Origin of the sequence: Stenotrophomonas humi, assembly GCF_001431415.1 — a bacterium.
GTDB classification, from domain to species: Bacteria; Pseudomonadota; Gammaproteobacteria; order Xanthomonadales; family Xanthomonadaceae; genus Stenotrophomonas; species Stenotrophomonas humi.
The window spans coordinates 1-57,462 of record NZ_LDJI01000026.1; the positions used below are offsets into that span (position 1 = coordinate 1).

General features: G+C 63.9%; 56 protein-coding genes (1 of these 56 only partly in view). 39 read left to right on the plus strand and 17 right to left on the minus strand.

What is annotated here, in order from left to right; genetic code table 11:
* Positions 1–887, plus strand: an 887-nt coding sequence (locus tag ABB26_RS13395; protein ID WP_057634973.1) for a tetratricopeptide repeat protein, incomplete at its 5' end; no start/stop codon positions are given.
* A gap of 102 nt (positions 888–989) precedes the next feature.
* Entirely contained in the window at positions 990–1,673 is a 684-nt protein-coding gene (locus tag ABB26_RS13400) for a pentapeptide repeat-containing protein (protein WP_057634974.1), read from the plus strand.
* 95 nt (positions 1,674–1,768) lie between these two features.
* On the opposite strand, the gene ABB26_RS13405 is transcribed toward ABB26_RS13400, so the two are convergent.
* The 7 genes from ABB26_RS13405 to map form a co-directional block, all read right to left on the minus strand.
* The gene (locus ABB26_RS13405) at positions 1,769–2,335 is read right to left on the minus strand and encodes a hypothetical protein (protein ID WP_152982679.1); all 567 of its coding nucleotides are present in this window, start codon (positions 2,333–2,335) and stop codon (positions 1,769–1,771) included.
* A gap of 435 nt (positions 2,336–2,770) precedes the next feature.
* A complete protein-coding gene (locus ABB26_RS13415) occupies positions 2,771–5,680 on the minus strand; it encodes a ligand-binding sensor domain-containing diguanylate cyclase (protein ID WP_057634979.1) in 2,910 nt (969 codons plus the stop codon).
* A 57-nt stretch (positions 5,681–5,737) separates the two neighbouring features.
* Positions 5,738–6,865 carry a succinyl-diaminopimelate desuccinylase gene (dapE, locus tag ABB26_RS13420; RefSeq protein ID WP_057634981.1) on the minus strand — a complete coding sequence of 376 codons (1,128 nt, stop codon included), beginning with the start codon at positions 6,863–6,865 and terminating at the stop codon, positions 5,738–5,740.
* Between the two features lie 81 nt (positions 6,866–6,946).
* Positions 6,947–7,303, minus strand: coding sequence for an arsenate reductase (locus tag ABB26_RS13425; RefSeq protein WP_057634983.1), 357 nt, complete (start codon positions 7,301–7,303; stop codon positions 6,947–6,949).
* Between the two features lie 168 nt (positions 7,304–7,471).
* The gene (gene dapD, locus ABB26_RS13430; RefSeq protein ID WP_057634985.1) at positions 7,472–8,554 is read right to left on the minus strand and encodes a 2,3,4,5-tetrahydropyridine-2,6-dicarboxylate N-succinyltransferase; all 1,083 of its coding nucleotides are present in this window, start codon (positions 8,552–8,554) and stop codon (positions 7,472–7,474) included.
* On the minus strand, positions 8,554–11,202 hold the full coding sequence (locus ABB26_RS13435) for a [protein-PII] uridylyltransferase (protein WP_057634987.1): 2,649 nt from the start codon (positions 11,200–11,202) through the stop codon (positions 8,554–8,556). Before ABB26_RS13435 ends, dapD begins: the two co-directional genes overlap by 1 nt.
* Positions 11,199–11,975 (minus strand): type I methionyl aminopeptidase, encoded by a 777-nt coding sequence (gene map, locus ABB26_RS13440; RefSeq protein ID WP_152982680.1) that lies wholly within the window; start codon positions 11,973–11,975, stop codon positions 11,199–11,201. The genes ABB26_RS13435 and map overlap by 4 nt, the downstream gene beginning before the upstream one ends.
* A gap of 599 nt (positions 11,976–12,574) precedes the next feature.
* Here map and rpsB point away from each other — a divergent pair.
* The 15 genes from rpsB to ABB26_RS13515 all read left to right on the plus strand — a co-directional run bounded on the left by rpsB (position 12,575) and on the right by ABB26_RS13515 (position 28,830).
* The gene (gene rpsB / locus ABB26_RS13445; protein ID WP_057634991.1) at positions 12,575–13,384 is read left to right on the plus strand and encodes a 30S ribosomal protein S2; all 810 of its coding nucleotides are present in this window, start codon (positions 12,575–12,577) and stop codon (positions 13,382–13,384) included.
* A gap of 134 nt (positions 13,385–13,518) precedes the next feature.
* Positions 13,519–14,397 carry a translation elongation factor Ts gene (tsf, locus tag ABB26_RS13450; protein ID WP_057634994.1) on the plus strand — a complete coding sequence of 293 codons (879 nt, stop codon included), beginning with the start codon at positions 13,519–13,521 and terminating at the stop codon, positions 14,395–14,397.
* Positions 14,398–14,575: 178 nt separating this feature from the next.
* Entirely contained in the window at positions 14,576–16,081 is a 1,506-nt protein-coding gene (locus ABB26_RS13455) for a GGDEF domain-containing protein (protein WP_057634996.1), read from the plus strand.
* 108 nt (positions 16,082–16,189) lie between these two features.
* Complete coding sequence (gene pyrH, locus ABB26_RS13460; protein ID WP_057634998.1) at positions 16,190–16,918, plus strand: UMP kinase; 729 nt, start codon at positions 16,190–16,192, stop codon at positions 16,916–16,918.
* 78 nt (positions 16,919–16,996) lie between these two features.
* Complete coding sequence (frr, locus tag ABB26_RS13465; RefSeq protein ID WP_057635000.1) at positions 16,997–17,554, plus strand: ribosome recycling factor; 558 nt, start codon at positions 16,997–16,999, stop codon at positions 17,552–17,554.
* A gap of 15 nt (positions 17,555–17,569) precedes the next feature.
* The gene (gene uppS, locus ABB26_RS13470) at positions 17,570–18,331 is read left to right on the plus strand and encodes a polyprenyl diphosphate synthase (protein WP_057635001.1); all 762 of its coding nucleotides are present in this window, start codon (positions 17,570–17,572) and stop codon (positions 18,329–18,331) included.
* Positions 18,328–19,149, plus strand: a complete 822-nt coding sequence (locus ABB26_RS13475; protein ID WP_057635003.1) for a phosphatidate cytidylyltransferase — start codon at positions 18,328–18,330, stop codon at positions 19,147–19,149. The genes uppS and ABB26_RS13475 overlap by 4 nt, the downstream gene beginning before the upstream one ends.
* Position 19,150: 1 nt before the next feature.
* Positions 19,151–20,347 carry a 1-deoxy-D-xylulose-5-phosphate reductoisomerase gene (locus tag ABB26_RS13480; RefSeq protein WP_057635004.1) on the plus strand — a complete coding sequence of 399 codons (1,197 nt, stop codon included), beginning with the start codon at positions 19,151–19,153 and terminating at the stop codon, positions 20,345–20,347.
* Positions 20,348–20,373: 26 nt separating this feature from the next.
* Positions 20,374–21,729 (plus strand): RIP metalloprotease RseP, encoded by a 1,356-nt coding sequence (gene rseP / locus ABB26_RS13485; RefSeq protein ID WP_057635006.1) that lies wholly within the window; start codon positions 20,374–20,376, stop codon positions 21,727–21,729.
* Positions 21,730–21,803: 74 nt separating this feature from the next.
* Entirely contained in the window at positions 21,804–24,269 is a 2,466-nt protein-coding gene (gene bamA, locus ABB26_RS13490; RefSeq protein ID WP_057635009.1) for an outer membrane protein assembly factor BamA, read from the plus strand.
* Between the two features lie 346 nt (positions 24,270–24,615).
* Positions 24,616–25,638 (plus strand): UDP-3-O-(3-hydroxymyristoyl)glucosamine N-acyltransferase, encoded by a 1,023-nt coding sequence (gene lpxD / locus ABB26_RS13495; RefSeq protein WP_057635011.1) that lies wholly within the window; start codon positions 24,616–24,618, stop codon positions 25,636–25,638.
* Positions 25,635–26,093 (plus strand): 3-hydroxyacyl-ACP dehydratase FabZ, encoded by a 459-nt coding sequence (gene fabZ, locus ABB26_RS13500; protein ID WP_057635013.1) that lies wholly within the window; start codon positions 25,635–25,637, stop codon positions 26,091–26,093. Before lpxD ends, fabZ begins: the two co-directional genes overlap by 4 nt.
* Before the next feature lie 18 nt (positions 26,094–26,111).
* On the plus strand, positions 26,112–26,903 hold the full coding sequence (gene lpxA / locus ABB26_RS13505) for an acyl-ACP--UDP-N-acetylglucosamine O-acyltransferase (RefSeq protein WP_057635015.1): 792 nt from the start codon (positions 26,112–26,114) through the stop codon (positions 26,901–26,903).
* A gap of 2 nt (positions 26,904–26,905) precedes the next feature.
* Positions 26,906–28,174, plus strand: coding sequence for a lipid-A-disaccharide synthase (gene lpxB / locus ABB26_RS13510; RefSeq protein WP_425477264.1), 1,269 nt, complete (start codon positions 26,906–26,908; stop codon positions 28,172–28,174).
* Positions 28,175–28,212: 38 nt separating this feature from the next.
* Entirely contained in the window at positions 28,213–28,830 is a 618-nt protein-coding gene (locus ABB26_RS13515) for a ribonuclease HII (RefSeq protein ID WP_057635241.1), read from the plus strand.
* A 20-nt stretch (positions 28,831–28,850) separates the two neighbouring features.
* Here ABB26_RS13515 and ABB26_RS13520 read toward each other — a convergent pair whose 3' ends face one another.
* Positions 28,851–29,297: a hypothetical protein gene (locus ABB26_RS13520; protein ID WP_161809056.1), complete on the minus strand. Its 447-nt coding sequence runs from the start codon at positions 29,295–29,297 to the stop codon at positions 28,851–28,853.
* 65 nt (positions 29,298–29,362) lie between these two features.
* Positions 29,363–31,597 carry a winged helix-turn-helix domain-containing protein gene (locus ABB26_RS13525; RefSeq protein WP_057635019.1) on the minus strand — a complete coding sequence of 745 codons (2,235 nt, stop codon included), beginning with the start codon at positions 31,595–31,597 and terminating at the stop codon, positions 29,363–29,365.
* A gap of 149 nt (positions 31,598–31,746) precedes the next feature.
* On the opposite strand from ABB26_RS13525, the gene ABB26_RS13530 reads away from it, so the two are divergent.
* The 3 genes from ABB26_RS13530 (at position 31,747) to ABB26_RS13540 (ending at position 37,360) form a co-directional block, all read left to right on the plus strand.
* Positions 31,747–32,394 carry a hypothetical protein gene (locus tag ABB26_RS13530; RefSeq protein WP_057635020.1) on the plus strand — a complete coding sequence of 216 codons (648 nt, stop codon included), beginning with the start codon at positions 31,747–31,749 and terminating at the stop codon, positions 32,392–32,394.
* 338 nt (positions 32,395–32,732) lie between these two features.
* Entirely contained in the window at positions 32,733–36,326 is a 3,594-nt protein-coding gene (gene dnaE / locus ABB26_RS13535) for a DNA polymerase III subunit alpha (RefSeq protein WP_057635022.1), read from the plus strand.
* 74 nt (positions 36,327–36,400) lie between these two features.
* On the plus strand, positions 36,401–37,360 hold the full coding sequence (locus tag ABB26_RS13540) for an acetyl-CoA carboxylase carboxyltransferase subunit alpha (RefSeq protein WP_057635023.1): 960 nt from the start codon (positions 36,401–36,403) through the stop codon (positions 37,358–37,360).
* Positions 37,361–37,433: 73 nt separating this feature from the next.
* Here the strand turns inward: ABB26_RS13540 and ABB26_RS13545 are convergent, their stop codons facing one another.
* Positions 37,434–37,889: a CopD family protein gene (locus ABB26_RS13545; RefSeq protein ID WP_057635024.1), complete on the minus strand. Its 456-nt coding sequence runs from the start codon at positions 37,887–37,889 to the stop codon at positions 37,434–37,436.
* Positions 37,890–37,952: 63 nt separating this feature from the next.
* On the opposite strand from ABB26_RS13545, the gene ABB26_RS13550 reads away from it, so the two are divergent.
* Positions 37,953–38,549 (plus strand): class I SAM-dependent DNA methyltransferase, encoded by a 597-nt coding sequence (locus ABB26_RS13550; RefSeq protein ID WP_057635027.1) that lies wholly within the window; start codon positions 37,953–37,955, stop codon positions 38,547–38,549.
* Positions 38,550–38,633: 84 nt separating this feature from the next.
* Positions 38,634–39,953, plus strand: a complete 1,320-nt coding sequence (locus ABB26_RS13555; protein ID WP_057635029.1) for a polyhydroxyalkanoate depolymerase — start codon at positions 38,634–38,636, stop codon at positions 39,951–39,953.
* Positions 39,954–40,031: 78 nt separating this feature from the next.
* On the opposite strand, the gene ABB26_RS13560 is transcribed toward ABB26_RS13555, so the two are convergent.
* From ABB26_RS13560 to ABB26_RS13570, 3 genes are read right to left on the minus strand one after another with little or no spacing between them, the layout of a single operon-like run.
* Positions 40,032–40,346 carry a DMT family transporter gene (locus ABB26_RS13560; protein WP_057635031.1) on the minus strand — a complete coding sequence of 105 codons (315 nt, stop codon included), beginning with the start codon at positions 40,344–40,346 and terminating at the stop codon, positions 40,032–40,034.
* A gap of 1 nt (position 40,347) precedes the next feature.
* Positions 40,348–40,704, minus strand: coding sequence for a DMT family transporter (locus ABB26_RS13565; RefSeq protein WP_057635033.1), 357 nt, complete (start codon positions 40,702–40,704; stop codon positions 40,348–40,350).
* 45 nt (positions 40,705–40,749) lie between these two features.
* Positions 40,750–41,328: a TetR/AcrR family transcriptional regulator gene (locus ABB26_RS13570; protein WP_057635035.1), complete on the minus strand. Its 579-nt coding sequence runs from the start codon at positions 41,326–41,328 to the stop codon at positions 40,750–40,752.
* 122 nt (positions 41,329–41,450) lie between these two features.
* Here ABB26_RS13570 and ABB26_RS19200 point away from each other — a divergent pair, with 122 nt between their 5' ends.
* Both ABB26_RS19200 and ABB26_RS13575 read left to right on the plus strand, forming a co-directional pair.
* Positions 41,451–41,663, plus strand: a complete 213-nt coding sequence (locus ABB26_RS19200) for a hypothetical protein (RefSeq protein ID WP_161809057.1) — start codon at positions 41,451–41,453, stop codon at positions 41,661–41,663.
* A 20-nt stretch (positions 41,664–41,683) separates the two neighbouring features.
* Entirely contained in the window at positions 41,684–41,953 is a 270-nt protein-coding gene (locus ABB26_RS13575; protein ID WP_245626224.1) for a DUF2798 domain-containing protein, read from the plus strand.
* A 73-nt stretch (positions 41,954–42,026) separates the two neighbouring features.
* On the opposite strand, the gene ABB26_RS13580 is transcribed toward ABB26_RS13575, so the two are convergent.
* The 3 genes from ABB26_RS13580 to ABB26_RS19055 all read right to left on the minus strand — a co-directional run bounded on the left by ABB26_RS13580 (position 42,027) and on the right by ABB26_RS19055 (position 44,811).
* The gene (locus ABB26_RS13580) at positions 42,027–43,013 is read right to left on the minus strand and encodes a sensor domain-containing protein (RefSeq protein WP_057635037.1); all 987 of its coding nucleotides are present in this window, start codon (positions 43,011–43,013) and stop codon (positions 42,027–42,029) included.
* Positions 43,013–43,375, minus strand: a complete 363-nt coding sequence (locus ABB26_RS13585; protein ID WP_057635039.1) for a PadR family transcriptional regulator — start codon at positions 43,373–43,375, stop codon at positions 43,013–43,015. Before ABB26_RS13585 ends, ABB26_RS13580 begins: the two co-directional genes overlap by 1 nt.
* Positions 43,376–43,452: 77 nt before the next feature.
* Entirely contained in the window at positions 43,453–44,811 is a 1,359-nt protein-coding gene (locus ABB26_RS19055) for a hypothetical protein (protein WP_152982683.1), read from the minus strand.
* A 368-nt stretch (positions 44,812–45,179) separates the two neighbouring features.
* Between ABB26_RS19055 and ABB26_RS13595 the strand changes: the two genes are divergently transcribed.
* The 5 genes from ABB26_RS13595 (at position 45,180) to ABB26_RS13615 (ending at position 48,782) form a co-directional block, all read left to right on the plus strand.
* Complete coding sequence (locus tag ABB26_RS13595; RefSeq protein WP_057635043.1) at positions 45,180–46,094, plus strand: peptidylprolyl isomerase; 915 nt, start codon at positions 45,180–45,182, stop codon at positions 46,092–46,094.
* A 190-nt stretch (positions 46,095–46,284) separates the two neighbouring features.
* Positions 46,285–46,605 carry a metalloregulator ArsR/SmtB family transcription factor gene (locus ABB26_RS13600; protein ID WP_057635045.1) on the plus strand — a complete coding sequence of 107 codons (321 nt, stop codon included), beginning with the start codon at positions 46,285–46,287 and terminating at the stop codon, positions 46,603–46,605.
* Positions 46,606–46,623: 18 nt separating this feature from the next.
* A complete protein-coding gene (locus ABB26_RS13605; protein ID WP_083490839.1) occupies positions 46,624–48,066 on the plus strand; it encodes a DUF2867 domain-containing protein in 1,443 nt (480 codons plus the stop codon).
* Positions 48,067–48,127: 61 nt separating this feature from the next.
* Positions 48,128–48,529, plus strand: a complete 402-nt coding sequence (locus tag ABB26_RS13610; RefSeq protein ID WP_057635048.1) for an OsmC family protein — start codon at positions 48,128–48,130, stop codon at positions 48,527–48,529.
* Positions 48,530–48,533: 4 nt separating this feature from the next.
* Positions 48,534–48,782, plus strand: coding sequence for a hypothetical protein (locus ABB26_RS13615; protein ID WP_057635050.1), 249 nt, complete (start codon positions 48,534–48,536; stop codon positions 48,780–48,782).
* A gap of 59 nt (positions 48,783–48,841) precedes the next feature.
* On the opposite strand, the gene ABB26_RS13620 is transcribed toward ABB26_RS13615, so the two are convergent.
* Positions 48,842–49,654 carry a DUF4349 domain-containing protein gene (locus ABB26_RS13620; RefSeq protein WP_057635052.1) on the minus strand — a complete coding sequence of 271 codons (813 nt, stop codon included), beginning with the start codon at positions 49,652–49,654 and terminating at the stop codon, positions 48,842–48,844.
* Between the two features lie 228 nt (positions 49,655–49,882).
* Between ABB26_RS13620 and ABB26_RS13625 the strand changes: the two genes are divergently transcribed.
* From ABB26_RS13625 to ABB26_RS13670, 10 genes are all read left to right on the plus strand, one after another.
* Entirely contained in the window at positions 49,883–51,685 is a 1,803-nt protein-coding gene (locus ABB26_RS13625; protein WP_057635057.1) for a DUF885 domain-containing protein, read from the plus strand.
* A gap of 325 nt (positions 51,686–52,010) precedes the next feature.
* The gene (locus tag ABB26_RS13630; protein ID WP_152982684.1) at positions 52,011–52,448 is read left to right on the plus strand and encodes a hypothetical protein; all 438 of its coding nucleotides are present in this window, start codon (positions 52,011–52,013) and stop codon (positions 52,446–52,448) included.
* Between the two features lie 40 nt (positions 52,449–52,488).
* Positions 52,489–52,980: a hypothetical protein gene (locus ABB26_RS13635; protein ID WP_057635061.1), complete on the plus strand. Its 492-nt coding sequence runs from the start codon at positions 52,489–52,491 to the stop codon at positions 52,978–52,980.
* A 188-nt stretch (positions 52,981–53,168) separates the two neighbouring features.
* The gene (locus ABB26_RS13640; protein WP_057635063.1) at positions 53,169–53,423 is read left to right on the plus strand and encodes a hypothetical protein; all 255 of its coding nucleotides are present in this window, start codon (positions 53,169–53,171) and stop codon (positions 53,421–53,423) included.
* Positions 53,424–53,650: 227 nt separating this feature from the next.
* On the plus strand, positions 53,651–54,082 hold the full coding sequence (locus ABB26_RS13645) for a PH domain-containing protein (protein WP_083490840.1): 432 nt from the start codon (positions 53,651–53,653) through the stop codon (positions 54,080–54,082).
* A 133-nt stretch (positions 54,083–54,215) separates the two neighbouring features.
* On the plus strand, positions 54,216–54,614 hold the full coding sequence (locus ABB26_RS13650; RefSeq protein ID WP_057635065.1) for a nuclear transport factor 2 family protein: 399 nt from the start codon (positions 54,216–54,218) through the stop codon (positions 54,612–54,614).
* Positions 54,615–54,661: 47 nt separating this feature from the next.
* Positions 54,662–55,084 (plus strand): GNAT family N-acetyltransferase, encoded by a 423-nt coding sequence (locus ABB26_RS13655; RefSeq protein WP_057635067.1) that lies wholly within the window; start codon positions 54,662–54,664, stop codon positions 55,082–55,084.
* A 42-nt stretch (positions 55,085–55,126) separates the two neighbouring features.
* A complete protein-coding gene (locus ABB26_RS13660; protein ID WP_057635070.1) occupies positions 55,127–55,591 on the plus strand; it encodes a GNAT family N-acetyltransferase in 465 nt (154 codons plus the stop codon).
* A gap of 107 nt (positions 55,592–55,698) precedes the next feature.
* A complete protein-coding gene (locus ABB26_RS13665; protein WP_057635072.1) occupies positions 55,699–56,094 on the plus strand; it encodes a GFA family protein in 396 nt (131 codons plus the stop codon).
* Between the two features lie 56 nt (positions 56,095–56,150).
* On the plus strand, positions 56,151–57,462 hold the 5' portion of the coding sequence (locus ABB26_RS13670) for a CocE/NonD family hydrolase (protein WP_057635073.1). 923 nt of this gene lie beyond the right edge of the window; 1,312 of the gene's 2,235 nt are visible here — the first part of the coding sequence; it begins with the start codon at positions 56,151–56,153; the stop codon falls past the right edge of the window.

Here is a 57,462-nt window from a genome sequence, read left to right on the forward strand (position 1 = left end):
GTCCCACGCCCCGCGTGCTGCTGTACGCCTTCCCCCTGTTCACCTTGCTCGGCTGCGCGGCGACCACCCCCACCCGCCCGATCAGCGACACCGAGCGCGACGCACTGGCAGCCACCGCGGATGGCAAATTCGACTCTGCCCTGCGTGTCGCCAAGATGTACCGGGCGTGGAACGACCCACGTGCGCTGGACTGGTATGCGCATGCAGCCGCCATCCCGCCACGCACGTACCGCAGCACCAGCGCCGAGGAAGAACTGGGAACAATTCTGGAGCGTGGCCGCCTGGACAGCAGCGACCAACCGCAGAAGCCCGAAGCCGTGGTACTCAAGCCATCGCCGCGCAAAGCGTTCCGCTGGTACTACAGCGCGGCCTATCACGGCTCGCCCTATGCCATGCATGACCTGGAGAAGTGGTACACGCGGCGCGGCGACATGGAAGGCGCGCTGCGTTGGCGCCTGCGCTCGGCGGTGTATCTGCGCGAACTGTACAAACTCGACGCACTGCGCACCGCTACGAGTGGCTCTGCCGAGCCCGGAAGCGCTGCAACGCAACCATCCTCGAACGCGGTCATCACGCGCATTCAACGCAGGGCCGCACGCGGCGATGCCGAGTCACAGGTTGATCTGGGTGCGCTGTACGAAGCGGGTATCGGCGTCGTTGAAGACAAGAGCGAGGCGCTGCGCTGGTATCAGCGCGCGGGCGAGCAAGGCAACGTCTACGGACAATACTTCAGCGGCTTGGCGCTTGGCCGCGGCGGCAAGGGCCTGCAGAAGGATGTGGATGCAGCGGCGGTGTGGTTTGCACGTGCCAATGCGCAGCAGTTCTATCTGGCCGAAGAAGCGTACTGGCGCAAAGCCATTCAACCGCCATTTTTCATCTTCGAGTAAAGCGGCGAACGTTCCTGTACACACAAACGCTGCTCCGGCAAGACTGCATCAATGCTGTGTTGTCGCCCAGAATGACGCTTCAGCTGCTGCAGGCCATCCCCCATGAGTGCCCCGATTTTTCGCGACGAAGCCATCACCCGCGAGCGCATGCAGGCCATCATCGCTGCGCACCCAGGCGCCGCCGTGTTTGAGTCCTGCAGCCTGGATGGAGGGGATTTTTCACGACTGCAGATGGACGGCTTTCAGTTCAACCAATGTTCACTGGCCGGTACATGTTGGTTGGCGGCATCACTGGAAGAAAGCCGATGGCACAAGTGTCGGGGCGGCCAGTGTGATTTCAGCTCGGCGCTGCTCAGCGATTCGCGCTTCGCCCATTGCGACCTCAACAACAGTTACTGGCGGCGCGCAACACTGTCGTCGGCGCAGTTCCAGGACTGCAAGCTCACCGGTGCGCATCTGCAGGAAGTGACCGGCTGGGCGCTGGAGTTCCGCGACTGCCTGCTGGTCAGCGCTGACCTGCGCGGCCTTTCGTTCCGCAAGGCGCAACTGCAAGGGCTGGATTTTTCCGAGGCCGATCTATCCGGCTGCGATTTCCGCGATGCGGTATTCAGCGGTGGCAGCCTGCGCAACGCGCAGACCCGACTCACCCGCTTTGAGGGCGCCGACCTCCGCGATACCGACATCAGCGGGCTCAACGTGATGGACGCAAAGCACTTCAAGAAAGCGGTAATCTCGCAGCGGCAGGCGGCTGCGGCGCTGGCGGCTTTCGGCTTGATTGTTGCCTAGGCGGACTGAGCATCCGACAACGCTTTCCGAACGGCGCTCCCAACCACGATGTAAACGCCGTCTCCAGACCACACGGATGCTCCAGAGTCGGTCGATCAGTCGTGATAGAGATATTCGTTGACCTCGCCATCTCGCCACTCCACCCGGGATCGTAGCCCTTCAGCGCTACGGGCACGTCCGGTTTGTTCCAGGCTTGCCGGCCGATCACTGACCAGGCAGAGCTTCTCGAAAGCGTTTATCCAACCGCAGCTACGAAGCACGTCGCCGCCAAGGACCAGCGCCGGTGGCGCTGCTTCCAGCATCCCGATTGCGAGCAATGCCTGGGCCCGACCAAGCGCCTCGGCGCTGCCCCACAGATTGCTCATGCCACCCGAATAAAGCACCCACTCCTGGCTTTCATCTTGGATCGCCGCCTCCAGAGCGTCGGTGACGGCATGCTGAAAATGAATCAGATTTCCAACACCGTTATCTACAGCACCGGCGAGCTTTTCCCAACCGGCTTGCCAAGCGAAAGGCATGATCACGTCACCTTCCAGATCATGGGCAGGCAGGCTCACTTCGCTCCCCCAGTCGCCCAAGGCGCGGGGCTGCGCTGACTGGATCGAGTTGAGCAGCAGGCGCTGCAACTCGTCCTCGCTACCCAGCAACTGACTGAAGTCCATCGAGGTGAAATCCTGTCCACTCACCGTCGTCGAAGCCGGAGCCATCCGCTACAGGTGCTTCAAGATCGCTTGGGGACTGCTGAAAAAAAGTATCTCCGGACACTTCAGCCCAAGGTACTCGTAACACCTGGCGATAGCCTCCTGACAAAGCGCCCTGTCCATCGGGGCAACACACAAGGCCTCGTTCTGGATCTGCCCCGAGACAGCCTTGATCACTGCCTTGTGCTCCGCGCCAAGCACCGGAGGTAACTGCTTTTTACTCATGAATCTTCCTTGGTCATGTGCAATGGATCACCAACAGACATTACTGATGCGTCGGGTATCAAACAACCGGACAATCGGCACGAATGGTCAACTTGAAGGTGGCTCGCGAGCACGTGCTGCTGGACAACGACCAACAAAGCCTTTGAAAAATTGCCAACGCAATTCCCTACCTCAGGTGGGGTATTCGAGGCACTCTCCGGACAACTTCCCTTTCGCAGAAGCGCCCCGCACCCGATTCCGACCATCGCGCTTGCCGTGGTACAACGCCCGATCCGCACAGCGCACCAGCCCCATCGGGTCTTCGTCGGATACAGGGACGCAGACCGCCACCCCGACGCTGATCGTCACCCGCTGCCCCGCCGCTCCCGTAACCTGCTCCACCGCACTGCGGAGGCGCTCGCCTCGTGCCAGCGCCATCTGCTCGTCACAGTCGGGCAGGATCAGCACGAACTCCTCGCCGCCATAGCGTGCCAGCAGCTCTTCGGAATCGGTCACCTGCGCGGCCAGCGTCTGCGCGACACGGCACAACTGCAGATCGCCCACGTGATGTCCATGGGTGTCATTGAACTGTTTGAAGTGATCAACATCGATCATCATCACCGCCAGCGGTTCCTGCCGCTCCGCACAGCGTTGCCATGCACGTGGCAGAGCTTTCTCCATCGCATGACGATTGGCGATACCCGTGAGCCCGTCCGTCACTGCCAGCGCCGACAGCTGCGAATTGGCATGCTGCAACTCAGCGGTGCGATCACTGATCTTCTGCTCCAGCAGACGGTTCTGCGCATTGAGGCCACGGTTACGCAGACGCACCACGACCACAACGAACAGCAGTGCCACCAAACCGAAGAACGCGCGAACCCATCCACGCTGATGCCAGAATGGTGCCACCTGCAGCGAGTAGCTCATCACCTCCGTCGGCGTGCCACGCAGCACGCGCGCCTGCAGCTGAAAGGTGTACGCCCCCGCCGGTAGACGCTGATACGTCAGCTCGCGCCCGATCGCCCAAGGCGACCACTCGTCGTGATACCCCGGCATCCGATAGCGGAACTCGACCTCCGGTTCCATGCCCTGCACGCCAAAGCGCAACGCCAAACCCGCGCCGGCCGGCAACATCTGAACGGTTTGCGGCGATAGCGGCAGCAGCGTCGACGGCTGATCCGGCCGTTGCAGTTCAATGCGATCCAGCCGCGCCTGTGGCAATGCCATCGGCGACTGGGCAGATGCAGGATCCAGCTGCAATACACTGTCGCGCGTCACCACACGCAACTGACCATCTCCGTGCAGGGCAACCGCCATGAAACCCGGCACCCGGCTGTCGCCGATCTGCTGCAACTGGAAGGCATCGGCGCCAGGTTTGCGCCACCACAGTTGCCGCGACGTCCACGCAAAACTCCCCTTTGCGTTGTCCTCTCCCTCCAGCTCTCCAAGTGCCTGCAAACCCGCAAGCACCGGCAATTTGGCAGCAACAAACCTATCTTCCTGCAGCCGACGCACCTGCTGGCCCGATATCGCATACAGCATGCCGTCACTGCGGAACAAATGCGTGGCCTGCCCAGGCATGTCAGGCACCCCCTGTGCGACGCCGTAGCGCTGCTCCGCGAGCAGGCGCCCGCTCTCTGGGTCGAAGCGCCAGCGATGCACGCCGCCGCCGAAATCGCCAGCCCACACTTCGCCCGCAGCAACTTCGTACAGGCCGTCAATCTGATTGGCACCGGTCTGCCACTGCGCCATCACCTGCCAACGCCCGTTGCGTTGGCCGAGCACGATGATTCTGCTACTGCTGACGGCCAATACCCGGCCCGGGTTGAACGCAGACGGCAACAGCCTGCTGACGCTGTCGCCCAGCATCGGATCCAACAGCCGCCGCGGTTGCGCGTGCCCTCGATCAAGCACTGCCAGGCCATATCGATCGCCGATCAACAAACCGGCATCCGTGCCTTCCAGCGCAAATGTTTCCAGATCCCGGCCCGGCCATTGCAGTTGCGAGAACATCGGGGTGCCCTCAGCAGAGGGTTGTGCGCTCCACACCCCTATGCCGGCAATCCACAATCGACCGTCATGCCACGTGCTGTCGAATATCCGCCCGCGCAGGCCGTGCAGCCGGTCATAACGTGTCCATGGCAACGACCAGTGCAGGCGCGCAATTCCATTTTCGCCGGAAACCCATACCGCGCCCTCGCTGTCCTCCACCAGATCATGCATCTCACCCGCACTGGCGGCGAAACTGTCGAGGAGGCGTAGATCCGGCGAAAAACGCATGATGGTGCCATCGAAGCTCCCTACCGCGAATCCACCATCGGCCAATGCGATGCCGCTGTAAGGCTCGTGCAGACGGAATGCCGCATCCGCCTCGGTAACGAGCTTGCGCAGGCGTTTCCCGTCGCTGAAATGAAAGCCATCGGCAGCAGCGAACAGCAAACCGTCGCGATACGTCCACGCAGCGGGGACGCGCAGCTGGGCGAGCGACTGGGTACCGTCAACCAGCGCCATTGCGGCATTGTCGACGCGGTACAGGCCTTCCCCTGGCACTCGAAAGTAGACGGCATCACCGGCCACCAGAGGGCGCGAGCGGGCACCGGCAGGCAGCTGCTGCCGTGTGGTGCTGCCGTCCTTTTCGAGCACGAACAATGCCCCCGCGCTCACCGCATGAATGCCTCGGGACGTTTCCCCCAACGAGTAAACTTCGACCGGGGCCCGCACCAAACCCGCATTGACCAATCGCGGCAACAGGTCCACGAAGCGATGGGTACCATCGTCGCGTCGCTGCAACTGCCCAAATACGCCCGCACCTGCGACATAGATGCTGCCATCACGCGCGCGCATGATCGAATAGACCGGGAACTCGCCGGAAGCCTCAAGCAACTCCCACACGCCGCTGCGGAACAGCATCACGCCCTCGCCGCTGGCCGCATACAGGTTGCCTGCACGATCAGCGGCCATGCCCGGATAGGTTGGCGACGCAGGCAGTTGGCTCGCATCGAACTGGCGTAGCAGCGGCAGGCCGTGCATCGTGCCGGTGGCGTGCGCAAACGGCAGCACGCACAACAGCACCAGCACCGTCACAACCTGCCGGAACCCCATTTGAACTCTGTCCACCTCGCCCCCCCGGCAAGATTCCGCCCGCTGCTCCGTTACGGGTCAGGCGAGCAGTTTTTCGATCAACTTCCGATAAAGCGCAGGCAATGCCTCGAGATCGGCCACGCGGACATTCTCGTCCACCTGATGGATGCTGGCGTTCACCGGCCCCACTTCGATGCACTGTGCGCCGAGCGGAGCAATGAAGCGAGCATCGGATGTACCGCCACCGGTGCTTTCTTCCGGCGCAGCGCCGGCGAACTCGGCCAACACATCGCGCGCCACGCTGCGCAGCCGCCCTTCCGGCGTGTAGAACGGCTCACCGCTGCGGTGCCAGTTCAGCTCGTAGTCCAGACCGTGACGGTCCAGCAGCGCGGTGATTTCCGCTTCCAGCAGCTCCGCGCTCCAGTGCGGGTTGTAGCGCAGGTTGAACATCACCTGCAGCTCGCCGGGGATCACGTTGTTGGCACCGGTACCGGCATTGATGTTGGAGATCTGCAGGCTGGTCGACGGGAAGCTCTCATAGCCATCGTCCCAATGCCGCGCAGTCAGTTCCGCCAGCGCAGCCGCGGCCAGATGGATCGGATTACGCGCCTTGTCCGGGTACGCCACATGGCCCTGCACGCCCTTGACGCGCAGTTTGGCTGACAGACTGCCGCGACGCCCTACCCGCAGCAGATCGCCCAGCTTTGCCGTGGAAGACGGCTCACCGGTGATGCACCAGTCGATGCCTTGCCCGCGCTCACGGAACAGCCTGGCGACGTGACGGACCCCGTCGATGGCATCGCCTTCCTCGTCGCTGGTCAACAGCACCGCCAGCGTGCCCGGGTGCTGCGGATGTGCCGCAGCGAACTGCTCGGCAGCAACCACGAATGCCGCCACGCTACCCTTCATGTCAGCGGCACCACGCCCGTACAGCACGCCATCGCGCACCTGCGGCTGGAAGGGGTCGCTGGCCCAGGTTTCAACCGGGCCGGTTGGCACCACATCGGTATGCCCCAGCAGCACCAGCACCGGCGAACCGCTGCCATGGGTGGCCCACAGATTGTCGACCTCGCCCAGGCGCAGGTGTTCGCAGTTAAAGCCGGCGGCAGCCAAACGAGTGCCGATCAACGACTGGCAACCCGCGTCATCCGGGGTGACGGAGGGCCGTGCGATGAGGTCGCAGGTCAGGTCGAATACATCGCTCATGGGAGGCCTCGTTTGGGAGGCGCTTTGCGCCACCTGGGTGTTGTTGCTGGGAATGGTTTCGCGGCATCTGCCGCACGCGCATCAATCGATGTTGAAGCGCTTCTTGAAACCGTTGTCGCTGAAGCCCTGGCTGAGCTGACCATCGTCGGTGATGACGACCGGGCGCTTGATCAGCTGCGGGTACTCACGCAGCAGCAGCTTCCACTCGGCATCGGAGGCAGCCGCCTTGCGGTTGTCCGGCAGCTGGCGCCAGGTGGTCGATGACTTGTTGATCATCGCCTCGAAGCCACCGGCCTTGCCGGCCCACTCGACCAGGGTTTCCGGGCTGGGCTTGTTGTCGCGGTAGTCGACGAAGGTGTAGCCGACGTTGAAGCGGTCCAGCCATTTGGTGGCCTTCTTGCAGGTGTCGCAGTTCTTGAGTCCGTAGATCGTGGTCATGGCTGAAAGCTCGCGATGATGTGCTCCCCTCTCCCGTTCACGGGAGAGGGGCTGGGGGTGAGGGGAGGCTCCTGGCCGGCGGAACCCGCACGAAGCGCAAGCCCTCATCCGCCCCTTCGGGGCACCTTCTCCCGCTCGCGGGAGAAGGGAACTTCAGGAGCTGCTGCGTTAGTCAGCCAACCCGCGCAGCAGGTCGTTGACGCTGGTCTTGCTGCGGGTGCGCGCATCCACCTGCTTGACGATCACCGCGCAGTACAACGAATGCGTACCGTCCTTTGACGGCAACGAGCCGCTGACCACCACGCTGTACGGGGGGATGTAGCCGTAGGTCACTTCGCCGGTGGCCCGGTTGTAGATGCGGGTGCTCTGGCTCAGGAACACGCCCATGCCGATCACGCTGTGATGGCCGACGACCACGCCTTCCACCACTTCCGAACGTGCACCAATGAAGCAATGGTCTTCGATGATGGTCGGGCTGGCCTGCAGCGGTTCCAGCACGCCACCGATGCCGGCACCGCCGGACAGGTGGCAATGCTTGCCGATCTGCGCACACGAGCCCACCGTGGCCCAGGTGTCGACCATGGTGCCTTCGCCCACGTGCGCACCGATGTTGGTGAAGCTCGGCATCAGCACCACGTCCTTGCCGAAGTGTGTGCCACGACGCGCGATCGCACCCGGCACCACGCGCACACCGGCCTGACGGAAGCGGGTTTCGTCGTAGCCTTCAAAGCGCGACTCGACCTTGTCCCAGAACGGCGCCGGGGCACCTTCCATCACGGCCATGTCGTTGACGCGGAAGTACAGCAGCACGGCCTTCTTCAACCACTCATTGACCTTCCAGCCACCGTTGCCATCGGGCTCGGCGACGCGGAATTCACCGGACTCCAGACCGTCGATCACGCGGTTCACCAGCGGCCGGGTCGAGCCCTCGATCTCGTCACCGGTCAGCATCGCGCGGCGCTCGAACGCGCTCTCGATGCTGAACTTCATTTCCGCCACGCCCGGTGCCGGCGGCTTGCGCAGGCTGCGCGCGCCCAGCGCTTCGCTGGCGACCGGCTTGGCGGCCTTCGGCTTGGCCGCAACCCCTTTCTTCAGCGGCGCCTTGACCGGCTTGGCCACGGGCTTGGCGGCTTTCACCGTTGCTGCGGCCTTCTTGGCAACGACCTTTTTCGCGACCGGCTTGGCAGCAGGCTTTGCGGCGGCGGTCTTCTTCGGGGCAGCCTTCTTGGCAGCGGGCTTCTTGGTGGCCATCAGTGGGGGTCTCCTGGCGTTCTATCGGGTTCCAGGCAAGTCATCAGCGCATCACGCAATGCCTGCCGGGAGGTTTCAGTAAGGGGTTGGTCGTGCCGGTCAGTCAGCTGGAACTGATCCTCGGCACGCTCGCCAAACGTGGCGATGCGCGCGTCCTGCACACGCAGCTGTTGGTCACGCAGTACATGCGCCACGTCGGCCAGCAGGCCGGGGCGGTCTGGCGCGACCAGATTCAGCACGGTGCGGTCACGCTGGCTGGATTCAAGGAACTCGATGCGCGGGGCGAAGCGGAAGTGCTTCAGCTGCCGTGGCATCACCCGCCGTGCCGGCCGCAATATCTGGATGTTGCCGGCCAGCGCCTTGCGCAAAGCCGCCTCCAGCCGCGCGGTGTCGCCATCGGCAAAGCTACCGACGGGGGTGACTTCAAACGTATCGAAGATGGTGTCGTCCGGGCCATCCAGAACGCGGGCACGGTGGATGCCGTACCCGGCGCGGTCCAGCGTCATCACGATGGCGGCAAACAAGCCGTCGCGGTCCGGCGAATGCACGAATACTTCCAGCGCATCGCTTTCCGGGGTGATCCGGCGCACCTTCACCAGCGTGCCGCCCTTGCGCACTTCCACCAGCGAAGCCGCCTGCCATACCAGCTGTTCGGGGCGGAAGCGCACGAAACTTTCATCGGGCATCGCAGCGAACTGGCGGTCGATCACCGCATCGGCATAACCGAGCAGGTTCATCTGCTCGCGCACGTTGTCACGCGCTTCCAGCACACGTTCGGCTTCGGGCAGGGCGAACTCGATACCTTCGCGCAGTGCGCGGCGGGTGGCGAAGTACAGGTCGGCCAGCAGCCGGTCCTTCCACGCATTCCAGAGTTTCGGACTGGTGCCGGCGATGTCGGCACAGGTCAGCAGGTACAGGTAATCCAGACGGTCGCGGTCAGCCACCAACGCGGCAAACCGGTGGATCACGTCCGGGTCGGTGATGTCCTGCTTCTGCGCCGTTACCGACATGCGCAGATGCTGCTCCACCAGCCAGGCCACCAGCTCGGTATCCGAACTGCTCAGGCCGTTGGCGCCGCAGAACTCGCGCGCATCCACCGCTCCCAGTTCGGAATGGTCACCACCGCGCCCCTTGGCGATGTCATGGAACAACCCCGCCAGCAACAACAGCTCAGGTTTGCGCAGCCGTGGCCAGACCTCATGGGCGATGGAGAAACGTTCATCCGCGCGACCGGAAGCGAACAGGCCGATGTTCCGCAGCACCATCAGTGTGTGCTGGTCGACGGTGTAGACATGAAACAGATCGAACTGCATGCGCCCGGACACCTGCGCGAATGCAGGAATCCATTGCCCAAGCACACCCAGCCGGGCCATGCGCGCCAGCGTATCCACCGCGCGCGGGCCGCGCAGCAGCGCCATGAACTGGTCGCGCACCGCTTCGTCCACCTGCGTGTAGGCCGGAATCTCGTCCAGCATTTCGGCCAGGCCACGTGCGGTCATCGAGTGCAGGCCGCGCACATCCGCAGTGCGTGCCCAGCAGGCAAACAAGGCGAAGATGCTGCGCACATCGCCATGCGGCCACAGCGGATCATTGGCGGACAGGTAACCACGCCGCAGCGAGAATCCCTCGCCCACCGGTTCGGGTGTGGCCTCGCCATCGAACTGCTCTTCAAAACGCTGCAGCAGGCGATCGCTGATCCGGCGGATCACCGCCGCGCTGCGATAGAAGCCCTGCATCATCTTTTCCACGCCCAGGCTTTCCACGTCGTCGCCGAAGCCCATGCGCGCGGCCAGCGCCTTCTGGTAGTCGAAGCGCAGCCGTTCTTCAGCGCGTTGCGCCACCAGATGCAGGCCAAAGCGCAGCCGCGCCAGCACCAGCCGCTCGCGCTTGAGCGCTGCCGCTTCGTCCAGGCCCAGATGGCCCAATCCGACCAGTGCATCGATGTTGCTGACGCCGAAGGCACGCAGTGCCATCCAGCCGAGGGTGTTGAGATCACGCAGACCACCCGGGCCGTCCTTGATGTCCGGCTCCAGGTTGTCAGCGGTGTCACCAAAGCGCTGATGCCGCTGCAGCAGCTCATCACGCTTGGCCAGGAAGAATTCGCGCGGCGGCCAGATCAGACTGGGCGAAACGGCACGCGCCAACCCATGTTGCGCGGTGGCATCGGCACACAGCGGACGGGCTTCGATCAGTGCGGTCAACACCGTCTGGTCCGCAGCGGCCTGGGCGCACTGCGCCGCCGAACGCACGGCATGGCTGGCCGGCAGACCGGCATCCCACAGCAAGGCGAACAGCCGCGCCAGCGCGCCTTCATGGGCCTGCTGGAGTTCGGCCTCACCGAGCACCAGCAGGTCAATGTCCGAACGCGGGAACAGCTCTCCGCGCCCATACCCACCCACCGCAAACAGCGCCAGGCCGGCATCCGCGGGAACGCAGCGCTGCCATGCTTCGCGGATCAGCTGGTCGGCGGCACGCGCACGCACGCCGAGCAGGCGCTCGACGTTGTCACCTTGTTCAAAGCGTTTGCACAGACGTGCATCGGTGTGCGCCAGCGATTGCCGCGCCTGCGCGACCCACTGTGCATCACCGGCAGAACCTGCCGGCGCGTCCGGTACGTTATCGACCAGGCCCGCCGGCAGTTGACTCATGCCTGCGCGGATTCAGCGGGCGACAGCGTCAGCACTTCCACGCCGTCTTCGGTTACCGCGATCATGTGCTCCCACTGCGCCGAGAGCTTGCGGTCCTTGGTCACCACGGTCCAGCCATCGGGCAGCACCTTGGTGTAACGGGTGCCTTCATTGATCATCGGCTCGATGGTGAAGGTCATGCCGGCCTTGAGCACCAGGCCCTGGCCCGGGCGGCCGTAGTGCAGCACCTGCGGCTCGTCGTGATAGACCTTGCCGATGCCATGGCCACAGTACTCGCGCACCACGCTGAAACGCTCGGATTCGGCGTATTCCTGGATCGCATGGCCCACGTCGCCCAGCGTCGCGCCCGGCTTGACCGCACGGATGCCGCGCCACATGGCTTCCTTTGTGGTCTCCACCAGGCGCTTTGCCATCACCGAGGGCGTGCCGACGTAGTACATGCGGCTGGTATCACCGTGCCAACCGTCCTTGATGACGGTCACGTCGATATTGACGATGTCACCGTCCTTCAACACCTTGGCTTCGCTCGGAATGCCGTGGCAGATGACGTTGTTGACCGAGGCGCATACGGTCTTGGGGAACCCGCGGTAGCCGACGTTGGCCGGAATCGCACCCTGCACATTGATGATGTGGTCATGGCAGATGCGGTCCAGCTCTTCGGTGGTGACACCGGGCTTGACGTGAGGGGCAACGATGTCGAGCACCTCAGCCGCCAGGCGGCCAGCGATGCGCATCTTTTCGATTTCTTCGGGGGTTTTCAGTTGGATTGCCATCTGCCGATTATCGCGCATTTGGGGAAGATCGCTGAACCTTTCACATTATTGAACCGGCTGCCGCGCCCCTGAGCCCCGCCAGCCAGCCCGGACCTGCGTTGCAGGCACCGCGCGCAGCGCCAAGCAGCCGCCCCTCACCCCCTCCCCAGGAAGCGACAACAAGCCAGCCCGATCAGCACGCACCGGCTCCAACCCCCACAAAACCACGCACCACTCATATCGGACCCGACACCCCGCTGCCAGACGGCACATTGAATCCGGCGCCGACCTCCGGCCCTGGTCTCTGCCGGAGAGCGCCCAGCGACCGGCGCCAGCACCACCCCATCCAGAGGGGATGCATGCACCACCGCCCACGGTTTGCAGCCAAGGCCCTCCCCCCGCTATACTTCGCCGGCTTTGCTGGGCCAATGGCCTGCCAATCCCGCCCACACCGGGCGTCACCGGTGAATTCACACCCTACGCCCCCATCCGTGCCGGGGTGCCCTGTTCAGCAGGGTTCGGCCACGGAGGCGCAGGGGAAGCCCAACCCCGGAACCTACCGCTTCAGTGCGGATTCGCCCCTATTTCATGGCGACCGGTTCCCTGTCAGGAGTTTTGCAATGCCCCAGATCACCATGCGTCAGATGTTGGAAGCCGGCGTCCATTTCGGTCACCAGACCCGTTACTGGAACCCCAAGATGGCTCCGTACATCTTCGGCGCCCGCGGCAAGATCCACATCATCAACCTGGAAAAGACCGTCCCGCTGTTCAACGATGCGATGAACTTCATCTCGTCCGTTGCCCAGAAGCGCGGCACCATCCTGTTCCTGGGCACCAAGCGCAGCGCACGCGAATCCATCAAGGAAGAAGCCGAGCGTTGCAACATGCCGTTCATGAACCAGCGTTGGCTGGGCGGCACGCTGACCAACTTCGCCACGGTCAAGAAGTCGGTGGCCCGCCTGAAGGAACTGGAAGCCGGTGAAACCGACGGCACCTTCGACAAGCTGGTCAAGCACGAAGTGCTGGGCCTGCGTCGCGAGCGCGAGAAGCTGGAAGCCTCGTTGGGCGGCATCAAGGAAATGAACCGCCTGCCCGACGCCATCTTCGTCATCGACATCGGCCACGAAGACATCGCCATCAAGGAAGCCAAGAAGCTCGGCATCCCGGTGATCGCCGTGGTTGACACCAACTACAACCCGGAACTGGTGGATTACGCCATCCCGGGCAACGACGACGCCATCCGCGCTGTGCAGCTGTACGCCCGCGCCGCTGCTGACGCCGTGCTGGAAGGCAAGGCCGCTGCTCCGAACGCCGCCACCGTGCGCGAAGACGAGTTCGCTGGCGCCGTTGCTGCCGACGAAGCCAAGCCGGCTCGCCGCGCTCCGGTCAAGAAGACCGCCGCCAAGACCGGCGACGAGGCTTCGGCCTGATGCACCAGGCGGGCGCAGCCTCTGCGCCCGCCACCCCTGCCCCGGCCCCATCCGGCGCCGGCCACTGACAGGGCCTCGTAACAAGGGCCGGCAATCATTGCCGGCCTACCCCTTTCTATTCGTGAGGAAATTCCATGGAAATCACTGCTTCCCTGGTCAAAGAACTGCGTGAGCGCACCGGCGCCGGCATGATGGAGTGCAAGAAGGCTCTGTCGGAAACCAACGGCGACATCGACGCAGCGGCTGAAGCCCTGCGCAAGTCTGGCGCTGCCAAGGCCGACAAGAAGTCTGACCGCGTCACCGCCGAAGGCCGTATCGGCGTCGCCGTGAACGGCGGCAAGGCTGTGCTGGTCGAAGTGAACTCGGAAACCGACTTCGTTGCCAACGACGTCAACTTCAAGGCTTTCGTGGACAGCGTTGCCGCTGCCGCCCTGGCGTCGGGTGTTGACGATGCCGAAGCCCTGAAGTCGGTCAAGCTGGAAGACGGCGCGACCATCGAAGAAACCCGCGCCACCGCGATCCAGAAGCTGGGTGAAAACATCCAGATCCGCCGCCTGGTGAAGATCGACGGCAACAACAACGTCGGCGCCTACGTGCACTCCAACGGCAAGATCGGCGTGCTGGTCGACCTGGTCGGCGGCAATGCCGAGCTGGCCAACGGCCTGGCCATGCACGTGGCTGCAATGAACCCGCCGCACAACAAGGCTGCCGATGTGCCGGCCGAGTTCGTTGCCAAGGAAAAGGAAATCGAGCTGGCCAAGATGAGCGAAAAGGACAAGGCCAAGCCGGCTGAAATCCTGGAGAAGATCATCAGCGGCAAGATCAACAAGATCGTCAGCGAAGTGACCCTGTACGGTCAGAACTACGTGCTGGACAGCGACAAGACCGTCGAGCAGGCCGTCAAGGCCGCCGGCGGCGACGTCGCCAGCTTCCAGCGCCTGGCCGTCGGCGAAGGCATCGAGAAGGTGGTGGAAGACTACGCCGCCGAAGTTGCCAAGGCGATGCAGGTCTAATCCTGCCAGCGTCCGGTTGCATCCCAAAGAAGCCGCGGTCATCCGCGGCTTCTTTTTTTGTGCCCCACCCCCGGGACGGCACAATGCATGCCACCATCATTTGAAAGCAAACTGTGACGCCCCTTTTATATTCGGGACGTGCATGTATTCTTGGGCCACTGCCGCCCGCACTACAGACATGTCCCCCGAGCTCACCGCAGCACTGTCCCTCTGTCGAAATCTGCCCTCCCCGCCCGCCGTTGCGGTGCGCTTGATCGAGTTGGCGCAGGATCCGGAAACCGACATCGCCAGCGCCGCCGACGTCATTGCCCTGGACATGAGCCTGAGCGCACGCATGATGCGCATCGCCAACTCGCCGCTTTATGCCAGCCGCCGCCGCATCGAGAACCTCGGCCAGGCACTGACCATGCTGGGTCTCAACGCAACACTGCAGTTGTCACTGGGCTTCAGCCTGGCCCGTGCGCTGCACGACGACGAACGCCACGCACAGCTGCACGACGCGGTTTGGCGACGCAGCATCCTCAGCGCGCTGGCGGCACGCTACCTGGGTCTATCCTGCGGCGTGCGGCGTGTCGAGGAACTGATGCTGGCCGGTCTGCTGCAGGACATCGGCATCCTCACCCTGCTGCAGATCCGTTCGGGCGATTACCCCGAACTGCTGGCCAGCGTCTCCAGCAATGATGAATTGCTGGCGCGCGAACGCAGCATGCTGGGATGCAGCCACGCCGAGATCGGCGCGAACCTCTGTGAACAATGGGGTCTGCCGCGCTTTCTGGTCGAGGCCATCAGCCACAGCGAGGCCCCGGCCGAAGCGACCGATCTTTTCGAACGCTGCGTTGCCCTGTCCAGCCACGTGGCGAACATCTGGCTGGCCGATGATGCCGATGCCGCGCGCGAGGAGGCACTGCGCCGGGTATACGAAGATCTGGGCATGGACAGCTCGCGCTTCGACCAGGTACTGCAGCAGGTAAGCCAGATGCTGCCAGAAATCAGCGCATTGTTTGATGTCCCGGTACCCTCCCCGGCACGCGTCACCTACCTGCTGGACCACGCCAGCGAACTGATCGCACTGCGCAATCTACGCCAGCTGCAGGATGCTTCGGCCTGGGAACGTCGCGCCGACCATTACGAACAACAGGCCCGCCGGCTGGCCGAACAGGCACATCTTGACGCACTCACCGGCGTACTCAACCGCCGTCAACTTGAAGTGGTGCTGGAGCAGGAGTTCACCCACGCCAACCATCCGGATCGCCCGCTGTCGGTCGCTTTCATCGACCTGGACGATTTCAAGAAGATCAACGACCAACACGGTCATCTGGTGGGCGATCAGGTGCTGCAGGCCTTCGCCAGCCGCCTTCAGTCGCACCTGCGCGGCTCGGACACCGTGGCCCGCTTTGGTGGCGAGGAGTTCGTGGTGCTGTTCCCCGGCACCAGCCAGCAGACCGCCGTGGACGTCATCCGCCGGGTACTGGGCGCCATCGCCCACACCCCGATGGTCACCGTCGCCAATGCGCCGCTGCACATTACTTTCTCCGCAGGCGTGGCCACCCACGGCATCTACGAACGGTTCGCCGACATGCGCGACCTGCTCAAGGCCGCCGATGACGTGCTCTACCGATCCAAGAGCCTGGGCCGCAACCGCGTCATCGCCCGCGCGCCGGAGTCGCAACCCACCGCCTGCTGAACCGATTGCCGGCAACACGGCCTTTTGTTGCGGCATTGCAACAAAAGCTCTGACCGGGAACCACCGCTTCCGTTAGACTTCCCGCGTTTTCCAGCCATAGAGATCGTCATGTCCAAACTCGCCTACCAACGCATCCTTCTGAAACTTTCCGGGGAGGCGCTGATGGGAGATGAGGACTACGGCATCGACCCCAAGATCATCAACCGCCTGGCCCGTGAAGTCATCGAGGCCCAGCAGGCGGGCGCCGAAGTAGCACTGGTGATCGGCGGCGGCAACATCTTCCGCGGCGCGGGCCTGGCAGCAGGCGGCATGGACCGCGTCACCGGCGACCAGATGGGCATGCTGGCAACGGTCATCAATGCGCTGGCCATGCAGGATGCACTGGAAAAGCTCGGCGCCAAGGCGCGCGTGATGAGCGCCATCAAGATCAACGACGTATGCGAGGACTACATCCGTCGCCGCGCCATCCGCCACCTTGAAAAAGGCCGCCTGGTGATTTTCGCCGCCGGCGTCGGCAGCCCGTTCTTCACCACCGATTCGGGCGCCGCCCTGCGCGCCATCGAAATCGGTGCCGACCTGCTGCTCAAGGCCACCAAGGTCGACGGCGTCTACGACAAGGACCCGAACAAGTACGCCGATGCCGTCCGCTATGACAGCCTCACTTACGACCAGGTCATCAAGCAGGGCCTGGAAGTGATGGACACGGCCGCCTTCGCGCTGGCCCGTGACAGCGACCTGCCGATGCGCGTGTTCGACATGGGCCAGCCGGGCGAACTGCTGAAAATCCTGCACGGCGAAAACATCGGCACCCTGGTCCACGGCCGCGACAACCACTGACCTTCTCAGGTTCCGGCCCGGTGGAGAGGGCTCTTCGCCTATAATCGGCCGGTTCCAGCACCATCAAGGATTCCGGCGATGATCAACGACATCAAAACCAATGCGCAGACGCGCATGGCAAAGAGCCTCGACGCTCTGCGCCACACCCTCACCACCATCCGTACCGGCCGCGCCTCCCCGGCGCTGCTGGACGGCATCAAGGTCAAGGCCTACGGCACTGACACGCCCCTGAACCAGGTGGCCAGCATCAGCGTCTCTGAAGGCCGCTCGCTGGTCATCACGCTGTTCGACAAGGGCATGATCAAGGAAGTCGAGAAGGCCATCTACGCTTCCGACATCGGCATCACCCCCACCACCGTGGGCACCGTGATCCGCCTGAACCTGCCGCCGCTCACTGAAGAGCGCCGCAAGGAGCTCGCAAAATCCGTGAGCAAGGAAGGCGAGGAGACCAAGGTCGGCATCCGCAACATCCGCCGTGATGCCAACCAGGAAGTCGCCAAGCTGCTCAAGGACAAGGCCATCACCGAAGATGATGACCGCCGCGCGCAGGAGGAGATCCAGAAGCTGACCGACAAGGCGATCAAGGACGTCGACGATGTGGTCAAGCTGAAAGAACAGGAACTGATGGCGGTCTGACGGGTGCTGCCTGTCATGCCCAACGACACACCCGCACCGCGCCTGCCGGGGCACATTGCCATCATCATGGATGGCAATGGCCGGTGGGCGCAGCAACGCCGGAGGCCGCGCATGATCGGCCACCGCGCCGGTGCGCGTGCGGTCAACCGCACCATCGATTTCTGCCTTGACCATGGCATCGGCGCACTGACCCTGTTCGCCTTCTCCAGTGAAAACTGGGGGCGGCCGCAGGACGAGGTGGATTCGCTGATGAAGCTGTTTCTCGGTGCACTGGACCGTGAGGTGGACGAACTCCACCGCCGTGGCGTGCGCGTGCGTTTCATCGGCGACCGCTCACGCTTTGGCGCCAGCATCGTGCAGCGCATGCACAAGGCCGAGCAGCGCACCCAGGACAACCGCGCCATGACCCTGGCCATCGCAGCCAGTTATGGCGGCCGCCAGGACATCGCCCTGGCCGCGCGTGCACTGGCAGAGCAGGTCGCTGCCGGCACCCTGAAGCCGGAACAGATCGACGAAGAACTGCTTGGCAGCCATGTGGCCCTGTCCGACCTGGCACCGCCGGATCTGTTCATCCGCACCGGTGGCGACACCCGTATCAGCAACTTCCTGCTGTGGCAGCTGGCCTACACCGAACTGTGGTTCACCGACGTGCTGTGGCCGGACTTCGATGCGACCATCCTCCAACAGGCATTGGATGACTACGCCGGGCGTGAACGCCGCTTTGGCCTGACCAGTGCCCAGATCGCCGCCAACGCGACCCAGAGCACACATCCATGACCAAAACCCGCGTGATTGCCGCGCTCATCATGGCCCCGGTGGCTATCTGCGCGATCCTGTTCCTGCCCACGCAATGGCTTGCCGCCGCCGCCGCCCTGGTGTTCCTGACCGGCCTATGGGAATGGCTCAAGCTCACCGGGGTCGACGGCCTGCCGCGCACCGTATTGCTGGCGCTCAACCTGTTGCTGATGGTGCTGATGGTGTGGGCTTCGGTGGGCAGCCTGGTGCTGTTCCAACTGGCCGCGCTGGTCGGCGTCGGTTTCTGGTTGCTGGCATTGCTGTGGCTGCGTTACTTCAACTTCGGCGCCCACGATGAAAACAGCGCGCGCATGCTCAAGCTCGCCGCCGGCACCCTGGCCATTGTTCCGGCCTGGGCGGCACTGGTGCTGTTGCACGCTGCAGAGCCCAATGGCCACCTGTGGCTGCTGACCGCACTGATGCTGGTCTGGGCCGCCGATTCGGGGGCTTATTTTGCCGGCCGCGCCTTTGGCAAGCACAAGCTGGCGCCACGCATCAGCCCCAACAAGACCATTGAAGGTGTGCTCGGCGGACTGGTTGCCGGCCTGATCGTCGCCGGCGGGCTCGGCTGGCTGGCTGGCGTATCAGCCTCCGGTTTCGGCTGGCTGATGCTGGTTGCAGCCGTGGCGGTGCTGGCTTCGGTGCTGGGTGATCTGTTTGAAAGCCTGCTCAAGCGCCATGCCGGCGCCAAGGATTCAGGCAACGTGATTCCAGGCCACGGCGGCGTGCTGGACCGCATCGACGGCGTGCTGGCTGCGCTGCCGGTGTTCGCGTTGGGCAAGGAATTCTTCGGTTTCTGACATGCCCACCTCCTCTCACCTGCGCCAGGTTGCCGTCCTTGGCGCCACCGGCTCCATCGGCACCTCCACGCTGGACGTCATCGCCCGTCATCCCGGGCAGATGCGTGCCAGCGTATTGGCCGCCGGCAACAACGTCGATGCGCTGATCGCGCTGTGTCGTACGCATCGCCCCGACCACGCCGTCATCGCCGACCCCACCCTGTTCGCACGTCTGCGCGAGGGGCTGGCGGAGGCCGGGTTGAGCATCCAGGCCCATGCCGGCCATGACGCCATCGATGCGCTGGCTGCCAGTGACCATTGCGACACGGTGGTGGCTGCCATCGTCGGTGCCGCCGGGCTGTCATCGACGCTTGCCGCCGCCCGCGCTGGCAAGCGCCTGCTGCTGGCCAACAAGGAAGCATTGGTACTGGCGGGCGAACTGCTGACCCGCCAAGCCGCTGCGGCCGGCGCCGACATCATTCCGATCGACAGCGAACACAACGCCATTTTCCAGTGCCTGCGCTCGCGCGATGCCAGCCTGGAAGCCGGTGTTCGCCGGATCATCCTCACCGCTTCCGGTGGCCCGTTCCGTGGGCGCAGCCGCAGCGACCTGGAAGCGGTGACGCCGGCGCAGGCCGTTGCCCACCCGAAGTGGTCGATGGGGCCGAAGATCTCGGTGGATTCGGCGACGTTGATGAACAAGGGGCTGGAGGTCATCGAGGCCCACCACCTGTTCAATGTACCGGGTTCGCGCATCGATGTGCTGGTCCACCCGCAAAGCCTGGTGCACTCGCTGGTCGAGTTCATCGATGGATCGACCTTGGCCCAAATGGGTTTGCCGGACATGCGCACCACCCTGGCCGTTGGCCTGGGTTGGCCGCAGCGCATCGAATCGGGGGTTTCCGGCCTGGATCTGCTCAGCCACGGCCGGCTCGACTTCGAAGCCCCGGACCTGGAAGCGTTCCCCTGCCTGCGCCTGGCCTGGCAGGCGATGGACGCCGGTGGCAGTGCCCCGGCCATCCTCAACGCAGCCAATGAAGTCGCCGTTTCAGCGTTTCTTCAGGGCCGCATAGGCTTCCTGTCGATCCCGGCACTGGTGGAGCACACCTTGTCCACCCTGCCCCACGTAGCGGCCGATACACTGGACGCCCTGCTGGCGGCCGATGACCAGGCCCGCCACATCACCCAGACCGCCATCGCCCGCCTGCCGCATGCCTGAAATCGTCTTTCAATCGACTCCCGCCCATGGCTGACTTCCTGGGTTCCGTGTGGTGGATGATCGTCAGCCTTGGCGTGCTGGTGACATTCCATGAATTCGGCCATTACTGGGTCGCCCGCCGTTGCGGGGTGAAGGTACTGCGCTTCTCGGTGGGCTTCGGAAAGCCACTGTGGAGCCGCCGCGACCGCCATGGCACCGAATTCGCCATCGCAGCCATCCCACTGGGTGGCTATGTGAAGATGCTCGACGAACGCGAAGCCGAAGTACCGATCGGTGAGCGCGCGCGCGCCTTCAACAACAAGACCGTTTGGCAGCGCATCGCCATCGTCGCGGCCGGCCCCATCGCCAACCTGGTGCTGTGCATCGCGCTGCTGTGGGCAATGTTTGTCATCGGCCGGCAGGACTACTCGCCCAGCGTCGGCCGTGCCAGCGGCATGGCCGCAAGCGCCGGCTTTGCTGCCGGCGACCGTTTGCTGGCCGTTGACGGCCGCAGCGTGGACACCTGGGCCGAAGCGAGCATGGCCCTGACCACCGCCGCCATGGACCGCCAGGATGCCCACGTACTGGTCCGCGACGTGCTGGACAACGAGCGCACCCGGGTGCTGCCGCTGTCACAGCTGCCAGCGGGCTTCGATGAACGCCAGGTCCCGGTGCAGGCGGGCTTCATGTGGCAGTTCTGGCTGCAGCCGGCCGTGATCGAAAAGGTCTCCAAGGATTCCCCGGCCGGCCACCTGCTTCAGCCCGGCGACCTGGTCCTGGCCATCGATGGCCAACGCGTGGACAGCGCGGACCGGGTTTACCCGCTGATCCAGGCACTCGGCCAGCGCGGTGGCCCGGGCATGCTGGAGGTTGAGCGCGCTGGCGAGCGACTGGCGCTGGAGGTCACTCCGCAGCCGGCCAAAGGCCCTGATGGCAAGCCGCGTTGGCTGATCGGCGTGGAATTCCCCACCGGACAGGCTGCCGCCTATGACGCCCGCCAGCAGTACGGCGTGCTGGCCGCACTGCCTGCCGCGGTGCGCGAAACCGGCAAACTGGCCTCAGATTCGCTGGGGATGATGCGCCGGATGCTCACCGGCCACGCCTCGCTGAAGAACGTTTCCGGGCCGATAACCATCGCCCGCGTGGCCAACGCCTCAGCTGAACGCGGGGTGGATTGGTTCCTGTATTTCCTGGCTCTGCTGTCGCTGAGCCTGTGCATCATCAACCTGCTGCCCATTCCTGTCTTGGACGGCGGGCACCTGCTGTATTACCTTATCGAGTTGGTCAAGGGCAGCCCGCTCAGCGAGCGTGCCATGGCGACGGGTCAATTCATCGGCCTGGCGCTGTTGGCCGGGCTGATGGGATTGGCGTTCTACAACGACATCCTTGGCTTGGTCCTGTGATGAACTTTTTTCTGCTGTCGTCGTCTTACGCCGGCACCCACGCAACAATGAAATCGACTCCAACCGGACGTGACATGACGCGACTTCCCAATCGCCGCCTGCTGGCCCTCGCCCTTGCTGCCGGTCTGGCCCTGCCTGCGTTCGCGCAGGCGGCCGAGCCCTTTACCGCCAGCGATATCCGCGTGGACGGCCTGCAGCGCATTTCCTCCGGCACCGTGTTCACCTACCTGCCGGTGGAACGCGGCGATACGGTCGACGATGCCAAGGTCGGCGACACCATTCGTGCGCTGTACAAGACCGGCTTCTTTGAAGACGTGCAGCTGGATCGCCAGGGCGACATCCTCGTGGTCACGGTCAAGGAGCGCCCGGCGATCAACAAGTTGACCGTCACCGGCAACAAGGACATCAAGAGCGAGCAGCTGCTCAAGGGCCTGAGCGACATCGGCCTGAGCGAAGGTGGCACGTTCGATCGCCTGAGCCTGGACCGCGTGACCCAGGAACTGCGCCGCCAGTACAACGACCGTGGCAAGTACAACGTGGAGATCACCCCGACGGTGAGCCCGCTGGACCGCAACCGCGTGGACGTGGCCATTGCCGTGAAGGAAGGCAAGGCCGCCAAGATCCGTCACGTCAACCTGGTGGGTACCGAAAAATTCCCGGCCGAGGACATCCTGGAGCTGTGGGAATCAAAGGAACACAACTGGGCCTCGTGGTATCGCCGCGACGACCAGTACTCCAAGGAAAAGCTGTCCGGCGACCTCGAGAAACTCAACTCCTGGTACCTGGATCGCGGCTACGTCGATTTCAGCATCGATTCCACCCAGGTCTCGATCAGCCCCGACAAGCGCGACATGTTCATCACCGCCGGCGTGACCGAGGGTGAGCAGTTCAAGATTTCCGAAATCAAGGTCACCGGCGACACCATCCTGCCGCAGGAAGATGTCGAGAAGATGGTCATCCAGAAATCGGGCGACACGTTCTCGCGTGCCCTGCTGGAATTCAGCGCCGACGGCATCACCAACAGCCTCTCCAACGTCGGTTACGCGTTCGCCAAGGTGAATCCGATCCCGACCAGCAACCGTGCCGAACGTACGGTCGCGGTGAACATGCAGGTTGTACCGGGCCCACGCGTGTCGGTTCGCCGCATCGTGTTCCAGGGCAACTCGCGTACCGCCGACGAGGTGTTGCGCCGTGAAATGCGCCAGTTCGAGAACAGCTGGTACTCGCAGGCCGCAATCGACCGTTCCAAGATCCGCCTGCAGCGCCTGGGCTACTTCGAATCGGTTGACGTGGAGACCACGCCTGTCACCGGCAGCAACGACCAGGTGGACGTGGTCTACAACGTCAAGGAAACCACCTCCGGCAGCTTCGTGTTCGGCCTGGGTTACTCGCAGTCCTACGGCATGACCACCTCGGTGCAGCTGTCGCAGAACAACTTCCTGGGCGGCGGCAACCGCGTTTCGGTGGAAGCTTCGCGCAGCAGCTACCTGCAGCGTTATGCCTTCTCCTACACCAACCCCTACTTCACCGATGACGGCGTCTCACTGGGCTACAACCTGTCCCTGCGCGAACTGGATTACTCCGACTTCAACACCGCGCAGTACAACAGCACCAATGCCGCCGCGCAGATGGTGTTCGGCATCCCGATCACCGAGAACGATGCGTTCTCGCTGATGCTCGGCATCGACAGCAACCAGATCAAGGCCTACCCCGGCTACACACCGAAATCGATCATCGATTACATCGATGCGATCGGCCAGAACACGTTCCACTCCTGGCGTACCGAGCTGGGTTGGGCACGCGATACCCGTAACGATTACTTCATGCCGACCCGTGGTACCTACCAGCGCCTGGGCCTGGAAGCCACGCTGCCGGGTTCGACCGTGGAGTACTACAAGCTCAGCTACCAGTTCTCCAAGTACTGGCCGATCATTCCGTCGCTGGTCATCAACACCCGACTGGAACTGGGCTACGGCGATTCGTACGGCAACGACAAGGTCCGTGATATCTGCTGGAACAATATCCCGGAAGTACCTGGTACGCCTGCTACGGACACCACGCCTGCCATCCCCGGTAAGCTCGGTACCACTGAGGTCGTGGACTGCGCCACCAATCCCACGGCCAACCACCGCCAGGTGAAGGCCTCCGGCTTGCCGTTCTTCGAGAACTTCTACGCCGGCGGCACCAACTCGGTACGCGGTTTCGAGGACAACACCTTGGGCCCGCGCTCGGAAATCATGGGTGGCTACTACAACGGCCAGCCGCTGGGTGGTTCGCTGAAGACGGTCGGCTCGATCGAAGCCTACTTCCCGAGGCTGTTCGACAGCCCGTCGGCGCGCGTCTCGGCGTTCATCGATTTCGGCAACGTCTACAACGGCATCGACAACTTCAAGGCCAACGAACTGCGCGCCTCGGCCGGTGTTGCCCTGCTGTGGCGTGCACCGGTGGGCCCGATCTCGATCAGCTACGCGATTCCGCTGAAGAAGGAAGACGGCGACGAGATCGAACGCCTGCAGTTCACCTTCGGCGGCCAGTTCTGACGAATTGACCCACCCTGCCGGGGCCCCGCCCCCGGCGACCCGATGTTCCGTCGTGACGGAACATCGGGTCAGCTTGTGACGTTCTGCTGCCCCGTGCCCGCCGATGCGCCCTTTACCCTGTCAACGGGGCCGCAAACCGGAGCGCCCGTGGCTTCGCTCCGAAGCCCGCACTCCGCCACTCGCGGAAGTGGCGCTGAAGTGGGAGCCGACAACCACCGGCTGCACCGAAGCTCGTCATCATTCCGCCATTACGGCCCTTGGTCGCCGCCCCTGACAGCTGCCCCGGATCGCACCTGATGAGGCCCCTCCGCATGACCATGACCTGCTCACACGCTAAACTCGCCGCGTGAATACTCCTACCCATACCGCACAGGAACTTGCCGACCGCTTCGGCCTGCAGGTACACGGCGACCCGTCTGTGGTCATCCATGGCGTGGCCACCTTGGCCCATGCCGGCCCCGGCCAGCTGACGTTCCTCGCCAATCCGCGCTATCGCGCGCAGTTGGCCGACAGCCAGGCATCCATCGTGGTGCTGCGTGCCGACGATGCCGAATCCGCACCGGGCACGGCGTTGGTCGCCAAGGATCCGTACACCGCCTTCGCCAGGATCGGCGCACTGTTTGAAACCATGCCGGTACGCGAGCCCGGCATCCACCCCAGCGCGGTCATCGACCCCAGTGCACAGGTGGCGGCAACGGCCCACATCGGCGCATTCGTCAGCATCGGGGCGCGCAGCGTGATCGGTGAAAGCTGCATCATCGGTCCCGGCAGCGTCATCGGTGATGACTGCACGCTGGATTCGGCCTGCGAACTGCTGGCACGCGTCACCCTGGTTGCCCGCGTGAAGCTGGGCAAGCGCGTACGCATCCACCCGGGCGCGGTACTCGGCGGTGAAGGCTTTGGGCTGGCAATGGACGGCGGGCGCTGGATCAAGGTGCCGCAGCTGGGCGGCGTGCGCATTGGTGACGATTGCGAGATCGGCTGCAACAGCTGCGTGGATCGCGGCGCGCTGGAAGACACCGTGCTCGACGAAGACGTGCGCGTGGACAACCTGGTGCAGATCGCCCACAACGTGCAGATCGGCGCGCACAGCGCCATTGCCGGCTCCACCGGCATCGCCGGCAGCGCCAAGATTGGCCGTTACTGCCTGCTGGGCGGCGCGGTTGGCGTGGTCGGCCACCTGGAAATCTGCGACCACGTCGTCATCACCGGCAAATCGGTGGTGCGCAATTCGATTACCGAGCCTGGCGAATACTCGTCGGGCACCCCACTGACCGACAACCGCACGTGGCGCAAAAACGCCGCGCGTTTCAAGCAGCTCGATGCGCTGGCAAGGCGCATCCTGGCTGTGAGCAAGGAGAAGGAATGAACGCACCACTGCAGATGCCCATCGACGTCAACACCATCCAGACGTTGATCCCGCACCGCTATCCATTCCTGCTGGTCGACAAGGTCGTCGAGCTTGATGTGGAAGGCAAGCGCATCATTGCGCACAAGAACGTCACCATCAACGAGCCGTTCTTCCAGGGGCACTTCCCGGGCCAGCCGATCATGCCGGGCGTGCTGATCATCGAAGCACTGGCGCAGGCTGGCGGCGTGCTGACCCAGCTGAGCCTGGGCCGTGATGCTCAGTCCAAGCTGTTCTACCTGGTCAAGGTGGACAACGTGCGCTTCATGAAGCAGGTCGTGCCCGGTGACGTGCTGGAGCTGCATGTGCAGGTCAAGCGCGTGATCCGCAACATGGCCGTCTACTACGGCGAAGCCAAGGTGGATGGTGAAGTGGTCGCACACGCCGAAGTGCTGTGCGCCGGCACCCGCGAATAATCAGGCCGGAGCAATACGATGAGCGATAGCGCCCCTCTGATTCACCCGACCGCCGTCATCGATCCTTCGGCCAAGCTGGGCGAAGGCGTGCGCGTGGGCGCGTTCACCCTGATCGGCGCTGACGTCGAGATTGGTGACGGCACCGAAGTAGGCCCGCATTGCAGCATCCACGGCCCGACCCGCATCGGCCGCGACAACCGCTTCATCGGCCACGTCGCGGTCGGTGGCGAGCCACAGGACAAGAAGTTTGCCGGTGAACGCACCGAACTGGTGATTGGCGACCGCAATGTGTTCCGCGAGTTTGTCACCCTCAGCCGTGGCACCGCCGGCGGCGGTGGCGTGACCACCATCGGCAACGACAACTGGATGCTGGCTTACACCCATATCGCGCACGACTGCCATGTCGCCGACCACTGCGTGTTCTCCAACAACACCACGCTGGCAGGCCATGTCAGCGTGGGCAACTGGGTGATCATCAGCGGCTTCGCCGGGGCCCACCAGTTCTGCCGCATCGGTGACCACGCCTTCCTCGGCATGGGTGCACTGGTCACCGGTGACATCCCGCCGTTCACCATGGTCGGCATTGATGGTCACGGTCGTCCGCGTGGCATCAACAGTGAAGGCCTCAAGCGTCGTGGTTTCGATGCCGAACGCATCAGCGCGATCAAGCGTGCTTACCGCACCGTCTTCGTGGCGGGCTTGCCGCTGGCCGAGGCCAAGCAACAACTGGCCGAACAGGCGCAGGACAGCGCCGATGTGAAGCAGCTGCTGGACTTCATCGAAAGCGGCGAGCGCCCGTTGCAGCGATGAGTATCGGCAGCAGCCAGGGGAACAAGGAACAGGGAACAGGGAATGCACCAACGCTGGCGCAACCCGCTTCCGTTCCCGCCTCCCCGCTCGCCGTTTCCCACCGCAAGGTGCGGATCGCGCTGGTGGCGGGCGAAGCCTCCGGTGATGGACTTGGCGCAGGTTTGATCCGCGCCCTGCGCGTTCGTTATCCGGATGCCGAATTCGCCGGCATCGGTGGCGACGCGATGCGCAACGCCGGCTGCGAAACCTGGTTTGATGCCAGCGAACTGGCCCTCATGGGGCTGGCTGAAATCCTGCGTCACCTGCCGCGCCTGCTGAAACTTCGCAAGGAATTCCGCCAGCGTGTACTCGACTGGCAGCCGGATGTGTTCATCGGCATCGACGCACCGGATTTCAATCTGGGCGTGGAGAAGTGGCTCAAGCAGCGCGGCCTGCGCACCGTGCATTACGTCAGCCCCTCGGTCTGGGCATGGCGCGAGAAGCGCGCCGAGAAGATCGGGGCCAGCGCAGACCTGGTGCTGTGCCTGTTCCCGATGGAACCGCCGATCTACGCCAGACACGGTATCGACGCACGTTTCGTCGGCCACCCGATGGCCGATGAAATTCCGCTGGAAAGCGACCGCCAACGGGCGCGCGCCGCGCTGAACATTCCCGGCAACGTACCGGTACTCGCCGCACTACCCGGCAGCCGACTGGGCGAGGTCAGCCGGCTCGGTCCGCCGTTCTTCGCTGCGGCCTGGCAGCTGTGCGAGGACAAGCGCGATCTGCATGTCGTGGTGCCGGCCGCCAATGCCAAATGCAAGGCGATGATCGTCGAGCAGATCCGCACCGCCGCGCTGCCCAGCGCGCGCGTGCATCTGCTCGATGGCCAAGCCCGCGACGCGATGATCGCCGCCGACGTTGTGATGCTGGCTTCGGGCACCGCCACGCTGGAAACCATGCTGGTCAAACGCCCGATGGTGGTTGGCTACCGCGTGGCCGAACTCACTTACCGCATCGTCAGCACGCTGGGCCTGATCAAGGTCAACCGCTACGCGCTGCCCAACGTGCTGGCCGGCAAGGATCTGGCACCGGAACTGATGCAGCACGACTGCACGCCGGAGAACCTGGCCGCTGCGGTATCGCAATGGTTTGAGCATCCCGAGCGCGTAGCCTCCCTTCAGGACGATTACGTGCGGCTGCATCATCAACTTCGCCAGGATGCCTCTGCACGCGCCGCCGAAGCAGTGGCACAGCTGCTCGACACACCGGTCAAACAAGGCCAGCAGTGACCGTTCGACGCTCTCCCGCCAAGGCAGCGGACCTTTCGCTGTCGTTGTTCGACGATGCCGTTCTGACCGAACGGCAGGGCCCGCGTCTGATCGCCGGCGTCGACGAAGCCGGTCGTGGTCCGCTCGCCGGGCCGGTGGCAGTTGCCGCCGTGGTGTTCTGCCCGGATCGTCCCCGCCTCAATGGCCTGGATGATTCCAAAGCGCTCACCGCGGGCAAGCGCGAGCTGCTGTACGACCGCATCATCGAACGTGCGCTGGCTTACAGCATCGTCATGGTCGACGTCGCCGAGATCGACGACATCAACATCTTCCAGGCAACGATGCAGGGCATGCGCCGTGCCGTGGAAGGCGTGGCCCATGTCGCCCAGTTCGCGCGCATCGACGGCAACAAGATTCCCAAAGGCCTGCCCTGCCCGGCTGAAGCGCTGGTCGGTGGCGATGCACTTGACCGCGCGATCATGGCCGCCTCGATCCTGGCCAAGGTCACTCGTGACCGCTACATGCTGGAATTGCACGAGCAGCATCCCGAGTACGGTTTCGACCAGCACAAGGGCTATGGCACGCCGTTCCATCTGGCAGCGCTGCGGGCGCATGGCCCCTGCCCGCAGCATCGCCGAAGCTTCGCCCCGGTCCGTGCCAGCCTGGGCACGGACTGATCGGCGCCTCGCCGCCGCCCTCAACGCGGCATGATCTTGATCCCCGGATCGATGTGGCTCGTACCAATACGGACGTCATAGCTGATCAGGCTCTCGGCCGTCACCGGCTTGGCGATGATCAGCACCTCCTGTCGCCGTCCCATTCGCTTGGACGCGAAGTCCTTTTGACCTGTCTCCGGCGTACGCAGTTCCGTGGGTGTACCTGGTGAATCGGCAAAGGCCAGCTCAAACGGCTCCAGCACGCCGTCTGCGGTACGCCACACTACCTGTGTTCCACTGCGCACCACGCACAGCTCGGGGATGATGATCGGCCCATCAGGGCCAGGCACCACATCGACATGGACCAGTTTGACGATCCGCACGGGCAGCCGGTCCGTGCATTGCACTGATTCACCCGGTGGCACCGACGCTGACAGTTGCGCGGCACAGGCCGCGCTGCCAACTGAAACAGCAACGTACAACCACATTCTGCAGTTCATGACGACAACTCCTCGATGAGGTCCGCCGCCACGGACAGGGAACAACACGGCATTTACTTCCGCTGCGCCACCTCGCCTGTGGAGGTGTAACGCTGCAACGACAGCAGCGCATCGATGCGCTGTTGTGGAACTCCTTGCTTCAGGGCACCTTCAACGCAATTGCGTGCACCGGCCGGATCGCCAAGCACGGTCAATATCTGCGCGCACCACAGCGCGACCTCCGCTGCTTGCGAGCCCAGTCGGCGTGCCGCCTGCAGGTCCGCCAGCGCACGCTTGCGCTCGCCCAGATTGGCGCGGTACCAGGCCAGCGATGCCAGCGCGTAGGCGTCGTCGCGACGCACTTCCACATACTGCTGCGCCAGTTGTGCCGCACGTCGGTACGGCGCTTGCGCCTGCGTGGCAGTGACCGGCGTGGCGGCCAAGGCATCGGCCAGGTTGCCCCAATGCAGGTAGTCACCCGGCTCCAGCGTGGTTGCCTGCTGGAACAGCTCGGCGGCGACCGCGTAGTCGCCCTGATCGAATTTCATCGTGCCCAGGTTGGTCAGCGCCCCCGCGTTGGGTTCGATCGACAGGGACATGTTGAACGCGCGGCCGGCCTGGGCGGTATCGCCCTGGGCCAGGTACAAACCGCCCAGGCTTCCCCACAGGCGGCTGTCTTCCGGTTGCAGGAGGGTGGCGGTGACAAAGGCATCGATGGCCTTGGGCAGGTCGGCACGCAGCCAGTGGTGGTAGCCGAGCAGACGGTAGATCTGCGCATCACTGGGCCGCGCCGCGATCGCCTGCCGGAAGTAGTCCAGCGCCTGCGCCTCCTGCCCCATCGCGCCATAGGTACGCGCCAGTCCGACCAGACCGTCGGCACGCAATGCAGGCTCATCCAGAACCTGCCGATAGAGCGTCAACGCCTGCTCGCTCTGGCCACTGACCCGGGCGATATCCGCCATTGCCAGACTGACTTCGCGCAGCCCAGGGTCCATCGCCTGTGCACGGGCACACGCCTCCCGTGCCCGATCAAACGCCACCGCATCACTGACCCCTTCCAGCCGCGCAATCTGAGCGCGACAAAGCCCGGCCTGGGCGCGGGCGAAGTGCGGATCAACCGCCAACGCCTGACCGAACGCCACCATGGCGCGCTCATTGCCGCTTTCCCCGACCGGCCGCTGCAACAATGCCAAGCCGCGCAGGTAGGCATCGTAGGCATTGACGTCAGTGGTCGGCGTCAACCGCCGCGCAACCCCGGCGGCCTCCCCGGGCAGGTGTCCCAGCAATGCGTGCACGACCTTGCCGGCTATCTCGCCCTGCAACGCGAATACATCGTGGATTTCCCGGTCATAGGTATCGGCCCACAACGTGAACCCGGTGCGGGCATCGGACAGACGCGCACTGATACGCACCCGCCCGCCTTCCCTGCGCACACTGGCGTCGAGCAATGTCGCCACGCCCAACCGGCGACCGATCCGGCGCACATCCCCATCACCTTCGGCGTCAGCCGGCGCGGCCAGTTGTCGCGCCGCCACTTTGAGGCCGGGCACGTTGGCCAGCGCGTCATGCATTTCCACCGCAAGACCGTCAGCGAAATAGCGGTCGTCGACGTTGTCACTGAGGCTGCTGAATGGCATCACCGCGATGGACGCGCCGGCCACCGTCGGGCGCGACGCAGGGGCATGCGCCCACCACCACCATCCCGCACCGACCAGCACCAACAGCGCCAGGCCGAGTCCGATCAGCAACACACGCGAGCGCGACCACAGTGACAGCGGCACGTTGGCGGCCTGCCGCCAGTCCAGGAACCGCCATTCCGGCGTCGGTGCAGGTTTCAACCGAAGCGGGGATTCGTCCACAGCATCGCCGCCAGTGTCGGCTTCGACCAACGCCTGCGCCGGCATCTCCCCGACCGCCGGCACCCGCGGCGCCGTCGCGGCGGCCGGGCCGACCGTCTCCGGTGGCTGCAATTTGCCGATGAACCGGTAACCCAATCCGTGCTGGGTCTGGATGTAGCGTGGTTCATGCGAGGGATCGTCCAGCGCCGAACGCAGCTGAGCGATGGCCCGGGTCAACACGCCCGGCGTTACGTGGCGGTGGCCCCACACCGCATCGAGCAACTGGTCGCGCACCAGCAATTCATCGGCATGCCGCAACAGCAGCAGCAACACGGCAAAGGCCTTGGGCTCCAGCGAATGAAACTGGCCATCACGGCTGAGTGTATGCGCCACGGCATCGACCACGATGCCGTCGAAACGGTAGCGTTCGACCACCTGCCCTGTGTCGCCAGGGTCTTGGATTGAACCCATCGGCAAAACCTCACGAAAACCTCAGAAACCAGCGCAATGACTGTCTGAAGGCTCCGCCTGCCATCATGACCAATGCTACGCCCAAGCCGATGCTGGCGCTGCGTCCAACTCTTCACGGACGCCTCCCCCCAAACGCTTGGAGCAGCACCATGTACGCCATCCCCGACACACGCCTTCCGCTGCCGCAGGTTCTGGATCAGTACCCATCCGGCACGCCCCATCGTCGCAACCATGTGAATGACTTTCTGCTGGTTCCCTGGGAAGTGGAACGCTTCAACCAGGTGCTGACCCGCCTTGGCCGCACCCGCCCGTCACTGCAAACCGACCAGCTGGCTACCGCCGCCAGAAGCCTGAACGACCTCGCCGATGACGACAGCCCCTCCCCCTGCATCCAGCAGCGCATGCAGCACGCCCGGTTGCTGGAACAGATGCTGGCTGACCCTGACTGGGAGCCCGCCGCCGAGGCGACGTCCGAGATCAGCCAGGTGATGGATTACCTGCGCGAGGGCCGGCAGCTGATTCCCGACACGGTTGCCGGCGTCGGCCAGCTGGACCAGGCCATCGTGATCGACACCGCCTGGCCGAAGCTGGTCGTCGAAGTCACCAATTTCCTCGACTACCAGCGCCTGCGCCGGCTTGAGGCCGAGCGCCAAGGCCGCCGCTATGAGGAGATCCCGTTCAACCGACGCTATTGGCTGGAACTACGTGAAGTGGAAGCCCGCCTGCATGAACACCAGCGCAGGGTCCGCGAAGGCAGCTACGCCCCGGAACCCTTGAGTTACTTCCGGGTTCACTGACCACCACCGCCAATGCCCCGCCCCGGCCGGTTCTTGCCCGTTCGGGTCGGGGCCGCAGCGGGATGCGGGATCTTGAACCCGACAGCGCTTCCGGCGCGTGGCAACATCTGCAATCACGCTTCTGGGCGGCGGCTGCATGACCCGGCGCCCACCAAGCTCACCCCCAGGCACCTGCGGTGCCCGGTTCCTGTCAAAATTGGCAGCCTCGCCGCGCTTTCCAGGACAGCCGTGCTGCCATCCAGTCCGCGTGCCCGGGCCGGCGGCCGCAGGCGGTCATGTCAAGCCTTGTCCGCACCCGCCCCCGTCGCTACCCTGCGTCGGCACACTTCTGGCTCGGCATGTCTACTTCTTCCCGCTTCGTACATCTCCACGTCCACACCGAATTTTCGATGGTGGACTCCACCATCCGCGTGCCCGCCAAACCGGATCAGGCTGATCCCAAGAAGGCCAAACAGCCCAATCTGCTCAGCCGCTCGGTGGAGATGAAGGCACCGGCCCTGGCCGTCACCGACCTGAACAACATGTTCGCGCTGGTGAAGTTCTACAAGGCTGCCGAAGGCGTGGGCATCAAGCCCATCGCCGGTGCCGACCTGCTGATCGCCGAAGAGGGCCAGGACCCGTGGCGGATGACGCTGCTGTGCCGCGATCGCGAAGGCTATCTGAGCCTGTCACGCCTGCTCACCCGTGCCTGGATGGAAGGCCACCGCAACGAAGGTGGCGTGGCCGTGCATCCGCAGTGGCTGAAGGACGGTTGCAGGAATCTGTTTGCCTTGGCCGGCCGCGAGAGCCTGGCCGGACGTCTGGCCAGTGAAGGACGCCATGACCTGGCCGAGCAGCAGCTCGCCGATTGGCAGCGCGTGTTCGGTGATGGCCTGCACCTGGAACTCACCCGCACCAAGCGCGACGGTGAGGAAGCGTTCAACCAGTTCGCACTGATGGCCGCGGGCCAGCGTGGCTTGCCGGTGATCGCCAGCAACGATGTGCGCTTCCTGTCACCGGGCGATTTCGACGCGCACGAAGCGCGCGTGTGCATTTCCACCGGCCGGGTGCTGGACGACCCCAAGCGTCCGCGCGACTACAGCCGCGAGCAGTACCTGAAGACGCCGGAGGAAATGTGCGAGCTGTTCGCCGACATCCCCGACGCCATCGACAACACGCTGGCGCTGGCAGAGCGCTGCAACGTCGAGATGCGGCTGGGCACCTACTTCCTGCCCAACTATCCGGTGCCCGACGACCAGACGCTGGACACCTGGATCCAGAAGATCTCGCGCGACGGCCTCGACGAACGCCTGCAGAAGAATCCGCTGGCACCGGGCATGAGCCGCGAAGACTATGTCGAGCGGCTGGAATTCGAGCTCAACACCATCATCAAGATGGGCTTCCCCGGCTACTTCCTGATCGTGGCCGACTTCATCCAGTGGGGTAAGAACCAGGGCATTCCGATCGGCCCCGGCCGTGGTTCGGGTGCCGGTTCGCTGGTGGCATGGGCGCTGAAGATCACCGATCTGGATCCGCTGCCGTACAACCTGCTGTTCGAGCGATTCCTCAACCCGGAACGCGTGTCGATGCCCGACTTCGACATCGACTTCTGCATGGACCGCCGCGATGAAGTGATCGACTACGTCGCGCGCAAGTACGGGCGCGAGCGCGTCAGCCAGATCATCACCTACGGCACCATGGCGGCCAAGGCAGTGGTGCGCGACACCGGCCGCGTGCTCGGTTTCCCGTACGGCCTGGTGGATGGCGTTTCCAAGTTGATCCCCAACATCCTGGGCATCCATCTGAAGGATGCGCTGGGCATGGGCAAGGAAGGCGCCAATTCGGAAATGGCCTCGGCCGAGCTGATCTCGCGCTATGAAAGCGAAGACGACGTCCGCGACCTGATCGACCTGGCGCTGCAGTTGGAAGATCTCACCCGCAACGCCGGCAAGCATGCCGGTGGTGTGGTGATCGGCCCCGAGCCGCTGAGCGAGTTCTGCCCGCTGTACGCCGAACATGACGAAGGTGGGCTCGGCAAGAATCCGGTCACCCAGTTCGACAAGAACGACGTGGAAGAAGTGGGCCTGGTGAAGTTCGACTTCCTCGGCCTGCGCACGCTGACGATCATCGACTGGGCGGTGAAGGCGATCAACAAGCGCCATGAGCGCGCGGGCATTCCGCCGGTCGATATCTCAGCGATCCCGCTCGACGACGCACCGACCTACAAGGACATCTTCGCCAACGGCAACACCGGCGCGGTATTCCAGTTCGAATCCTCGGGCATGCGCCGGTTGTTGAAGGACGCACGCCCTGACCGTTTCGAAGACCTGATCGCGCTGGTGTCGCTGTACCGCCCCGGCCCGATGGACCTGATTCCCTCCTTCAACGCGCGTAAGCACGGCCAGGAAGAAATCATCTATCCCGATCCGCGCACCGAAGCGATCCTGAAAGACACCTACGGCATCATGGTGTACCAGGAGCAGGTGATGCAGATGGCGCAGATCGTCGGCGGCTACTCGCTGGGCGGCGCCGACCTGCTGCGTCGTGCGATGGGCAAGAAGGTGCCGGCGGAAATGGCCAAGCACCGCGAGATTTTCCGCGAGGGCGCGGCCAAGGACGGCGTGAACGAAGCCAAGGCCGATGCGATCTTCGACCTGATGGAGAAGTTCGCCGGCTACGGTTTCAACAAATCGCACGCCGCCGCGTATGCGCTCGTCAGCTACCAGACCGCGTGGCTGAAGCGTCATTACCCGGCCGAGTTCATGGCCGCGACGCTGTCCTCGGACATGGACAACACCGACAAGGTGGTGGGCTTCCTGGCCGAGGTACGCAATCTCGGGCTGACCGTGCTGCCGCCGCGTGTGAACGACTCCAGCTACATGTTCGAAGCGGCCAACGCCGACACCATCCGTTACGGGCTGGGCGCCATCAAGGGTGTCGGCCAGGGCGCATGCGAAGCGGTGGTCGAGGAACGCCAACGCAGCGGCGAATACGCCACGCTGCTGGATTTCTGCACGCGCATCGAGTCGGGCAAGCTCAACCGTCGCACGCTGGAAGCCATGATCAACTGTGGCGCGCTCGATGGCCTGGGCAAGAACCGCGCCACGCTGATGCTGCAGCTGCCGGAGGTGCTCAAGGCCACCGACCAGATGGCGCGCGAGAAGGCGTCCGGCCAGAACTCGCTGTTCGGCGCACCCGATGCGGCCAGCACCGCCCGCCAGCTCGATCTTCCCGAGAGCAAGGAATGGGCGCTGGGCCAACTGCTCAATGGTGAGCGCGAAACACTGGGCTTCTATCTCAGCGGCCATCCGTTCGATCCGTACGCGGATGACGTCAAGGAACTGGTCGGCACCGACCTGGGCGGGCTGGACAAGCTGATCGCGCCCGCCTTCCCGTCCAAGGACGGCGAAAAGCGTGCCTGGCGCCAGGAATCGCCGGTGATTCTCGCCGGCATGGTGGTCGGCGTGCGCCGCAAGGGCGACAGCCAGGTGTTCATGCAGCTGGAAGACGGCAAGGGCCGCGTGGAATGCAGCGCCTTCACCGATGGCCTGGCCGAGTTTGGCCACCTGATGACCAAGGACCGCATCCTGGTGGTCAAGGGCGGCCTGCGCGAAGACGAGTTCAACGGCGGCTATGCGCTGCGCATCCGCCAGTGCTGGGACTACGAACAACTGTGTGCCGACCATGCGCTGCGCCTGTCGCTGCGGGTGGATGGCCGTGGCGGCCCGGCCTGGCAGCGCATCGATGCCCTGCTCGCCACTGCCCGCCCCGGCCGCACCCCGTTGCGCCTGGACCTGCTGCTCAACGGCAAGCCCAACGGCAGCATCGCCGGCATGCTCGACCTGGGCGGCCCAGGCGCGGTGCGGGTCAGCAAGCAGCTGCTCGATGCCCTGCGCGAAGATCCCGCCGTGCGCCGGGTCAAGGTCAAGTACAGCCCGCCCTGGGCCAACTGACCGAACGGACGCGTACGGGTTGCCCGGGCGCGTTCGGCTACACTTCCCCTCTTTAAAATTCATGACGGTTTTCGATGAATCCGAACTACCTCGACTTCGAGCAACCCATCGCCGATCTGGAAGCCAAGATCAAGGACCTGCGCAGTGCCAGCGCGGGGCCGGCGGTCAATGTCGATGCCGAGGTGAAGGCGCTGGAAGGCAAGCTGCGGCTGCGTACCGCGCAGATCTTCCGCAACCTTTCCTCATGGCAGGTGCTGCAGGTGGCCCGCCACCCGTCGCGACCGTACCCGTTGGACTACATCCGTATCTTCTGTGATGAGTTCCAGGAACTGGCCGGCGACCGCGCCTTCTCCGACGACAAGGCCATCGTTGGCGGGCTGGCCCGCATCGGCGGCCGCTCGGTGATGCTGATCGGCCACCAGAAGGGCCGTGACACCAAGGAAAAGGTGCGCCGCAACTTCGGCATGCCCAAGCCTGAGGGTTACCGCAAGGCACTGCGCCTGATGAAGATGGCCGAGCGCTTCAAGCTGCCGGTGCTGACCCTGATCGACACCGCCGGCGCCTGGCCGGGCATCGACGCAGAAGAGCGCGGCCAGTCTGAAGCCATCGCCCGCAACCTGATGGAAATGGCCGAGCTGAAGGTGCCGGTGATCTGCACCGTGATCGGCGAAGGCGGTTCCGGCGGCGCGCTGGCACTGGGCGTGGGCGACCGCACCCTGATGCTGGAATACAGCGTGTACTCGACCATCAGCCCGGAAGGCTGCGCGTCCATCCTGTGGAAGGACGCCGGCAAGGCCAAGGATGCCGCAGAGCAGCTGGGCATGACCGCTCCGCGCCTGAAGAGCCTGGGCCTGATCGACAAGATGATCCGCGAGCCGATCGGTGGCGCGCATCGCAACCCCACGCAGATGGGCAAACGCCTGAAGGCCGTGCTGCTCAACGAGCTGGACGCGCTGGAGAAGCTGAGCGTTGAGGAACTGCTGGAGCAGCGCTACAAGCGCCTGCGCAGCTATGGTGCCTACGAAGCGGCGTAAGCCTGCTGCAAGGTAATGAACAAAAGGCCGGCATTGCCGGCCTTTTGTTTGGCTGCAGAACCCTCCGCGCTCTTCAGAACGGCTTGGCCAGCACCAGGTAGACAATGGCGATGAACAGCACCAGCGGCAGCTCGTTGAACCAGCGCAGCGCACGCGAGGACGGCAGCGACTTGCCCTTGATCGTTCCCTTCAACCAGCGGCCGGTGAAGATGAAGTACACCAGCAGCAACACCACCAGGCCGAGCTTGGCATGCAGCCAACCCGCCGCACCCGGCGCGACCATGGTCGGGAAATCCGGTAGCACCTTGTAACCCAGCCACAACACCAGGCCCAGCAGGAAGGCGATGCCGAACATGCTGTGGCCAAACCCGTACAGCCGCTTGCCCATCAACTGCAGCCGCGCGACCACCGCAGGCTCGCCGGCCGCTTCGGCGATGTTGACCAGGATGCGCGGCAGGTAGAACACCGCCGCCATCCATGCGACCACGAACACAAGATGGAAGGTCTTGACCCAGAAATAAGACTGCATGCATGTGCTCCAGCGGCGGCGTAGGATGAGCGCCATTTTCACCCATCCACACAAGACACGCACATGCAGGACAAGCAGTACGACGCCGCCTATTTCCAACGCTGGTACCGACGCGGTGACATCGGCGGTGCAGCACGCTTGGCGCGCAAGGTGCAGTTGGCCGTGGCCAGCGCCGAGTATTACCTCGAACGTCCCATCCGCAGCGTGCTGGATATCGGCTGCGGCGAAGCCGCCTGGCGTGCGCCGCTGCTCAAACTGCGCCCCAAACTGCAGTACATGGGTTTTGACAGCAGCGAGTACGCGGTGCGCCGCTACGGCCGTACCCGCAACATGCACCTGGCCCGCTTCGGCGACTTTCAATGGCTGCGCCCGTGCGCGCCGGTGGATCTGCTGATCTGTTCGGATGTGATGCACTACGTTCCCAGCCGCGAGCTGCGCCAGGGCATTGAAGGCCTTGCCGAGTTGTGCGGCGGCGTCGCCTTCCTGGAAACCTTCACCGCCGAGGACGACTTCCACGGCGACCACGACGGTTTCCAGAAGCGCCCGACAAGCTGGTACCGACGGCAGTTGCAGCAGGTGGGCTTCCGTTCGGTGGGCTCGCATTGCTGGCTGGGCCCGACCTTCAGCGACGACATCGCCGCGCTGGAGAGCACCCGCTGAATAGGCGACGGCAGTGCTTAACGTCGCTGCCGCTCGATTGCGCTATGCTGCGCAGCACCATATGACCATACATATTGCATAGACATGCTCTATAACCTGCATGAGTTGACCCGCAACCTGCTCGCGCCCTGGGTACACCAGGCGCAGGCCAATGCGGCGTTCTTCAACAAACCGGGGCATTGGTGGTCAGCCATGCCGGGTGCCGATCGCTTTGCGGCGATGAACGAGTTGTTCCACCGCCTCGGCAAGGATTACGAAAAGCCCGAATGGGGCATCCATGAGCTGGAACTGGACGGCGAGATCGTCCCCATCGCCCAGCTCACGGAGCTGGAAAAGCCGTTCTGCAAGCTGCTGCGCTTCAAGCGCCACAGCAACGAAACCTCCAAGGTCGAGGCCCTGCTCGCGCAGCCGATCGTGCTGGTCGTGGCGCCGCTGTCCGGCCATCACGCCACGCTGCTGCGCGACACCGTGCGCACCCTGCTGCGTGACCACCGCGTCTATGTCACCGACTGGGTCGATGCACGCATGGTGCCGGTGCAGGAAGGTGAGTTCGGCCTGGATGATTACATCGAGTACGTGCAGGAATTCATCCGCCACCTCGGTGCCGACAACGTGCACGTCGTCAGCGTCTGCCAACCGACCGTACCGGTGCTTGCCGCCGTGTCACTGATGGCCAGCCGTGGCGAGCCCACGCCGCGCTCGCTGGTAATGATGGGCGGCCCGATCGATGCCCGCCACAGCCCCACCGCGGTCAACAACCTGGCCACGCGCAACCCGCTGTCGTGGTTCGAAAACAACGTCATCCACACCATTCCAGCGCCGTATCCGGGCCAGGGTCGCCGCGTCTATCCGGGCTTCCTTCAGCACGCCGGCTTCGTGGCGATGAATCCCAGCCGCCACCTGATGTCGCACTGGGATTTCTACACCGACCTGGTCAAGGGCGACATGGACGATGCCAACGCGCATCGCCATTTCTATGACGAATACAACGCGGTGCTGGACATGCCGGCGAAGTTCTATCTGGACACCATCCGCGTGGTGTTCCAGGAGTTCCTGCTGCCGCGTGGTGAGTGGTACGTCCGTGGTGAGCATGTGGATCCCTCGGCGATCCGCGACACCGCGCTGTTGAGCATCGAAGGCGAACTGGACGACATCGCCGGCCTCGGCCAGACCGAAGCCGCTCAGGCACTGTGCACCGGCATTCCGGCCTCGCGCCGCGACCACTTCATCGTTGAAGGCGCCGGTCATTACGGCATCTTCAGCGGCCGCCGCTGGCGTGAAGTCGTGTACCCGAAGATGCGTGATTTCTTCATCGCCCAGTCGCAACCGGCTGCAGCGAAGAAGACCCGGAAAGCTGCAAGCCCCAGCAACGTCACCCCGCTGCGCCGTCGTACCCAACGCTGAGTGCGCTTGAAGCCCTTTTCCCTCCGGCAAAAGGGTCAAAAGCCAAAGGCCCCGGCAATCACCGGGGCCTTCTGCGCTTTAGGACACTGCCTTCAATCCCACCACGCCGGCCACGATCACGCCTAGGCTGAGCAGACGCGCGGTACTGCGTGACTCGCCGAAGAACGCCATGTTCACCAGCACCGCCGCTGCCGTGCCCAGGCCAATCCACACCGCATAGGCCACGCTCAGCTGGATGTAGCGGAACGACTGGTACAACAGTACGAACGACGCGCCAAAGCCGCCGAAGAACAGCAGCGCATTGAGCGCGCTCTTGCGCAGGCTGTAACGCTTCAGGCCAATCACGCCCAGCGTTTCCATCAGCGCCGCTGCCACCACCAAAAACCAGCCCATCTCAGCCGCCCTGACCGGCCGTGCCGGTGCTGTCTGCATTCCTGCCATCGGCCAGCTTCAACGCGATCACGCCGACCACCAGCAGCGCCATGAAGGCACCCTTGGCAACACTGAAACTCCCGTCGAACAGGAAGATATCCATCAACGCGGCACCCACCGTGCCCACCGCGGCAAACACCGCGTACACAGTGCCTGTCGGCAACGTTTCGCAGGCGCGGGCCAGCCATTGGAAGTCCACCAGGATCACCGCGATGATCGGTATCCAGTGCCACCATGTCGTTGCCACGTTGAAGCCGTACACCCAGACCAGCTCGAACAGGCAGGTCAGGGCCACGTAAAACCAGCCTTTTCCGGCCATGTGATTCTCCTCGTTGTTTTCTGCACCGCGCGGAAGCGCGATGAATCAATGGGCCCGGTCGCGGCCCAGGCCGGCACGGATGAAACGCTCCAGCTCCACGCGATGCGCATGCGCTTCATCCGGTGCGGTAGCTGCGTACAGATGCACCTGCTCAGCTGCCGCTTCGATGGCACCGATCAACACCCGGGCCGCATAACGCGGCTGCACGTCGGCGCTTATCGCGCCTTCTGCACGCGCCTGTACCAGCACCTGCTGCAGCCAGTCATACAACGGTGCGTAGATGGTTTCCCAGCGCCGCATCTCATCGGTCTGGGTCATGCCGCTGTACAGCAGCGCGACCACTTGATGCTGCTCTTCCACCACCGCGAAAATCGCATCCGCCAATGCGTCGAGCTGTGCGGCTGGCGACAGCCCGTCCAGCTGCACCTGCAGGCGCTGCAGCATGCGTGTGACTACCTGCTCGGCAATGCCCCCCATCACCGCCAGCCGCGATGGGAAGTACAGGTAGTACGTCCCCTGAGCGATGCCGGCACGTTTGACGATGTCCGAAACGGTGGTTTTTTCCACGCCTTTTTCGCCGAACACGGCAATGGCGGCCTCGATGATGGCGGTGCGCTTGTCCATGCACTCACAACTGACTGACTGTCAGTCATTTTAGGGATTGGCGCTGCGAGGTCAAGGCAGACGCTCCCCGTGGGTAGGTGCACGTTCAAACTTCGTGGCAATCCGCAGGTGCGCTGCAAGCAATGAAGCTGATCGCCCATTGCCATAGGAAAAAGCCTGATCACCGGATGTCTGCCGCACTCTTTCTTGCCATGCGCCGCCTCGGCTCCTACCATTCGCGTCGTCGCCGCGGTGCTCGTGGCGACCGTAAGCGTTCACGTCAACCAACGCGCCCATCATCTCCGGCACTGCCGGGGCTGTTCGCCTGCTTGCGGGTGAAAGGCGCCTTTGCTTGACCGGATCAAGGAGATCTCCCGTGAACGCTGCAAACTCATCCACTCATTTTTTTGGCATCCCCAAACTTCCCGTGCGCTACGGCTCACTGGTCATGCCGCTGCTGTTGTCGATACTGATGACCTGCATCGTGTCGCTGATCAGCACGCTCAAGAGCATTGGCATGTCGCCTCAGCTCACCTCGCAGTGGCTGGGCGCATGGGGAATTTCATGGCTCATCGCATTTCCTGTGTTGCTGCTGCTTTTGCCTGTGGTTCGCAAGGCAACATCGGCGCTCGTGCGAGCGGCCTGATCACCGCACCCACAGCTAACACCGAAAAAAGGGGCGCCATTGGCGCCCCTTTTCATTGCGTCTCGCGAATGGATTACAGCCGTACCAGCAACTGCTTGGCCATTGCACCGTGCAACTGGCCAACACCGCGTGCCAAGTGCAGCGTGGCGAACAGCAACAGCGCACCTACCGCCACCGATACCGGCCACAACCAGAACCCTGCTGCGACGTTCACGCCGTCGATCCAGATGCCCACCGGTTGATCCACGAACAACCTTGCCAGCGGTGCGAACATCAGCGCCAACGACAGCGACAGCAGCGTCGTGGCAATGGTGAAGTACAACGTGCCCAGCGGCAGCATCAGCAGGAAGTACAGCATCGTCAGCCAGGTCCGCACGTCGGAGAACATGGCACCGATACGCGCCAGCCAACTCTGGCTCTTGTCCATGTAGGCAGGACGACGCGGCATGCGCACACCGAGCATGGTTTCGATGATGCGGCCTTCCACCAGTGACAACACCCGCACCGAGCCCAGGAACAGCAGCAGGATCGGGATGCCGATGATCAGGATCAGCAGCGACACCGACAACGACAATCCGGTCACCACCCAGGTGAAGAAGAAGGTACCGGTGGCCAGCGACAGCAGCATGTAGAACAGCGCGCCATAGGTGTGCGGGTCCAATGCCACGCCGAAGAAGCGCGCCGGCAACGAACGCTGCCCGGCAGGCGCCGGCGGCGGCGGAACCGCGGTGCCTGTCGAGGTTGCCGCAGCCGCCGCTGCCACTGCTGCCGGCGTCATCCGCATCCCCGGCGTACGCAGGGCACGGCTCACGGTGACTTCGGTCTCGCGGTAGATCTCCGCCACTTCTTCCGGCGCGCCATAGCTGCCGGCAACGCCTGCGATCACTTCGGCCTCGCTCTTGCCGGCCTGCTCGGCCAGCTCCGAGCGCAGGTATTCCTCGGCGTCATACAGCGCGTCCTGGATCATCGCCGGGTCGGCGCCGGCCAGTGCGGCGCGCAGCTGCTCGAGGTACTCGGGAATCGTGGTCGGCAGCGCTCTTGGGGTGTTTTCGGTGTTCATCAGGTGATTCCCTCCAGTACGGATTCCAGCGAGTTCCGGGTGGCATCCCAAGCGGCGATCCACTGCCGCAGCGCGGCGCGACCGTCGTCATTGATGCGGTAGTAGCGCCGCGGCGGTCCCGCCACCGACGGTTCAACGTGACTTTCCAGCAGACCCGCCCCTTCCAGGTTGCGCAGCACCGGGTACAAGGCGCTCTGCTTGCCGCTGAGTACGCCCTCGCCAATCCGCTCCAGCTCCTTGGCGATCAGGTAGCCGTACAGCGGCTCGGGCGCCTTGGCCAGCACCGCCAGCAACGCCAGCGACACCGTGCCGGTGCTCAGCTCCTTCTGGAACTTGCGTAGATGGGCTTCCAAGTCGCTCATGACCCTCACTCCTGTGGACTAGCCTGAAGCCAACACTATTACTTAGTTCGCTATAGTGGATGTGCCAGTAGTCACTCCTACCTAAAGGACGCCCCCAGAACAGCCTGCTCGACCCGAGCCACCAGTTCGCCGGCCATGGCACGAGGGCGCCCCGCCAACCGCCTCAGCAACCGCTCCCTCAAAGGCGCATCCAATGGCGAGAATCCCCTGCTGCCACGCAGCCAATCCTCAATCAGCTGCACATGCCAATCCTGCTGAACTGAATCCGGAGGCAGGTAGTCCAGCAGCAACTGCAATCGACGCCACAAGGGCAATGTCGCCAGCACGTGCCGCATGCGATTCGCGGGGATATCGCCCAATGACCCCGACTCCCAGAGTGCTTCCAGCTGCGCCGCACTGATATGGGCCTGCCACTGCTGGCCTGCTGCGTCAAAGAGTCTTCCGATCACCCGGTCGTCCATAGCCAGCGTAGCCAGCAGTAAGGACCAGGATGCCCCCCCTTCGGCCCGGACCCATCCGCGTACACATTGCCTGGCGAGCTTGGGAGACGAGCCCGCCAACACTTGTTCAAATCGGAACGCGTCCATCGACTCTGCACATTCCGCCAATGCGGAAACGGCAACGGCCAAGTGTCGTTGCGATCTTTCGTCAATCGCCTTCCGCCACAGCAGCTCCGGCTGTTCACCGCTCTGACGCATCAACCAGGCAGCGAGTCCACGCACGCCTGCAGAACGATCGAACACCGCCGACGGCAGCAACTGCGGCAAATCAGGCACCTGCAACTCGCTCAAGGTACGCAATGCCAAAGAGCGCACACGTCCGGAATGCGCACGCTGCGCATGTCGTGCAAGAACCTGCTTTTCTCCCGAAGTTGCATCCCGCAGCCCACACTGAAAAGCATGCAACGCAATCGTTGGATGGGTATCCAAGACAGCGTTCCAGCGAAGCTCCCGGCTCCAGGACTCATCCAGCGTGAATGCGATTGCATGTGCCCAAACGCGCGTGCGCGGACAATTGCTATGAAGCAACGCATCCAGAAGATTCCTTCGCCCGGGTTGCTGCAGCCACTCCAACGGACCTCGCTGGATCCATTGCGCATCCACTCTCTCGCTATCCAATAGACGCAATACCAGAGGCCACGCGCCCAACACCGCCTGCTCGTCACAATGCTCAAGCAGATGCATAACCACGCCTTGCACCGCCAGCCTTACTGGTGCAACCCAGTCATTGGCTCGAATCAGCGCCAATGAAAGCGTCAGCCGTCCCGGCCACAACTCCCCTTCCGCCAAAATTGCCTGCCGGAAACGCCCGTCTGGGTGACAGCCTCCGACAAACAGAAGAGCCTGACGCGTGGCATCGTCCAATTCCTCCAACGAAGGCAAGCCATCCGCTTGTTTCGGCCATTGTGCAAATGCCGCTACCGACCAGCTGCGCAAGCGTAGATCCAGATCAGGGAGCCATGCTGCGGGCTGGTGTGCGATCCACCGCGAAGCCGCGACTTCCGGGCTCCTGATATGGAGCAACGCGGCGTCCAGCAGGGCATTTGCAACGGTCTCTGCCGAACCGTGTGAAGCCATAGCCTCAAGGCTCCGAGCATGAGGCGAAGCTCCCTCAGACACCCTCATGACCGATGTGCCGGCGGGACTGGATACATTGAAAAATCGGCGAAAGATACGAGAGAACATGGACACTCCTTGACCAAAATCCGTCTATCCTCACGCGTACCGGATACACCCGCCAGTGCACTGGCAACGCTGTTCAGAGCCCCTCAGAATCTCCATATCCAACTAACGGAATCTTTTCGATGACGCTTCGCCCTTCGCTGTTGGCCCTGGCCCTGATGCTGTCCCCGCTGCCGCTGCTGGCTGCCGATGCACCCGCCAAGTACCGCAGCGCGCAGGAAATCATCGAGGCCTCGCCGGCCAGCGACTGGCACACCCCGGCGCCGGAGAACACGCTCTACATGAACCTGGAAGGCGGCCGCGTCATCATCGAGCTGGCGCCGGAATTCGCCCCCGAGCATGCCGGCAACATCCGCACGATGGCGCGTGAGCACTTCTGGGATGGACTGAGCATCTATCGCTCGCAGGACAACTTCGTGGTGCAGTTCGGCGACGCGGATGCCGATGACAGCGCCAAGGCCAAGTCGATGGGCAGCGCCAAGAAACATCTGCCCGCCGAGTTCCAGCGCCCGGCCAAGGGCCTGGCATTCACCGCCCTGCCCGACCGCGATGGCTGGGCACCCAAGACCGGCTTTGTCGGTGACTTCGCGGTAGGCAGCGATGGCCAACAGACCTGGTTGGCACACTGCTACGGCGCCCTGGGCGCAGGCCGCAACAACGACGAAGACAGCAGCGTGGGCGCCGAGCTGTATGTGGTCACCGGCCAGTCGCCGCGCCAGCTCGACCGCAACATCACCCTGGTCGGCCGCGTGCTCAAGGGCATGGAGCTGCTCAGCAGCATCCAGCGCGGACCGGAACCGATGGGCTTCTACGAAAACACTGCCGAGCGCACGCCGATTGTCTCTATCCAGCTGGCCAGCGAGCTTCCAGCCGACCAGCGCGTGCCACTGCAAGTGCTGCGTACCGATTCCAAAACCTTCACCGATGCGGTGGAAGCGCGCCGTAACCGCGTGGATGGCTTCTACAAGCGCGCCGCCGGACACATCGACCTGTGCAACATTCCGCTGCCGGTGCGCGTGGGTGCGGCGGTGAAGTAAGCGGTCGACCCGGGCGGCAAGGCCTGCCCGAAGTGGATCACGCGGGCCAGCTCCCCCCTGCCTGGTCCTGCCTTCTGCACCGCAAAGGAGAGGACCGGGCACAAGACGCCCCCGCCGCCCTGCATCCACGCTTGACAGCACGGCGCGCCCATGCAATTAATCAATTAACGAATTAGTTAAGTGATTACCCATGGCTGCCGACCAGATCTTTGAAGCCTTGGCCTCGCGTCCACGCCGCGAGATCCTGGCCTACCTGTCCGCGCAGGAGCTCACCGCCGGCGAGATCGGCCAGCGCTTCGACATGAGCGCACCGGCCATCTCCCGCCACCTGTCGGTACTGGCTGCCGCCGGGTTGGTCACCAGCGAGCGCCGCGGCCAGTTCGTCTATTACCGGCTGACCCCGGACAACATGGTCAACACCCTCAGCAGGTTCGCCTTCGAGGTTTGCCCCACGGCCGGCCCGCTGCAACGCGAATCGCGCCGCAAGGCCAAGGCCAAACCCGCGACCTGATCGCCATCGAGGCACGCCATGGAACGCACCCGCACGACCCGCGACCGCAGTTTTCCCCGTGTCTCGATCACCGCCACCGATGGAGGGCGGGCGGTGGAAGTCACCCTGCTTAGCCAGCTCGATCCTGGTGCCGGCGATGCGCTGGCCCTGCGTGCCGGGCAGCGCCAGCAGCATCACCCGCAGTTCAACGATGCGCTCGATGAGCCATCGGTACGCCTGTCCGCACCCGACTTCGCGGCACACGATCCCGCCTCGCTGTACACCTTTTCGGTCGGCAGCGCCGGCCATCCGTTCCATCGGCACGCCGGCCCGCGCCTGTTCACCGCGGTCAGCGGCAGCGGCGGCGCACGGCTGCGATTCATCCCGGCGGCGTCATCGGCCGAGGCCGGTGCGCTGGAAGGCCTGTGCCACGTCGAGATCCCCGCCGATTGCCTGTTCACCGTACGCATGGCGGCACGCACCTGGCACCAGTTCCAGCCCCTGCACAGCAACGGGCAGCACCCGGCCTTGTTCGCGGTGTCGTGCCACCCGGACGAGACCGCCGGTGAGCTGGACCCGGCCACCCGCGCACAGGTCGGTCGCGGCGAAGCGGACCTGTCCAGCCTGACCGAACTGCTGCCGCCGGCGCTGCAGCAGGCGCTGTCGCAGATCGACCCGGCCAAGGCGCGGGTCCCGACCACCACGCTGGGCTTCACCCACGCGATGGACACGCACTGGTGCATCGGCCTGTGTGCGCACCTGCGCCGGCATGTCGGCCGGGGGCGCCAGACGCTCGCCCGCCTGTGCCAGCTGCATGGGGTTGTCGGCCAGGACCTGCCCGCGCTGCGCACGTGCACACTGCCTGCCCTGCCCGCACGCTCCCTGCTCGCCGCGCAATTGCACGGTCATCACCACCAGGACAGCGTGCAGATCCGCATCGACAACCGCTGGCTCGGGCGGCAGTCGCCGGAACAACTGCTGGTACGCCTGCTGGAGGCCTTCATCGAACAGCCGGCCGCGCCGGTCAGCAACCTGATGCGGTTCCGCAACCTGCTGGTCAAGCCGCTGGGGTTGCGCACGTCCACGCTGGGCTGCCCGGTGTCGTCGCTGCTCAACGATTCGGCGGCACAGCGCTTCGCGCAACGCTTCCCGGTGCTGGACGCCCAGGTCGACGCCGAGCACGCGCAGGTCCTGCTGGGGGCCGACGATCGCCATCTTGGGTTCCGCAGCGGTGTCTCGGTGCAGCGCGACGGCGATGACATGCTGTTCACGCTGTCCACGCGGGTGCGCTGCCGCAACCTGTTCGGCCGTGCTTACATGAGGGTGGTGGACCCGGTGCACCGGCACTACATCGCGCCCCGGATGCTGCAATCGGCGGTGGCTGCGCTGGCACGCGCGGAAGAACGGGAGATGGCGCGCCGGCCGGCGCAGCCTGAGCCGCCGCATCGTTCAGGCGATGGAACGATCTGGCCACCGGCCTGACCTACCGTCCGGTACCTCCAGCATCTAACGTAGGCCCATCCCTACTACCGGAGCAGCTGCCATGGCACACGTCACCATCGAATCCACCGATACCGATTACGCGCATGCCATCAGCAACGGCAAGCACCAGTTGATCGCCGATGAACCGCCAAGCCTGGGCGGACAGGGGGCCGGCATGGCGCCGTTCGACCTGTACCTGGCCTCGTTGGCCTCATGCACCGCGATTACCTTGCGCATGTATGCACAGAAGAAAGGCTGGGACCTGGGCAAGTTCAGCGCCGAGCTGACCTCCAGCCGCGATGAAGCCGGTAAGCTGCAGGTGCACCGCGTGCTCGCTGCCAGTGGCCCGTTGTCCGATGAACAATGGGATCGCCTGCTCGACGTGGTGTCGCGCACACCGGTCACTCTGGTGATGCGCGAAGGCGCCACCATCACCAGCGAACGCGCAACCGAAGGCAGGTAACCGCATGTATACGATCGTCATCATCTGGGACAGCAACAACGCCGAAGTGACGCAATGGGAGGAAGCGCCCATGGTCATCACCTGGAAGGACCGCGAAATATCGCTGCGTGCCGGTCCGCGCGAGCGGGTTGACCAGAACGGCGTTACCAGCAAGGTGGCGGTATATCTGCCCGACGAACTGACCGAAGAAGAGTTCCAGGAGCTGTTCGCGCTGCACGAGAAGAACGTTCCCGAGCTGCACCTGCACGCGTAATTGCTGCTTACGCAGTGCCCAACCAACAACGGCGCCTTTCGGCGCCGTTGTTGTCTGCCTCAGGGCTTGGCCGCCCGCTTGTTGCGACGGCGACGCCACCACACACGTCCCAGCCACAGCACGAAGCCGCCGATGATCGCCACCGGCAGTACACCGGCAATGAAGCGGATGACATACGCCAGGCTGGTGGTGAAGATTTCGCCGAAATCACCCAACGCACGGCCGATTTCACTGCGGTTGCGCTGGCTGCTGGTCGATTCCAGGTTGATCGTGACCAATTGCGTGTCGATGCGGCGGTGCTGCTGTGCCGACGCGCGGTTGGCCTGCTCCAGCCCGGCCTCGATTTCCGACAGACGCTGCGAGATGGTCAACAGATCCGCCACGGCCAGATCGCGCCGTTGCTGATATTCGACCAGACGCTCGTGTTCGTTCTTCAACCGCGCCTGGGTCAGCTGGGTTTCGGCAACCTGCTGCGCAAGATCTTCTGCCTGGGTGTTGCGCGTGGTCAGCTCTCCGTTGTCGCTGGCCAGGGCGATCAGCGGCTCCACTCCCTTGGGCGCGATGCGCACCTGCACCGAGCCACTGGGTGTATCACCTGCCTGCTGCGACACATTGAGAACCGCGCAATCGCCGAACTTGGCACTTTGGCAGGCCTCGGTCACAGCCTTCACCCGCGGTGCGATGTCCTTGCCGGGCAAGCGCAGCTGCAGCGTGTGCTCGTAGGCCAGGAACGCCCCCTCAGGTGACTGCAGCGCTTCGGCCGGCGCCGCTCCCGCATCAGCTGCCATCTCATGCTTGGCGCAACCGGCCAATGCCATCAGCACACCCAGTCCCGCACCCAATACCCAGCCGTTTCCCTGCAGACGCTTCATGCTTCCGTGTTCCCTGAAAGATTGGTGCCGGCCACCCGGCAGCGCGGCCAGCATAACGACAAGCCTGAATACGAACGCTAAGAAAGTGTGGATGCCGCCATCGCCGCCCCCACGGCCGCAAGTGTCGCAAACGGCCTGCTTCGGCAAGGTGCCGCCCAACCAAAGGCATGTGCGGCGCCGGCCCGGTCCGCCTATGCTCGGGGATTCCCCAAAGCTCCAGGATTACCGATGCGCAAGCACCTGCTCGCCGCCGCCCTGCTTGCCGCTCTGGCCGGCTGCCAGAATGGCGAAGCCCCCAATGCTCCCAGCGCCACTACCGAACAGGCCGGCCAAAGCCAGGCCGATGCACAGTTCGCAGAACTGTCGAAGAAGGCACTGGATACGTGGATGCAGCTGTCCCCCGTCGGCGCCACCCAGATCGGTGACCACCGTTACGACAGCGAGCTGGACGACCTGAGCGCCGCCGGCCAGCAGAAGAGCCTGGAAGCCAGCAAGGCCCTGCTCGCCGATCTGGAAAAGATCGACGTCAGCAAGCTCGGCCGCGAGAACCAGGTGGATGCCGCGATCCTGCGCAACCAGCTGCAGTCGGACATCTGGAACAACGAAACCCTGCAGTCGTGGAAGTGGGACCCGCAGACCTACAACGGCCTGGCCGGCAGCGCCATCTACGGCCTGATGGCCCGTGAGTTCGCGCCGCTGCCCGAGCGCCTGAAATCGGCCACCGCGCGCATCGAGAAGATCCCTCAGATCTTCGCTGCCGCCCGTACCAACCTCGATCCGGCCCGTGTGCCGAAGATCCATGCTGAAACCGTGTCCAAGCAGAACCGGGGCATTCTCAGCCTGGTGGAAACCTTCATCGTGCCCAACATCGGCCAGCTCGAAGCCGCTGACCAGGAGCGCCTCAAAGCCGCCATCGCCAACCTGACCACCGCCGTCGAAGAACAGCAGACGTGGCTGGACAAGACCCTGGTGCCGAATGCCAAGGGTGAGTTCCGTGTCGGCGCCGAGAAGTACGACCAGAAGCTGAAGTTCTCGCTCAACTCCTCGCTGTCGCGCGCGGAGATCGGCGAGCGTGCCCGTGCCGAACTGGCACGCGTGCGTACCGACATGTACGGCATCGCCCAGGTGGTGTTGAAAGACAAGCCGGGTGCGCCGGAAATGCCGGCCAACCCCACCGATGACCAGCAGCAGAAGGCCATCGAGGCAGCACTGGAACTGGCTTACGCCGAGAAGCCGGCACGCGACAAGGTCGTCGACGATGCAAAGGCGTCGCTGGCGCAGTCCACCGAGTTCGTGCGCAAGCATGACCTGATGACCCTGCCCGACGCGCCGGTCGACATCATCCTGATGCCCGAGTTCCAGCGCGGCGTGGCCGTGGCCTACTGTGATTCACCGGGCCCGCTCGACAAGAACCTGAAGACCTTCTACGCCGTCTCGCCGATTCCGGATGACTGGAACGACAAGCAGGTTGATTCTTTCCTGCGCGAGTACAACAGCCGCATGATCCACCTGCTCTCCATCCACGAGGGCACGCCGGGCCATTACCTGGAAGGCTGGCACTCGGGCAAGTTCCCGTCGACGCTTCGCGCCGTGCTGCGTTCGGGCCTGTTTGCCGAGGGCTGGGCGGTATACACCGAGCGCATGATGCAGGAGCAGGGTTACCTGGATAACGACCCGCTGTTCCACCTGGTGCAGTTGAAGTTCTACCTGCGCACCATCGCCAACGCGATCCTCGACCAGGGCGTTCACGTGGACAACTGGAGCCGCGATCAGGCCATGCACCTGATGACCCACGACGCCTTCCAGCAGGAAAGCGAAGCCTCGGGCAAGTGGATCCGCGCGCAGCTGACCTCGGCACAGTTGCCGACCTACTTCGTCGGTGCGCAGGAGCACTTCGACACCCGCAAGGCCGTGGAAGAAAAGCAGGGCGCCAACTTCAACCTGAAGGCCTACCACGACCAGATCCTGTCGTACGGCGCGCCGCCGGTGCGTTTCGCCCGCCAGCTGATGCTGGACCAGCCGATCGAGTGATGGGTCGGTTGTTGAAATCGGATTGACGCAGAAGCCCGGGATTTCCCGGGCTTCTGCTATTCGGCGCCTTCGTTCGACGCCCAGGCCCCAGCCGCGATTGCGGGCAACGCTGCTCACTCTCTGCTCCCTCCCACAGTCCGCCTTGTTCTTGTACGCTGGGCGCCGCGCGGCGGGGGAACGTCATGCCGAAGTCTGCAGCGTGACACCCCGGACCCATCATCATCGGACCCTGCGGATGGACGGGCAAGCAAACCGATGCCCGGACGAAGTGTTGAGATGCCCGCACCTCGAACTGATTCGAAGCACCGCACATAAGGAGATGAAGATGCGTTTGTGGATGATTCTTCTGCTGGCCCTGGGTCTGGCTGGCGGCATCAACTGGTGGAGCAAGCGTGCGCCATCCGACCAGGTTGCGGTTGCTGCAGGCAACGTCGTCAGCAGCGATGGTTTTGTTTCCGTGGAAATGCCCGGCAACACGCCAGCCAATACCGTGCTGGTCCTGGCACCGGCCAACTGCCCTTCCGAGCAGGCACAACGGGCTGAAGCCCTGATCCAGGCACTGCAGCACCAAGGCATCCCCGTGGCACGCGGCAACTCCATCGACTTCAAGATAACCAACCCCAGCGCCGAGCAGCGGGCCGCCGTGGATCGCACCGTTGAAGTCTTCAAGCAAGGTGCACCGGCGGTGTTCATCAACGGCATGGGGATGTCCAACCCCAGCGTCGCGCAAGTTGCTGCGGTTTACGAAAAGACGCGGCAGTAGGCCATCAAGCGAGGCAGTTCGCTTCACCACGGACGGAACAATGGAACAACAACAGGCAGCCTTGCGCTCACGCTTCGGCGCGATGGACACCTCGCATCTGATGCAGATGTGGAGTGAACAAGGGCTCGCACCATGGGCCGAAACGGTGCTGCGCGAGGAACTTCAGGCACGTGGCACCGACGAGGCTTCCCTTCAGCAGGCCAGCAAGCTGAGGCAGGCCCCACCACTTCCGCAACCGCTTTCGATCATGGAAACCTTCATGATGTATGGCGCGCTGGGCAGCTTCGGCTGTGCCGTCTTCGCCATGGCGCTGCAGAAGATCCTCACCGCAACGGTCGGCTCCGCGACTGCCTACATCGTCATACTGGTCACGCTGGCCGCCTATCTCGTGATCCTGATACGTCGGCTGCTGGCACATGGCGGGCAATCAAACAGCATCGGCACCAGCTTTCTGCTGGCAATACTCTGGCTCAAGGCCGGCATGTTCAGCCTGCTCGGACTGGTTGGCCTTGCAACAATGGTACTCAGGTAAGACGTCCCTTCCTTACCGGATCTGCCGGAGCAACCTGCGACGCACAATGCTGTGGCATGATCGGCCAGCATTGCGCAGTACGAACCGAGCGGCTTCGGCACAGGATTCGGTACACCGCCAGACGTCGCCCTCCCTTCATCAAAGCCGGATGCCCTGTGCAGCTGGTTTGGCTTGGGCGACCTGTACGGATGGAATGGATCGATGCCCTGGAAAGGGAAGCGTGGAACGATGTGATCGAGGAGTTGGTCTGGCACCTGCGAAACGGACGCACGCCGACCCTCATCAGCCGCCATCTCACGCCCGACAGCGGCGTGGAGTTCTGCTTCAAGGACCTGCCTGCCGTGTTTCTTCCGGTAGACAACCACGTCCGCTGGGATGAAGCAGTGCAGATCATCGACCGCTTCCCGCAGCTCAACGCCACCCGCCTCCACACGCGCCGTTGACCCCTGCCCTGCGGGTGCCGTGATGCCGCCGGCAACGCAACGCGCACAGCCGAAGCCACGTGCACGCGGCGGATGATCGACACGATGGATATCGCCACGCAACGGGCGCATCGAACTGCCGCCATCCCCCTCCCGCCGTCGCCCGATTCCGGTAAAAATGGCAGCCCGCCCTGTACCCCAAAACCGCATCAAACGATGCACCTGCCTGACATGGAGATGGCTGCAACATGGAAACCAATGCAATCCTGGCTTGGACGCTGGTGTCGGAGTGCCCGATCCCCCCGGACGTAAGCAACATCCTGGTTCCCGGCGAAATCGCTGTGGCGGCCTACAAGACGTTCCGCGACTCGGCGGTATTCACCAACAAGCGGTTGATCGTGCGCGACGCGCAGGGCATCACCGGCAAGAAGGTGGAAATCTATTCGCTTCCGTATTCGTCCATCTACATGTGGTCCTCGGAGAACGGCCACGGCCTGTTCAACTTCAACTCCGAGATCGAGCTGTGGACCAAGGCTGGCCACATCAAGGTCAACCTCAACAAGGGACTGGACGTGCGCCGCTTGGACAACCTGATTGCCCAGGCCGTGCTGGGCAGCGCAGCAACGCCGGCCGCCGACACCAGGCCGACGATTCCCGGCAACCCGCCGCCGCTGCCGTGACGGGACGAGGCTCGCTCCTCATTCCGTGCTGGCCGGCTGAGTAGTTGTCGCCCATTGAAGCCGGAACGACGCAAGCCTGCGTCGTTCCGGACCGAGGTGGCACCCGGCAACACCCAATACCCGGAACATTCCCATGACAAGCCAACGCGCACACCATCTTCAACGGGCCCATGCCGTGCTCGACTGGAACCGGCGGCACCTCAACAGGAACTCCACCCTCACTGAGGCATTGATCGGCGAGTGCTTCGCCGAGCAGTTCATCGTCGAGCCCAACGGCCGTCACTACGAGGCCAACCATGCGAACTACCTGGAATTCCTCAACGGAATGAAGGCGGACATGGACGGCATCACCTACGATGTCGATCACGCAATCGTCGACGAAGCAGCAGTGGTGTTCGCCATGCGCGCCCGCATTGCCTACAGCGACGGCCGGATCGAGCAGTTCCGCGCGATGCTGCTGATGCGCTTTGACGATGCTGGCAAAGTCACGCTATGGCATGAGGTCTATGTACCTGTAGCGGTGGCGGACTAAGCCCCGGCCATATGCCACCCTTCCCTCCCCAATCCGTTCAAGCCCCAATGACCGACTCCCAGTACACCGTCTGCCACGACATCCCCACGGTCGAAACCTACCGTCACCTGCGTCAGGCAAGCGGCCTCAGCCCAAAGACACTGGAAGCCGCGACTCGCGGATTGCCCAACTCGCTGTTCGCGGTGCAGGTGCTGTGCGCAGGCGAAACCGTGGCGATGGGGCGGGTGATCGGCGACGGTGGCACCTTCTATCAGGTGGTGGATATCGCCGTGCTGCCCGCGCATCAAGGGCGAGGCCTGGGCAAGACAGTCATGGGTGAGATCAGCGCTTACATCGAACGGGAAGCGCCGCCGTCGGCCTATGTCAGCCTGTTAGCTGACGGCGAGGCTTACCGGCTCTATCAGCAGTTCGGCTTTGCCCTCACCGCGCCGGCCAGTGTCGGCATGGCTTTCAAGAAGCCCGCGGCGTAAGCACTGCCCTTTTTGGAAACCGCGAAGCACGAGCGCACAAGAATGCACATCCGGCCACTCACGCACGACGACCTCGACACCGCCAGCACCCTTTGCATGGCCGCGTTCATGGCATCGGTAGCGCCTACCCTGGGTGACGAGGGGATCGCCACCTTCCGCAAGATCGCCGCCGCAGACGCATTCGCCGCGCGCATGACGCAGGACAACACGCTGCTGCTGGCCGAGATCGAAAACCGCGTGGTCGGGCTGATTGAACTCAAACAGGGCCGGCATATCGCCATGCTATTCATTGCTCCGCATCAGCAGCGAAGCGGCGTCGGCCGCCATCTGGTCGCCGCGGCGCTGAAGCAGGTGCGTGGCGACCGGGTGACCGTTAGTGCGTCGCTGCCCTCGGTTCCTGCGTACCTGGGATATGGCTTTCATTGCAGCGGGGACGTGGCCGAATCGGCAGGTCTAGTTTACCAACCGATGGAGCTGCCCCTGCCTTCGCAGCCCATGCCGGGCTGACCCGCCAAGCATGACGCGGTATCGTTACCCTGGCTGCGGTTGCATCCGGCCACTACCTGCCAGCAAACCGTCATCGCTGGCCCCGTCTGCATCACTGGAGAGTCTCCGTGCAAACGCGTAACGGTTCATGCCACTGCGGCAACATCACCTTCGAGTTCGACACGCCGGTCACCGGCATCCTGGAATGCAACTGTTCCATCTGCCATCGCAAGGGCGCGCTCTGGCACGCGGTGGGCAATGAGCAGTTCCGCATCGTTTCCGGTGAAGCAAGCCTGACCACCTATCAATTTGGCACCCGCACCGCCAAACATTTCTTCTGCAGCCAATGTGGCACCAGCACCTTCAGCAATCCGCGTATCGCCCCGCACATGTGGGTGGTCAACCTGCGCTGCGTGGATGACATCGATCTGGCCGCACTGCCCCGCCAGCAGTTCGATGGCCGCAACTGGGAAGAAGCTGCGCGCCAGTTGATGACAAACCGGCAGGCACAACGCACACCCTGACCGCACCGGATAACGCCAGAATGTCATCCCCGCACAATCATCGCTGCTGAACACCAATGCGATATTGCCTGGCATTGCTCCTGTTGCTGCTGTGCGCACCGTCAACGACGCTCGCTGCAGGGCTGACACTGCGGGCGCCGTTGCAGGCCGACACCATCGACCGCGCTGCGCCCGCGTTGGCCCGCCAGCTGATTGCGGACTTCCATGATGATGACAGGCAACGTCATCTCGGCACGTTGTTCCGGTTGCAGATGGCCGCCGGCCAGTATGCGCAGGCGGTGCAGAGCATTCGCGCCCTGCGTGCATTGCGTGGGGACGATGCCTCGCAACCGCCATTGTTCTTACAGTACGAAACCTACGCACTGGCAAAGGTGCACGAGGCCTCGGCACACACAGCATTCGCGCAGGCATGGCGCACTACCTTCGCCGAGCGCTTTGCGACACTGGATGACCGTACCGCGCTGCAGGCCGAGTTCGCGTTTGGCGGCTACCTGCCCCGCATGCGCGACGATCTGGACAAGGCCCTGAGTGCTATCGCCGGCAAACGACAGCTGTCGCAAGCCGAGGCGATCGACGTCATCCGCGCCTGGCAGGTGCATGCGGCCTACCGCGCATTCCTGCCCCTGTTCAACGAAGCATTGGCACAGGACGATGCGCGTCGCTATGCCATCGACCGTTCCGCGCTGGTACGCACACCGGACAACGCCAGCCTCGCCGTTCTCACCGTGCGTCCACGCAGCGCAGCACCGTTGCCTACCCTGCTCACCTTCACCATCTACGCCAACGACGACTGGGCGTGGGCCGATGCCAAGAAGATGGCCGCCCATGGCTACGCCGGCGTGGTTGCCTACAGCCGCGGCAAGGGTCGCAGCACGGATGCCATCGCGCCGTACATGCACGATGGCACCGACGCGGCAGCAGTCATCGAGTGGATCGCAGGGCAGCCATGGAGCGACGGCCGAGTCGGCATGTACGGCGGAAGTTACAGCGGGTTCACCCAATGGGCAGCATTGAAGCAGCGCCCCAAGGCGTTGAAGGCCATCGCCACCTCGGCTACGGTCGCGCCGGGTATCGATGTGCCGATGGAAGGCGGCATCTTCCTCAATTTCATGTACGCATGGCCGGCCTACACCGCCAGCAACCGCACGTTGAACGACACAGCCTACGGTGACAGTGCGCGTTGGACTGCACTTGATCGCACCCTCTACAGCAGCGGCCGTGCCTATCGCGAGCTTCCGGCCATCGATGGCAACCCCAATCCACTGTTCTCCGAATGGCTGCGTCATCCAGCCTATGACGATTACTGGCAACAGCAGATTCCGCAAGGCGACGCATTCGCCGATATCGATATCCCGGTGCTGGCCACCA

Coding starts and splice junctions, on each gene's coding strand:
- ABB26_RS13400 (WP_057634974.1), top strand. CDS start 990: ATGAGTGCCCCGATTTTTCGCGACGAAGCCATCACCCGCGAGCGCATG.
- ABB26_RS13405 (WP_152982679.1), bottom strand. CDS start 2,335: ATGGACTTCAGTCAGTTGCTGGGTAGCGAGGACGAGTTGCAGCGCCTG.
- ABB26_RS13415 (WP_057634979.1), bottom strand. CDS start 5,680: ATGGGGTTCCGGCAGGTTGTGACGGTGCTGGTGCTGTTGTGCGTGCTG.
- dapE (WP_057634981.1), bottom strand. CDS start 6,865: ATGAGCGATGTATTCGACCTGACCTGCGACCTCATCGCACGGCCCTCC.
- ABB26_RS13425 (WP_057634983.1), bottom strand. CDS start 7,303: ATGACCACGATCTACGGACTCAAGAACTGCGACACCTGCAAGAAGGCC.
- dapD (WP_057634985.1), bottom strand. CDS start 8,554: ATGGCCACCAAGAAGCCCGCTGCCAAGAAGGCTGCCCCGAAGAAGACC.
- ABB26_RS13435 (WP_057634987.1), bottom strand. CDS start 11,202: ATGAGTCAACTGCCGGCGGGCCTGGTCGATAACGTACCGGACGCGCCG.
- map (WP_152982680.1), bottom strand. CDS start 11,975: ATGGCAATCCAACTGAAAACCCCCGAAGAAATCGAAAAGATGCGCATC.
- rpsB (WP_057634991.1), top strand. CDS start 12,575: ATGCCCCAGATCACCATGCGTCAGATGTTGGAAGCCGGCGTCCATTTC.
- tsf (WP_057634994.1), top strand. CDS start 13,519: ATGGAAATCACTGCTTCCCTGGTCAAAGAACTGCGTGAGCGCACCGGC.
- ABB26_RS13455 (WP_057634996.1), top strand. CDS start 14,576: ATGTCCCCCGAGCTCACCGCAGCACTGTCCCTCTGTCGAAATCTGCCC.
- pyrH (WP_057634998.1), top strand. CDS start 16,190: ATGTCCAAACTCGCCTACCAACGCATCCTTCTGAAACTTTCCGGGGAG.
- frr (WP_057635000.1), top strand. CDS start 16,997: ATGATCAACGACATCAAAACCAATGCGCAGACGCGCATGGCAAAGAGC.
- uppS (WP_057635001.1), top strand. CDS start 17,570: ATGCCCAACGACACACCCGCACCGCGCCTGCCGGGGCACATTGCCATC.
- ABB26_RS13475 (WP_057635003.1), top strand. CDS start 18,328: ATGACCAAAACCCGCGTGATTGCCGCGCTCATCATGGCCCCGGTGGCT.
- ABB26_RS13480 (WP_057635004.1), top strand. CDS start 19,151: ATGCCCACCTCCTCTCACCTGCGCCAGGTTGCCGTCCTTGGCGCCACC.
- rseP (WP_057635006.1), top strand. CDS start 20,374: ATGGCTGACTTCCTGGGTTCCGTGTGGTGGATGATCGTCAGCCTTGGC.
- bamA (WP_057635009.1), top strand. CDS start 21,804: ATGACGCGACTTCCCAATCGCCGCCTGCTGGCCCTCGCCCTTGCTGCC.
- fabZ (WP_057635013.1), top strand. CDS start 25,635: ATGAACGCACCACTGCAGATGCCCATCGACGTCAACACCATCCAGACG.
- lpxA (WP_057635015.1), top strand. CDS start 26,112: ATGAGCGATAGCGCCCCTCTGATTCACCCGACCGCCGTCATCGATCCT.
- ABB26_RS13520 (WP_161809056.1), bottom strand. CDS start 29,297: ATGTGGTTGTACGTTGCTGTTTCAGTTGGCAGCGCGGCCTGTGCCGCG.
- ABB26_RS13525 (WP_057635019.1), bottom strand. CDS start 31,597: ATGGGTTCAATCCAAGACCCTGGCGACACAGGGCAGGTGGTCGAACGC.
- ABB26_RS13530 (WP_057635020.1), top strand. CDS start 31,747: ATGTACGCCATCCCCGACACACGCCTTCCGCTGCCGCAGGTTCTGGAT.
- dnaE (WP_057635022.1), top strand. CDS start 32,733: ATGTCTACTTCTTCCCGCTTCGTACATCTCCACGTCCACACCGAATTT.
- ABB26_RS13540 (WP_057635023.1), top strand. CDS start 36,401: ATGAATCCGAACTACCTCGACTTCGAGCAACCCATCGCCGATCTGGAA.
- ABB26_RS13545 (WP_057635024.1), bottom strand. CDS start 37,889: ATGCAGTCTTATTTCTGGGTCAAGACCTTCCATCTTGTGTTCGTGGTC.
- ABB26_RS13550 (WP_057635027.1), top strand. CDS start 37,953: ATGCAGGACAAGCAGTACGACGCCGCCTATTTCCAACGCTGGTACCGA.
- ABB26_RS13555 (WP_057635029.1), top strand. CDS start 38,634: ATGCTCTATAACCTGCATGAGTTGACCCGCAACCTGCTCGCGCCCTGG.
- ABB26_RS13560 (WP_057635031.1), bottom strand. CDS start 40,346: ATGGGCTGGTTTTTGGTGGTGGCAGCGGCGCTGATGGAAACGCTGGGC.
- ABB26_RS13565 (WP_057635033.1), bottom strand. CDS start 40,704: ATGGCCGGAAAAGGCTGGTTTTACGTGGCCCTGACCTGCCTGTTCGAG.
- ABB26_RS13570 (WP_057635035.1), bottom strand. CDS start 41,328: ATGGACAAGCGCACCGCCATCATCGAGGCCGCCATTGCCGTGTTCGGC.
- ABB26_RS19200 (WP_161809057.1), top strand. CDS start 41,451: ATGAAGCTGATCGCCCATTGCCATAGGAAAAAGCCTGATCACCGGATG.
- ABB26_RS13580 (WP_057635037.1), bottom strand. CDS start 43,013: ATGAACACCGAAAACACCCCAAGAGCGCTGCCGACCACGATTCCCGAG.
- ABB26_RS13585 (WP_057635039.1), bottom strand. CDS start 43,375: ATGAGCGACTTGGAAGCCCATCTACGCAAGTTCCAGAAGGAGCTGAGC.
- ABB26_RS13595 (WP_057635043.1), top strand. CDS start 45,180: ATGACGCTTCGCCCTTCGCTGTTGGCCCTGGCCCTGATGCTGTCCCCG.
- ABB26_RS13600 (WP_057635045.1), top strand. CDS start 46,285: ATGGCTGCCGACCAGATCTTTGAAGCCTTGGCCTCGCGTCCACGCCGC.
- ABB26_RS13605 (WP_083490839.1), top strand. CDS start 46,624: ATGGAACGCACCCGCACGACCCGCGACCGCAGTTTTCCCCGTGTCTCG.
- ABB26_RS13610 (WP_057635048.1), top strand. CDS start 48,128: ATGGCACACGTCACCATCGAATCCACCGATACCGATTACGCGCATGCC.
- ABB26_RS13615 (WP_057635050.1), top strand. CDS start 48,534: ATGTATACGATCGTCATCATCTGGGACAGCAACAACGCCGAAGTGACG.
- ABB26_RS13620 (WP_057635052.1), bottom strand. CDS start 49,654: ATGAAGCGTCTGCAGGGAAACGGCTGGGTATTGGGTGCGGGACTGGGT.
- ABB26_RS13625 (WP_057635057.1), top strand. CDS start 49,883: ATGCGCAAGCACCTGCTCGCCGCCGCCCTGCTTGCCGCTCTGGCCGGC.
- ABB26_RS13630 (WP_152982684.1), top strand. CDS start 52,011: ATGCGTTTGTGGATGATTCTTCTGCTGGCCCTGGGTCTGGCTGGCGGC.
- ABB26_RS13635 (WP_057635061.1), top strand. CDS start 52,489: ATGGAACAACAACAGGCAGCCTTGCGCTCACGCTTCGGCGCGATGGAC.
- ABB26_RS13640 (WP_057635063.1), top strand. CDS start 53,169: ATGGAATGGATCGATGCCCTGGAAAGGGAAGCGTGGAACGATGTGATC.
- ABB26_RS13645 (WP_083490840.1), top strand. CDS start 53,651: ATGGAAACCAATGCAATCCTGGCTTGGACGCTGGTGTCGGAGTGCCCG.
- ABB26_RS13650 (WP_057635065.1), top strand. CDS start 54,216: ATGACAAGCCAACGCGCACACCATCTTCAACGGGCCCATGCCGTGCTC.
- ABB26_RS13655 (WP_057635067.1), top strand. CDS start 54,662: ATGACCGACTCCCAGTACACCGTCTGCCACGACATCCCCACGGTCGAA.
- ABB26_RS13660 (WP_057635070.1), top strand. CDS start 55,127: ATGCACATCCGGCCACTCACGCACGACGACCTCGACACCGCCAGCACC.